At 64.0% G+C, this 55969-nt stretch carries 53 protein-coding genes and 1 pseudogene (1 of these 54 cut by a window edge); 27 read left to right on the top strand and 27 right to left on the bottom strand.

The window, feature by feature from the left end:
• Together ptsP and IVA80_RS05225 are read right to left on the bottom strand one after the other, a co-directional pair.
• Positions 1-1376, bottom strand: the 5' portion of a protein-coding gene (gene ptsP, locus IVA80_RS05230; RefSeq protein WP_247426201.1) for a phosphoenolpyruvate--protein phosphotransferase. Its footprint begins 892 nt before the window's first position; the window shows 1376 of its 2268 coding nt (coding positions 1-1376); its start codon is at positions 1374-1376; the stop codon falls past the left edge of the window.
• Positions 1377-1640: 264 nt separating this feature from the next.
• The gene (locus IVA80_RS05225) at positions 1641-2897 is read right to left on the bottom strand and encodes an aspartate kinase (protein ID WP_247426199.1); all 1257 of its coding nucleotides are present in this window, start codon (positions 2895-2897) and stop codon (positions 1641-1643) included.
• A 162-nt stretch (positions 2898-3059) separates the two neighbouring features.
• Here IVA80_RS05225 and IVA80_RS05220 point away from each other — a divergent pair, with 162 nt between their 5' ends.
• The 3 genes from IVA80_RS05220 (at position 3060) to IVA80_RS05210 (ending at position 5326) form a co-directional block, all read left to right on the top strand.
• Positions 3060-3527: a PH domain-containing protein gene (locus tag IVA80_RS05220; protein WP_247426197.1), complete on the top strand. Its 468-nt coding sequence runs from the start codon at positions 3060-3062 to the stop codon at positions 3525-3527.
• Positions 3528-3541: 14 nt separating this feature from the next.
• Positions 3542-4315 carry a bifunctional 2-polyprenyl-6-hydroxyphenol methylase/3-demethylubiquinol 3-O-methyltransferase UbiG gene (gene ubiG / locus IVA80_RS05215; RefSeq protein WP_247426195.1) on the top strand — a complete coding sequence of 258 codons (774 nt, stop codon included), beginning with the start codon at positions 3542-3544 and terminating at the stop codon, positions 4313-4315.
• 111 nt (positions 4316-4426) lie between these two features.
• Positions 4427-5326: an EamA family transporter gene (locus IVA80_RS05210; protein ID WP_247426193.1), complete on the top strand. Its 900-nt coding sequence runs from the start codon at positions 4427-4429 to the stop codon at positions 5324-5326.
• Here IVA80_RS05210 and IVA80_RS05205 read toward each other — a convergent pair.
• The 4 genes from IVA80_RS05205 to IVA80_RS05190 are packed head-to-tail and all read right to left on the bottom strand — an operon-like array spanning position 5323 to position 7797.
• On the bottom strand, positions 5323-5805 hold the full coding sequence (locus IVA80_RS05205; protein ID WP_247426192.1) for a DUF1178 family protein: 483 nt from the start codon (positions 5803-5805) through the stop codon (positions 5323-5325). The genes IVA80_RS05210 and IVA80_RS05205 overlap by 4 nt on opposite strands.
• Positions 5802-6680, bottom strand: a complete 879-nt coding sequence (locus IVA80_RS05200; RefSeq protein ID WP_247426191.1) for a carbon-nitrogen hydrolase family protein — start codon at positions 6678-6680, stop codon at positions 5802-5804. The genes IVA80_RS05205 and IVA80_RS05200 overlap by 4 nt, the downstream gene beginning before the upstream one ends.
• A complete protein-coding gene (gene grxC, locus IVA80_RS05195) occupies positions 6677-6952 on the bottom strand; it encodes a glutaredoxin 3 (RefSeq protein WP_247426190.1) in 276 nt (91 codons plus the stop codon). The genes IVA80_RS05200 and grxC overlap by 4 nt, the downstream gene beginning before the upstream one ends.
• Before the next feature lie 47 nt (positions 6953-6999).
• Positions 7000-7797 (bottom strand): ComF family protein, encoded by a 798-nt coding sequence (locus tag IVA80_RS05190; protein WP_247426189.1) that lies wholly within the window; start codon positions 7795-7797, stop codon positions 7000-7002.
• Between the two features lie 76 nt (positions 7798-7873).
• Here IVA80_RS05190 and IVA80_RS05185 point away from each other — a divergent pair, with 76 nt between their 5' ends.
• Positions 7874-8710, top strand: coding sequence for a methyltransferase domain-containing protein (locus IVA80_RS05185; RefSeq protein WP_247426188.1), 837 nt, complete (start codon positions 7874-7876; stop codon positions 8708-8710).
• Positions 8711-8832: 122 nt separating this feature from the next.
• On the opposite strand, the gene IVA80_RS05180 is transcribed toward IVA80_RS05185, so the two are convergent.
• The 3 genes from IVA80_RS05180 to IVA80_RS05170 all read right to left on the bottom strand — a co-directional run bounded on the left by IVA80_RS05180 (position 8833) and on the right by IVA80_RS05170 (position 11584).
• Positions 8833-9243 (bottom strand): (deoxy)nucleoside triphosphate pyrophosphohydrolase, encoded by a 411-nt coding sequence (locus IVA80_RS05180; RefSeq protein WP_247426187.1) that lies wholly within the window; start codon positions 9241-9243, stop codon positions 8833-8835.
• A 4-nt stretch (positions 9244-9247) separates the two neighbouring features.
• Positions 9248-10489 carry a bifunctional glutamate N-acetyltransferase/amino-acid acetyltransferase ArgJ gene (gene argJ, locus IVA80_RS05175; RefSeq protein WP_247426186.1) on the bottom strand — a complete coding sequence of 414 codons (1242 nt, stop codon included), beginning with the start codon at positions 10487-10489 and terminating at the stop codon, positions 9248-9250.
• A 156-nt stretch (positions 10490-10645) separates the two neighbouring features.
• Positions 10646-11584: a peptidylprolyl isomerase gene (locus IVA80_RS05170; protein WP_247426184.1), complete on the bottom strand. Its 939-nt coding sequence runs from the start codon at positions 11582-11584 to the stop codon at positions 10646-10648.
• 353 nt (positions 11585-11937) lie between these two features.
• Here IVA80_RS05170 and secA point away from each other — a divergent pair, with 353 nt between their 5' ends.
• Positions 11938-14778, top strand: coding sequence for a preprotein translocase subunit SecA (secA, locus tag IVA80_RS05165; protein WP_247426182.1), 2841 nt, complete (start codon positions 11938-11940; stop codon positions 14776-14778).
• Between the two features lie 215 nt (positions 14779-14993).
• Here the strand turns inward: secA and IVA80_RS05160 are convergent, their stop codons facing one another.
• The gene (locus IVA80_RS05160) at positions 14994-15437 is read right to left on the bottom strand and encodes a MarR family transcriptional regulator (RefSeq protein WP_247390033.1); all 444 of its coding nucleotides are present in this window, start codon (positions 15435-15437) and stop codon (positions 14994-14996) included.
• A 178-nt stretch (positions 15438-15615) separates the two neighbouring features.
• On the opposite strand from IVA80_RS05160, the gene IVA80_RS05155 reads away from it, so the two are divergent.
• From IVA80_RS05155 to IVA80_RS05125, 7 genes are all read left to right on the top strand, one after another.
• Positions 15616-16803 carry a substrate-binding domain-containing protein gene (locus IVA80_RS05155; protein WP_247426180.1) on the top strand — a complete coding sequence of 396 codons (1188 nt, stop codon included), beginning with the start codon at positions 15616-15618 and terminating at the stop codon, positions 16801-16803.
• Positions 16804-16970: 167 nt separating this feature from the next.
• Positions 16971-18485, top strand: coding sequence for an amidase (locus IVA80_RS05150; protein WP_247426178.1), 1515 nt, complete (start codon positions 16971-16973; stop codon positions 18483-18485).
• 138 nt (positions 18486-18623) lie between these two features.
• A complete protein-coding gene (locus IVA80_RS05145) occupies positions 18624-19481 on the top strand; it encodes a branched-chain amino acid ABC transporter permease (RefSeq protein ID WP_247426176.1) in 858 nt (285 codons plus the stop codon).
• Positions 19482-19485: 4 nt separating this feature from the next.
• Positions 19486-20703, top strand: coding sequence for a substrate-binding protein (locus IVA80_RS05140; RefSeq protein ID WP_247426174.1), 1218 nt, complete (start codon positions 19486-19488; stop codon positions 20701-20703).
• Positions 20704-20709: 6 nt separating this feature from the next.
• Positions 20710-21819: a branched-chain amino acid ABC transporter permease gene (locus tag IVA80_RS05135; protein ID WP_247426172.1), complete on the top strand. Its 1110-nt coding sequence runs from the start codon at positions 20710-20712 to the stop codon at positions 21817-21819.
• Positions 21806-22540: an ABC transporter ATP-binding protein gene (locus tag IVA80_RS05130; RefSeq protein ID WP_247426170.1), complete on the top strand. Its 735-nt coding sequence runs from the start codon at positions 21806-21808 to the stop codon at positions 22538-22540. Before IVA80_RS05135 ends, IVA80_RS05130 begins: the two co-directional genes overlap by 14 nt.
• On the top strand, positions 22533-23228 hold the full coding sequence (locus IVA80_RS05125; protein ID WP_247426168.1) for an ABC transporter ATP-binding protein: 696 nt from the start codon (positions 22533-22535) through the stop codon (positions 23226-23228). Before IVA80_RS05130 ends, IVA80_RS05125 begins: the two co-directional genes overlap by 8 nt.
• A gap of 37 nt (positions 23229-23265) precedes the next feature.
• On the opposite strand, the gene IVA80_RS05120 is transcribed toward IVA80_RS05125, so the two are convergent.
• From IVA80_RS05120 to IVA80_RS05095, 6 genes are all read right to left on the bottom strand, one after another.
• A complete protein-coding gene (locus tag IVA80_RS05120) occupies positions 23266-23562 on the bottom strand; it encodes a PIN domain-containing protein (RefSeq protein ID WP_247426166.1) in 297 nt (98 codons plus the stop codon).
• Positions 23563-23665: 103 nt separating this feature from the next.
• Positions 23666-23899, bottom strand: coding sequence for an AbrB/MazE/SpoVT family DNA-binding domain-containing protein (locus IVA80_RS05115; RefSeq protein WP_247426164.1), 234 nt, complete (start codon positions 23897-23899; stop codon positions 23666-23668).
• Between the two features lie 165 nt (positions 23900-24064).
• Positions 24065-25627, bottom strand: a complete 1563-nt coding sequence (locus IVA80_RS05110; protein ID WP_247426162.1) for a murein L,D-transpeptidase family protein — start codon at positions 25625-25627, stop codon at positions 24065-24067.
• Positions 25628-26068: 441 nt separating this feature from the next.
• On the bottom strand, positions 26069-27031 hold the full coding sequence (locus tag IVA80_RS05105) for an acetyl-CoA carboxylase carboxyltransferase subunit alpha (RefSeq protein ID WP_247426160.1): 963 nt from the start codon (positions 27029-27031) through the stop codon (positions 26069-26071).
• A 223-nt stretch (positions 27032-27254) separates the two neighbouring features.
• Positions 27255-28211: a site-specific tyrosine recombinase XerD gene (xerD, locus tag IVA80_RS05100; protein WP_247426157.1), complete on the bottom strand. Its 957-nt coding sequence runs from the start codon at positions 28209-28211 to the stop codon at positions 27255-27257.
• Positions 28212-28228: 17 nt separating this feature from the next.
• Positions 28229-28375, bottom strand: a complete 147-nt coding sequence (locus IVA80_RS05095) for a hypothetical protein (RefSeq protein WP_014439243.1) — start codon at positions 28373-28375, stop codon at positions 28229-28231.
• 169 nt (positions 28376-28544) lie between these two features.
• Between IVA80_RS05095 and IVA80_RS05090 the strand changes: the two genes are divergently transcribed.
• The 3 genes from IVA80_RS05090 (at position 28545) to IVA80_RS05080 (ending at position 31710) form a co-directional block, all read left to right on the top strand.
• A complete protein-coding gene (locus IVA80_RS05090; RefSeq protein ID WP_247426155.1) occupies positions 28545-29168 on the top strand; it encodes a shikimate kinase in 624 nt (207 codons plus the stop codon).
• Positions 29165-30313: a 3-dehydroquinate synthase gene (aroB, locus tag IVA80_RS05085; protein ID WP_247426154.1), complete on the top strand. Its 1149-nt coding sequence runs from the start codon at positions 29165-29167 to the stop codon at positions 30311-30313. The genes IVA80_RS05090 and aroB overlap by 4 nt, the downstream gene beginning before the upstream one ends.
• A 92-nt stretch (positions 30314-30405) precedes the next feature.
• Positions 30406-31710, top strand: a complete 1305-nt coding sequence (locus IVA80_RS05080) for an HlyC/CorC family transporter (protein ID WP_247426153.1) — start codon at positions 30406-30408, stop codon at positions 31708-31710.
• 121 nt (positions 31711-31831) lie between these two features.
• On the opposite strand, the gene IVA80_RS05075 is transcribed toward IVA80_RS05080, so the two are convergent.
• Entirely contained in the window at positions 31832-32101 is a 270-nt protein-coding gene (locus IVA80_RS05075; RefSeq protein ID WP_247426357.1) for a BolA family protein, read from the bottom strand.
• Positions 32102-32206: 105 nt separating this feature from the next.
• On the opposite strand from IVA80_RS05075, the gene IVA80_RS05070 reads away from it, so the two are divergent.
• Complete coding sequence (locus IVA80_RS05070) at positions 32207-32842, top strand: DnaJ domain-containing protein (protein ID WP_247426152.1); 636 nt, start codon at positions 32207-32209, stop codon at positions 32840-32842.
• A gap of 1 nt (position 32843) precedes the next feature.
• Here the strand turns inward: IVA80_RS05070 and IVA80_RS05065 are convergent, their stop codons facing one another.
• Both IVA80_RS05065 and IVA80_RS05060 read right to left on the bottom strand, forming a co-directional pair.
• Entirely contained in the window at positions 32844-33884 is a 1041-nt protein-coding gene (locus IVA80_RS05065) for a sensor histidine kinase (RefSeq protein WP_247426151.1), read from the bottom strand.
• A gap of 189 nt (positions 33885-34073) precedes the next feature.
• Positions 34074-35162, bottom strand: coding sequence for a citrate synthase/methylcitrate synthase (locus IVA80_RS05060; RefSeq protein WP_247426150.1), 1089 nt, complete (start codon positions 35160-35162; stop codon positions 34074-34076).
• Positions 35163-35236: 74 nt separating this feature from the next.
• Between IVA80_RS05060 and IVA80_RS05055 the strand changes: the two genes are divergently transcribed.
• On the top strand, positions 35237-36463 hold the full coding sequence (locus IVA80_RS05055; protein ID WP_247426149.1) for a citrate synthase family protein: 1227 nt from the start codon (positions 35237-35239) through the stop codon (positions 36461-36463).
• A 155-nt stretch (positions 36464-36618) separates the two neighbouring features.
• Here the strand turns inward: IVA80_RS05055 and IVA80_RS05050 are convergent, their stop codons facing one another.
• A complete protein-coding gene (locus IVA80_RS05050; protein WP_247426148.1) occupies positions 36619-37278 on the bottom strand; it encodes a DedA family protein in 660 nt (219 codons plus the stop codon).
• A gap of 298 nt (positions 37279-37576) precedes the next feature.
• On the opposite strand from IVA80_RS05050, the gene cobS reads away from it, so the two are divergent.
• From cobS to IVA80_RS05025, 5 genes are all read left to right on the top strand, one after another.
• Entirely contained in the window at positions 37577-38575 is a 999-nt protein-coding gene (cobS, locus tag IVA80_RS05045; RefSeq protein ID WP_247426147.1) for a cobaltochelatase subunit CobS, read from the top strand.
• 186 nt (positions 38576-38761) lie between these two features.
• On the top strand, positions 38762-40660 hold the full coding sequence (cobT, locus tag IVA80_RS05040) for a cobaltochelatase subunit CobT (RefSeq protein WP_247426145.1): 1899 nt from the start codon (positions 38762-38764) through the stop codon (positions 40658-40660).
• Positions 40657-41751, top strand: coding sequence for an esterase-like activity of phytase family protein (locus tag IVA80_RS05035; protein ID WP_247426143.1), 1095 nt, complete (start codon positions 40657-40659; stop codon positions 41749-41751). The genes cobT and IVA80_RS05035 overlap by 4 nt, the downstream gene beginning before the upstream one ends.
• Positions 41752-41900: 149 nt before the next feature.
• Positions 41901-43013 carry an NADH:flavin oxidoreductase/NADH oxidase gene (locus IVA80_RS05030; RefSeq protein WP_247426141.1) on the top strand — a complete coding sequence of 371 codons (1113 nt, stop codon included), beginning with the start codon at positions 41901-41903 and terminating at the stop codon, positions 43011-43013.
• Positions 43014-43337: 324 nt separating this feature from the next.
• The gene (locus IVA80_RS05025; RefSeq protein WP_247426139.1) at positions 43338-43745 is read left to right on the top strand and encodes a hypothetical protein; all 408 of its coding nucleotides are present in this window, start codon (positions 43338-43340) and stop codon (positions 43743-43745) included.
• Positions 43746-43769: 24 nt separating this feature from the next.
• Here the strand turns inward: IVA80_RS05025 and IVA80_RS05020 are convergent, their stop codons facing one another.
• The 3 genes from IVA80_RS05020 to IVA80_RS05010 all read right to left on the bottom strand — a co-directional run bounded on the left by IVA80_RS05020 (position 43770) and on the right by IVA80_RS05010 (position 46399).
• On the bottom strand, positions 43770-44015 hold the full coding sequence (locus IVA80_RS05020) for a PilZ domain-containing protein (RefSeq protein ID WP_247426137.1): 246 nt from the start codon (positions 44013-44015) through the stop codon (positions 43770-43772).
• A gap of 488 nt (positions 44016-44503) precedes the next feature.
• A complete protein-coding gene (locus IVA80_RS05015) occupies positions 44504-45835 on the bottom strand; it encodes a DUF2235 domain-containing protein (protein WP_247426135.1) in 1332 nt (443 codons plus the stop codon).
• Positions 45836-46075: 240 nt separating this feature from the next.
• Positions 46076-46399, bottom strand: coding sequence for a hypothetical protein (locus IVA80_RS05010; RefSeq protein ID WP_247426133.1), 324 nt, complete (start codon positions 46397-46399; stop codon positions 46076-46078).
• Between the two features lie 205 nt (positions 46400-46604).
• On the opposite strand from IVA80_RS05010, the gene IVA80_RS05005 reads away from it, so the two are divergent.
• The 4 genes from IVA80_RS05005 to IVA80_RS04990 all read left to right on the top strand — a co-directional run bounded on the left by IVA80_RS05005 (position 46605) and on the right by IVA80_RS04990 (position 48483).
• Entirely contained in the window at positions 46605-46871 is a 267-nt protein-coding gene (locus IVA80_RS05005) for a hypothetical protein (protein ID WP_247426131.1), read from the top strand.
• Positions 46864-47160, top strand: a complete 297-nt coding sequence (locus IVA80_RS05000; protein WP_247426128.1) for a hypothetical protein — start codon at positions 46864-46866, stop codon at positions 47158-47160. Before IVA80_RS05005 ends, IVA80_RS05000 begins: the two co-directional genes overlap by 8 nt.
• A 241-nt stretch (positions 47161-47401) precedes the next feature.
• Positions 47402-47680 carry a DUF1488 family protein gene (locus IVA80_RS04995; RefSeq protein WP_247426126.1) on the top strand — a complete coding sequence of 93 codons (279 nt, stop codon included), beginning with the start codon at positions 47402-47404 and terminating at the stop codon, positions 47678-47680.
• 143 nt (positions 47681-47823) lie between these two features.
• Entirely contained in the window at positions 47824-48483 is a 660-nt protein-coding gene (locus IVA80_RS04990) for a hypothetical protein (RefSeq protein WP_247426124.1), read from the top strand.
• Positions 48484-48682: 199 nt separating this feature from the next.
• Here IVA80_RS04990 and ftsZ read toward each other — a convergent pair whose 3' ends face one another.
• Positions 48683-49942 (bottom strand): cell division protein FtsZ, encoded by a 1260-nt coding sequence (gene ftsZ, locus IVA80_RS04985; RefSeq protein ID WP_247426122.1) that lies wholly within the window; start codon positions 49940-49942, stop codon positions 48683-48685.
• A 50-nt stretch (positions 49943-49992) separates the two neighbouring features.
• Entirely contained in the window at positions 49993-50490 is a 498-nt protein-coding gene (locus IVA80_RS04980; RefSeq protein WP_247426120.1) for a hypothetical protein, read from the bottom strand.
• A gap of 118 nt (positions 50491-50608) precedes the next feature.
• Between IVA80_RS04980 and IVA80_RS04975 the strand changes: the two are divergent.
• Positions 50609-50725: pseudogene (locus IVA80_RS04975) on the top strand (DUF1488 domain-containing protein); the annotation flags it as partial.
• A gap of 46 nt (positions 50726-50771) precedes the next feature.
• Here IVA80_RS04975 and IVA80_RS04970 read toward each other — a convergent pair.
• The gene (locus IVA80_RS04970) at positions 50772-51194 is read right to left on the bottom strand and encodes a hypothetical protein (protein ID WP_247426118.1); all 423 of its coding nucleotides are present in this window, start codon (positions 51192-51194) and stop codon (positions 50772-50774) included.
• Between the two features lie 293 nt (positions 51195-51487).
• Positions 51488-55402: an ATP-binding protein gene (locus IVA80_RS04965; RefSeq protein WP_247426116.1), complete on the bottom strand. Its 3915-nt coding sequence runs from the start codon at positions 55400-55402 to the stop codon at positions 51488-51490.
• Positions 55403-55969: the final 567 nt, after the last annotated feature.

The following is a 55969-nucleotide window of genomic DNA, read 5'->3' as shown; positions in this document are numbered from 1 at the left end:
AGGTCGATGGCGAGACCCGCATTGATCATCAGCTCGACTTTTTGCCCGTCCTTGGTGACGCAGGGACGGTCGCGCAGCGCCAGATATTGCGCCTGGCGGCGGGCACGGAAGCGCACGCGCTCGGCGAAGGCGGCCTCGACCTCCTGCGACGGGCGCACATAGATCGAGCCGGAGGTGCCATCGACGATGATGGCGTCGCCGGGATCGGCGATGCCCGGCGCGTTCGGGACTTCGCCGACCGCGGGAATGCCGAGCGCGCGGGCCACGATCGAGACGTGGGAGTTGGCGGTGCCTTCCTCCAGCACAATGCCGCGCAGGCGCTTGCGGTCGTAGTCGAGCAGCGCCGCCGGGCCCATCGCGCGCGCGATGACGATGGCGTTGTCGGGCAATTGCTCGCGCGAGGGCGCGTGGTCCTGACCGACCAGCTGCCGCATCAGGCGATAGCCGAGATCCTCGAGATCATGCAGTCGATCGCGCAGGTATGGATCGGTCGAGCGCAGCATGCGCGCGCGGGTGTCGGACTGCACGCGCTCGACGGCCGCTTCCGCGGTGAGGCCGGTGGCGACCGCCTCGTGCAGCTTGTGCGACCAGCCCTGGTCGTTGGCGAACATGCGATAGGCTTCCAGCACCTCGCGGTGCTCGCCACCGTCGGCGACGTCGCCGCGCTCCAGCATGCGGTCGAGATCAGCGCGCAGCTTGGCGAGCGCGGTGTCGAGCCGCTTGATCTCCTTCGGCAGGTCCTCGGCGATATAGTCCTTGATGACGACGCGCGGCTCGTGCAGCACGACATGACCTAGCGCGATGCCTTCCGACAGGATCGCGCCGACCTTCTGCGCGGAATGGCGCGCGGCAGGCTCGTGCCCCGGCTGCGCCAGCGCGGACAGTTCGCCGGAGGCGATCAGCTCCGCCAGCACCATCGCGGTGGTCTGGAGCGCCTCGAGCTCCTCCTCGACATAGTTGCGCTTGGCCCGGTTCTGCACCACTAGCACGCCGAGCGTGTTGCCGGCGCGCAGGATCGGCACGCCGAGGAAGGAGTGGTAGATTTCCTCGCCGGTCTCGGGTCGGAACGAGAAGGCCGGGTGGCTCTGTGCGTCGCTCAGATTGAGCGGCGTCGCCTCGCTGGCGACGAGGCCGACCAGGCCCTCATGGGCGCTGAGCACGGTGTGGTGCACCGCCTCGCGGTTGAGGCCTTCGGTGGCGTAGAGCTCGAGGGTGTTGTCGATGCGCAGCACGTAGACCGAGCACACCTCGGCCACCATGTTGGCAGCGATCAGCACCACGATCTTGTCCAGCCGCTCCTGGGCCGAGACCTGCTCCGCCATGGTTTCGCGGAGCCGTCTCAACAAGACGCGGGGACCTCCCGACGCGCTCCGCATGTGCCGTCAATCTCCTCCGTCAGCCGGACCCGAAGGGGCTCCGGCGGCTCGCCCGAAAATCCAGAAAAACAAACTGCTCATCCGGCGCCGGCCCAGGCGATCGCTTGAGCCGAATCGGCACCGCCTCGACCGGGGCACAGTTTCTGGCAGCCCACCCTGTTCGCCGTATAGCGAATTGGGGCTTGTTTTGCCAAGCAAAACGCCTGCCAGCTACAAAGGTGTATACACCTTCGCGTTTGCTGCGGCCGCTAAGAGAAAATTCGTCTAGGTCTGATCGAGGCCATAGAGCGTGTGCAGGGTGCGCACCGCAAGCTCGGTATAGGCGGCGTCGATCAGAACCGAGAATTTAATCTCGGAGGTTGTAATGGCCCGAATGTTGATATTCCGTCCGGCGAGGGCGGAAAATGCCTGGGCGGCGACGCCGGCATGGCTGCGCATGCCGCTGCCGATCACCGAAATCTTGGCGACGTCGGTGGCGGTGTCGAGTCGCGCATAACCGATCTGGCCCTTGGCCGCGGTGATCGTCTCCTTGGCCCGGGTGTAGTCCGCGGCCGGCACCGTGAAGGTGAGGTCGGTGGTCTTGCCGTCCTCGGAGACGTTCTGGACGATCATGTCGACGTTGATGTTGGCGTCCGCGAGCGGGCCGAAGATCGAGGCGGCCACGCCGGGCTTGTCCTCGATCTGGCGGACCGAGATCTGGGCCTCGTCCTTCGAAAAGGCGATACCGGTGACGACGTGGCTTTCCATGATCTCCTCCTCGCTGCAGATCAGCGTGCCGGGCGGCTGGTTGGCATGCGGGTCGATATCCTCAGGCTTGTCAAAGCTCGAGCGGACGAAGATCGGCATGTTGTGGACCATGCCGAGTTCCACCGAGCGGACCTGGAGCACTTTTGCGCCCTGGGAAGCCAGTTCCAGCATGTCTTCGAACGCGATCTTGTCGAGCCGGCGCGCCTTCGGCACGATTCGCGGGTCCGTGGTGTAGACGCCATCGACATCAGTATAGATGTCGCAGCGGTCCGCCTTGACGGCGGCGGCGATCGCGACCGCCGAGGTGTCGGAGCCGCCGCGGCCAAGCGTGGTGATGCGGTTGGTCTGGGCGTTGATGCCCTGGAAGCCGGCGATGACCGCGACCTCCTTCCGCTCCTTGAAGCGGTTGATGATCTGGCTGCCGTCGATATCCTCGATCCGGGCCGAGGCGTGGGCGTCGCTGGTCTTGATCGGGATCTGCCAGCCCTGCCAGGAGCGGGCCTGGATGCCCATGCCCTGGAGCGCGATGGCGAGCAGGCCCGAGGTGACCTGTTCGCCCGAGGCGACCACGGCATCGTATTCGCGCGCGTCGTGCATGGGCGAGGCTTCGGTGCACCAGGCCACCAACTCGTTGGTCTTGCCGGACATCGCGGAGACGACCACGGCCACCTCATGGCCTGCGTCCACCTCACGCTTCACATGGCGTGCGACGTTGCGGATGCGTTCGATGTTGGCGACGGACGTGCCGCCGAATTTCATCACGAGGCGGCTCATGACGGCGCGTGCATTCCCTCATAAGGATAAGTATGGTGACCCGCACTGGACGGGTGCCTGCGGATACCGACCGCGCGTATACATAGCGGCGGGGCCGGGGGCAAGCGGGTTCCTGCGGGGGCAGGCTTTGGGTCGAGCCGGGGGTATGGGTTAACCGAGATCATGGCGCGTTATATCGACGAGATCCTGCAACCGGGCGAGCGGGTGCTGTATTCGACCAATGCGCACTGGATCTTCTATTTTCCGGCCATCGTGGCCTGGATTGTGGCCTTGGCCCTATTCGTCGCGTCTCGGCAGATCGACGTCTACAGCTTGATGGTGCTGTGCCTGTGGGGCTCTGGCCTGGTGGCGCTAGCCGCCCTGTACTGGACCTTGAAGGGCTGGTTCCATCGCTTCACCACGGAGACCGACGTCACCAATTTGCGGGTCGTCCACAAGACGGGATTTATCAAGCGCCGCACCTTCGAGATGGCGCTGGACAAGGTCGAGAGCGTCGACGTCAACCAGACGATTCTTGGACGTATTCTCAACTATGGCGACGTAACCATCAACGGCGTCGGCGAGGGGCGCGAAACCATCCGGACCATCGCCTCGCCGCTCGCCTTCCGTAATTCGATCACCGCGCGATAGGACCGCGCTTACCGATGAGCATGCAGCAAGATACTTCCGCAACCGCAAGCGCCCAGCCGGGCTCGACCGTCGACGCCGCCGAAATTGCGAAATTCTCAAAACTTTCGGCCGAGTGGTGGAACCCCAAGGGCAAGATGGCCCCGCTGCACCGGATCAACCCGCTGCGGCTCGGCTACATCCGCGATGCCGCCTGCCGCAAGTTCGAGCGCAACGTGCGCAGCCTCAACTGCCTCGGCGGCCTGCGCGTGCTCGATATCGGTTGCGGCGCCGGCCTGTTGTGCGAGCCGCTGTCGCGTCTCGGCGCTCAGGTCACCGGCGTCGATCCGTCGGCGAGCAACATTGCCGCCGCCAAGCTGCATGCCGACAAGAGCCATCTCGCGATTGACTACCGCTGCACCACGGTGGAGCAGATCGACCCGCGCGAGCGCTTCGATATCGTGCTGGCGATGGAGGTGATCGAGCACGTCGTCGATGTCGGCGTTTTCCTGAAGCGCTGCGCATCGATGCTGAAGCCGAACGGCCTGATGGTGGTCTCGACGCTGAACAGGAACTGGAAGAGCTTTGCGCTCGCCATCGTCGGCGCCGAATACGTCCTGCGCTGGCTGCCGCGCGGCACCCACGAATGGAACAAGTTCGTCACCCCGGATGAACTGACGAAGTATCTGCTCGACAACCGCCTCGTCATCACCGAGCAGACCGGCGTCGTCTACAGCCCCTTCGCCGACAATTGGGCGCTCTCGTCAGACATGGACGTGAACTACATGATGGTGGCCGAAGGGATGGTGTGAGGGGCGTGAACAGGGCGCGAGCATCGCTCCCATGACGTTCCCGCGGTTGACCGTGCGAGCCTCAGCTTGCACGTTGGACGCATCTTTTCCTGCTTTAGCGCTCCCCCTCCCATGTTCACCATCGCCAGCCTCTGGATTCCCTTCACCGTCGTCGCTGCGCTCGGCCAGGTCGCGCGCAATGCGATGCAGCGGTCGCTGACGAAGCCGCTGGGGACCTGGGGCGCGACCAATATCCGTTTCCTGTTCGGATTCCCGTTCTCGCTGCTGTTTTTGGCGGTGGTGCTGATCGCCTCCGGCGATCGGCTCGGCATGCCGCCGTCCGTGTTCTGGCCATGGCTTCTGCTTGGCGCCCTCAGCCAGATCGTCGCGACCGGCCTGATGCTGCTGGCGATGAACGACCGCTCCTTCGTGGTGACGACGGCCTACCTGAAAACCGAGGCGATCCAGACCGCGATCTTCGGCTTCGTCTTCCTCGGCGATCACCTGACCTGGCTCAAGGTGCTGGCGATCGTGATTGCGACCATCGGCGTCGTCATCACGGCGTTGCGGCCCGGTGGCGAGAAGAGCTTTGCGGAATTGAAGCCGACTGTCACGGGCCTCGTCGCCGCAGCCGCCTTTGCGCTCTCAGCCGTTGGCTTCCGCGGTGCCATCATCAATGTGCCTGATGTCTCCTTCGTGACGGCAGCATCGGTCACCCTGGTGCTCGGCCTGTTCGTGCAGACGCTGATCCTGACGATCTATCTGCTCTGGCGCGCGCCGAAGGTGCTTGAGGCGATCGTCGGCTTGTGGAAGCCGTCGCTGCTCGCCGGCTTCATGGGCGCGTTCGCCTCCCAATTCTGGTTCCTGGCATTTGCGCTGACCGCGGCGGCCAATGTCCGCACACTCGCTTTGATCGAGGTGCTGTTCGCGCAAGCCGTGGCCTATTACTCATTCAAGCAGCCGATCGCGCCGCGCGAGATTTTCGGCATCGTGCTGATCGTGGTTGGCGTGGCGGTGCTGGTTGGGGTCTAATTCCGGTCTTCCGGCAGCGTCGGCAGCGGCGACACTTCGATGCCCTCGTCGATCAGCGATTTTGCTTCATCGGGCGAGGCTTCGCCGTAGATCGGGCGGTGCTCCTTGTCGCCGTAATGCATCGCACGGGCTTCATTCGCAAAACGCTCGCCGACATTGTCGGCGTTCTTGACGATGTGATCGCGCAGCTCCTTCAGCTTGGTGCGCAGCTCCTTCTCCTGCGCCATCATCAGCGAGGTCGGTCCTGATGCGGCAGCCTCGGGCGCGGCGGTCGTGGTCGGCTCTGGCGGCGGCGTTGCAGGTCCGCGACCCTTCTTGCCGACGATGCGCGGGGCCATGATCGCCTTGTCGACCTTGGCCGAGCCGCAGATGGGGCAGGTCACGAGCTTGCGCTTCACCTGCGACTCATAGGCCGACGAGCTCTGGAACCAGCTTTCGAATGCGTGGGCGCGATCGCAGCGGAGCGCGTAGCGGATCATGCCGATCCCCGCACGAGGTGCAGATGGTCCGGCCCGGCATTAGGATCGGCAACGCCGAAGCGGCGGCCGTGCTGGAGCGACGGGATCGCCCGGCGTGCGGTCTCGACCCTGGCCGGGTCGATCTTGGCCATGATGATCCCGGGCTCGACGTCACCCTCTGCCAGGATCTCGCCCCAGGGGTCGATGATCAGCGAGTGGCCAAACGTCTCGCGCTTGTTCTCATGCAGGCCGGCCTGCGCCGCGGCGAAGATGAAACAGCCGGTCTCGATCGCGCGCGAACGCAGCAGCACGTGCCAATGCGCCTCACCGGTCTTGCGGGTGAAGGCGGACGGCACCGTGATGAAGGACGCGCCGCTTTCGGCCAGCGCACGGTAGAGCGCGGGGAAGCGCACGTCATAGCAGATGGTCAGCCCGACCCGGCCCCAGGGCAGGTCGGAGATCACGGCGGTTTCGCCCGGCTGGTAATTGGCGGATTCGCGATAGCTCTCGCCGTCCGGCAGCTCGATGTCGAACATATGAATCTTGTCGTAGCTCGCGAGCACATTGCCCTCGGGCCCGATCAGGAAGGAGCGGTTGACCGCTTTTTCCTCCGAAAAGCGCAGCGCCAGCGAGCCGACATGGATGTGAATCCCGAGTTCCGCCGCGAGCGCGCGGTAGGCCTTCAGCGAGGTGTCGTCCTGTTCGCTTTGGAGATGTTCGAACAGCGCCTTGCGATTGAGTTGCATCATGTTGCTGACTTCGGGCGTCTGCACGTAGTCGGCGCCATTGGCCGCAGCCTGCCGGATCAGCCTGGTGCCCTGCTCGAGGCTCGGCCCGGGCATCAGGCCGGTGCGCATCTGCACCATGGCCGCAGTGAAGGTCCGATTCTCGCTCATGACTCCGCCTTCACGTTGCCGAGCATGCCGTCGAGCTTGCCTCCGCGGTCGAGCGCATAGAGCTCGTCGCACCCCCCGACATGGGTTCCGCCGATCCAGATCTGCGGGAAGGTCGAACCTTCGCCGGCGCGTTCGTACATCTCCTGGCGCCAGGACGGGTTCTTGGCGATATCGAACTCCGTGAACGTCGCTTTCTTGCGGGTCAGCAGCGACCTGGCCGCGGAACAATAGCCGCAGCCCGGCCTCGTGTAGATCTCGACAGCAGCGGTCATGGTGTCTGGCGCTCTCATGTCATGAATTCATTGAATTATATGGGACTTCACCGGCCCTCGACAACCCGGGCAAAGACCAGCACGTCCACTTGGGCCGCCTTGGCGCGGAGCAGGGCCCGCGCACAGGCATCCAGGGTCGCACCCGACGTCAGGACGTCGTCGATGAGGACAATGCGCCGACCCTGGACGTCCGCCTGGCGGTCGGGGGATACCTGGAATGCCCCCTGCACATTGATGGCGCGCTGGGTCCGCGACAGGCCAATCTGCTGCTCGGTCGCGCGCACCCGGCGCAGCACTTCGCCGCGCACCCTGACCCCGCTCTGCCGCGCGATGATTTGTGCCAGCGCCCCGGACTGGTTATAGCGGCGGCGCCAGGCCCGGCGCCAATGCAGGGGAACGGGCACCAGCATGTCGGTCTGGATCAGAAGCTCGCCGCCCGCCCGCGCCATCCAGCGGCCCATGGCCGGCGCCAAATCAGTACGGTCCTGGTATTTCAGCGCATGCACCAGGGTGCGCGCGACGTCGTCATAGCGCACCGCCGCGCGTGCCCGCTGGTAGGCCGGCGGGCTCGCGATCGCCTCCATCGACAGCATGTCGGGGCCGGGGTCGTAGACGAAGGGAATGCCGAGGCGCGGGCAATAGGGCCGTTCGATGAACGACAGCCGCGCCCAGCAGGCCGCGCAGACGCCCTCGCCATCGACCGGCTCGCGGCAGGACACGCACAGCGTCGGCAGCGCGATATCGAGCGCGAGCCGTGCGGCGCGCGACAGCACGTGGCGGCCGGCCGTCCATGCGGCCCGCAGCGGTGCGGCGATGGAACGGGCGGGAGCGCCTTCTACTTCCATCGGAGAAGACTAGCGCCGTCCACAGCGGATTGCCAGAACCGTCGTGATCGGCGTAACCAGCGGCATGGCTCAGAACATGCAAACTCCGCCCGCCCTGTTCGATCGTGCGCTGCTGCATTCGCGGCAGCGGCGCGCACAGGCGCAGGGCGAGGTGACCTTCCTGCTCGATCGGGTCGCCGAGGACATGTCGGACCGGCTGGGCGCGGTGATGCGCGAGTTTCACGCACCAGCCGATCTCTGGACGCCCGGCGAAGGTCTTGCGGCTTTGCGTGCGCGGCTTCCTTCTACCGCGCGGGTTGCGCTCGATGCGAACGGCGCGGAAAAACTGCCCTTTGCCCCCGAAAGTCTGGACCTCGTCGTCTCGGCGCTGGCGCTGCAATTCGTCAACGACCTGCCGGGGGTGCTCGCGCAGGTGCGGCGTGCGCTGAAGCCGGACGGGTTGCTGCTCGCAGCGATGATCGGCGGCGACAGCCTGACCGAGTTGCGGCAGGCCTTTGCCGCGGCGGAGGCCGAATGCGAGGGCGGGGTGTCGCCGCGGGTGGCGCCGTTCGCTGATCTGCGCGAGATCGGCGCGCTGTTGCAGCGGACGGGCTTTGCCCTTCCGGTCACCGATGTCGACCGTGTCGTGGTGCGCTACGCCAATGCCTTTGCGCTGATGCAGGATCTCCGCCGAATGGGCGCGGCCAATGTGCTGATCGAGCGGCGCCGCAAACCGACGCGCCGCGCGACGCTGCTGCGGATGGCTGAAGTCTATGCCGAGCGTTTTGCCGGTGCCGACGGCCGCATCCGTGCAACGTTCGACATCATCTGGCTCTCCGGCTGGGCCCCGCATGCGAGCCAGCAGCAGCCGCTGAAGCCCGGTTCGGCCAAGGCAAGTCTCGCGGAGGCGGTGAAGAAGGCGGGAGAGACGTAGGCTGCTTCCTCCGTCGTGGCCGGACTTGACCCGGCCATCCACGGCTTCCAGCCCGACACGAGATCGTGGATGCCCGGGAACAAGCCCGGGCATGACGCCGAGAGCGTGGTGGCCGCTTCAACTCACATTAGCAAATCGATCAAATGCGGGATCAGCGGAATGTCTGCCGGGGGCATCGGGTAGTCGCGCAGCTTGTTGGCGCGGACCCAGGCCAGGGTCTGGCCTTCCCGTGGGGTGACCAGCCCCTCCCAGCGCCGGCAGATGTAAAGCGGCATCAGGAGGTGAAAGGTCTCGTAGCCGTAGCTCGCAAAGGTCAGCGGAGCCAGGCACGGTTCGGCGACGGTGATGCCGAGCTCTTCATGCAGTTCGCGGATCAGGCTCTGCTCCGGCCGCTCACCGGGTTCACACTTGCCGCCGGGAAATTCCCACAGGCCCGCAAGCGTTTTGCCCTCGGGGCGCTGCGCGATCAGGACGCGCTTGTCGGCGTCGACAAGCGCGCAGGCTACCACCAGTGTGAGCTTGAGATCGGTCATGAGTTTACGACCGGTAATCCCCGTTGATCGCCACATACTCCTTTGTCAGGTCGCAGGTCAGCACACGGTCGCGGCCTTTGCCGAGGCCGAGCGAGACCTTGATCGCGATCTCCGGCGCCTTCATCGCCTCCGACACCTGCACCTCGTCGTAGCCAGGATCGCGCGCGCCGCTCTTGGCGACGCGGATGCCGTTGAAGGAGATCGAGAGCTTGTCGCGATCGGCCGGCTCGCCGGCCTTGCCGACCGCCATCACCACGCGGCCCCAATTGGCGTCCTCGCCGGCGATCGCGGTCTTGACCAGCGGCGAGTTCGCAATCGACATCGCGATCTTGCGCGCCGATGCCTTGGTCTTGGCGCCTTCGACGGTGATCTCGACCAGCTTGCGCGCGCCTTCGCCGTCGCGCGCCACCTGCTCGGAAAGGTTGGCGAGCACCTGGTTGAAGGCCTTGACGAACGCTTTCAGTCGGGGGTCGCTGGCGCGGCTGATTTTCGGCGCGCCGTGCTCGGCGGCTGCACCCGTGGCAAAGGCCAGCAGCGTGTCCGAGGTCGAGGTGTCGCCGTCGATCGTCACGGCGTTAAAAGTGTCCTCGACGCCGCTCTTGAGCAAGGCTTGCAGTGCGGCGGGCGCGATCGGCGCGTCGGTGAAGATGAACGAGAGCATCGTCGCCATGTCGGGGGCGATCATGCCGGCGCCCTTGGCCATGCCGTTGATGGTGACCTTGGCCTTGCCGAGCTTCACGGTCGCGGTCGCGACCTTCGGGAAGGTGTCGGTGGTCATGATCGCCTTGGCCGCGGCGAGATAGTCACTGGGCTCGGCGGCCTCAGCGAGCCGGCCCAGCACGCCGTCGAACTTGGTCGCGTCCAGCGGCTCGCCGATCACGCCGGTGGAGGCCAGGAAGATCTCGTCCTCGCCGCAGCCGACCGCCTTAGCCGCGATCTTCGCGGTCAGCGCGGTGGAGCTGCGGCCGGTCTTGCCGGTGAAGGCATTGGCGTTGCCGGAATTCACCACCAGCGCGCGCGCCTTGCCGCCTTTCAGTTTGGCGCGGCACCATTCCACCGGCGCGGAGGGGCATTTCGACCTGGTGAAGACGCCTGCGACCGCGGTGCCCTTGTCCATCACCGCCAGCAGCACGTCGGTGCGATTCTTGTAGCGGATGCCGGCCTCCGCCGTCGCGAGACGGACGCCCGCGATCACGGGCATGTCGGGAACAGTTTTGGGGGCGAGCGGGGAGACGGAGGAGGACATCGCGGGCGCCTTATGGACAAATGGAATTCGTCATGGCCGGGCTTGTCCCGGCCATCCACGTCCTTCAGCACATGTTGATGAGGGTCTTAAGACGTGGATGCCCGGGACGAGCCCGGGCATGACGTCAAACTACTGAAGTCCGAGAGCGAAGTCGATTTACTTCTTGGCGGGGGGCGCCATCTTGCCGTCGGATGGCTTCGTGTCGGAAGGCTTGGCATCGGAAGGCTTGGCAGCGTCGGCCGGCTTGGCGTCAGCCGCCGGCTGGTCCAGCCGCTCGACCTTGGCTTCCGTGCGGAGCTTGGCGACAAAATCGGCCTGGGCCTTGCGGGTCACGTACTGCTCGATCTGGGCCTTGACCTGCTCGAAGTCCGGCGCCTTGCGGCTGCGCTTTTCCTCGACCTTGATGACGTGCCAGCCGAACTGCGACTTCACGGGGTCGGAGATCTTGCCCGGCTCGAGCGCGAAGGCCACCGTCGAGAATTCCGGCACCATCTGCTCCTTGGTGAAGAAGCCGAGGTCGCCGCCATCGGCGGAGCCCGGATCCTTGGACTTCTTCTTGGCAAGCTCGGCGAAATCGGCGCCCTTGTCGAGCTCGGCCTTCACCGCCTTGGCCTCGTCCTCGGTCTCGACCAGGATGTGGCGGGCGCGCACCTCCTGCTCGCCGGTGATCTGCTTGGAGGCCTCCTCATAGACCTTCTTCATGGCATCCGGGGTGGTGGCGGACTTGCCCTCGCCCGCGAGCAGGCTGTCCATCAGCAGCCGGTTGCGGGCGAACGCCAGGCGCTTCTTGAACTCCTCGCCGTCGGCGATCTTCTTGTCCTCGGCGGCCTTGCTGACGATCTTCATGTCGATCAGGAAGGACAGGACGTTCTCGTCCTTGCTCGCCGGGTCCATCTGGGCGAGGCTCGGCCCGAGTTCCTCCTCGGCCATGGCGACGTCGCTCTTCTTGATTTCCGCGCCATTGACCTTCGCCAGGACCGGATCGTCGGCAGCCCGGCCGGGACCCGCGATCAGCGCCAGCGCAAGGCAGCCCACGAGGGCGGTGGCGAGGCCGAAGCGCAGGCCGGTTTTGGTTACCGGGAACGAGGTGGTCATGGAAAATCCTTTTGTTGAAGCAGGGGGCTGCTCGAGCGGGGCGGACACTCGCCCAATTCAGGGGGGCTTGGCAACGCGAAAAGTCTGTCAAAATGATGAATTAGCCGCAATGCGCCCGCCGTTGACAAGGCCCTGACCGGGCCATATCTCTGCCCGGTCGCGACCATGGCGATAGCGTTTATTTTGCTGCGTTTTTGGCCGTTGAACCCAGACTTGCCCAATTCCCACCCATATGGCGGATGACCCCCGCAGTCCGGGCTCTGGCGCCATCGGGCGTCACGGTGAGTTGATGGGCAGGCGGGCGACAACCTCTTGGCTGCACCGCGGTTGAATCGCGAACACAGGAACTAGGCATGATCGGCGCGCTCGCCCGCAAATTTTTCGGCTCCGCCAACGACCGGCGGGTGAAGGGATATCAGTCCCGCGTCAACGCGATCAACGCGCTGGAGCCAGAGGTCTCGAACCTCTCCGACGAGGCGCTGAAGGCACGCACGGCCGAGTTCAGGAAGCAGATCGCCGAGGGCAAAACGCTTGACGATCTGCTGGTGCCGGCCTTCGCCACCGTGCGCGAAGCCGCCAAGCGCACGCTCGGCCAGCGCCATTTCGACGTGCAGCTGATCGGCGGGATAGTGCTGCACGAGGGCGACATCGCCGAGATGAAGACCGGCGAAGGCAAGACGCTGGTCGCAACGCTTGCGGTGTACCTGAACGCACTCGCCGGCAAGGGTGTCCACGTCGTCACCGTGAACGACTATCTCGCTCGCCGTGACTCCGCCTGGATGGGCCAGATCTACGGCTTCCTCGGCCTGACTACCGGCGTGATCGTCCATGGTCTGGACGATTCCGAGCGCAAGACGGCCTATGCCTGCGACATCACCTACGGCACCAACAACGAATACGGCTTCGACTATCTGCGCGACAACATGAAGTACCGGCTCGAGGACATGGTCCAGCGCCCGCACTTCTACGCCATCGTCGACGAGGTCGATTCCATCCTGATCGACGAAGCGCGCACGCCGCTGATCATCTCCGGCCCGCTCGACGACCGCTCGGACTTCTACAACACCATCGACGGCTTCCTGCCCAAGCTCGACAAGACCGACTACGACGTCGACGAGAAGCAGCGTACGGTGACGCTGACCGAAGCCGGCATGGAGAAGATCGAGACGCTGCTGCGCGACGCCGGCCAGCTCAAGGGCGAGTCGCTCTACGACGTCGAGAACGTCTCCGTCGTGCACCACATCAACCAGGCGCTGCGCGCCCACACGCTGTTCACCCGCGACAAGGACTACATCGTTCGCGACGACGAGGTCGTGATCATCGACGAGTTCACCGGGCGCATGATGGCCGGCCGGCGCTATTCCGAAGGCCTACACCAGGCGCTGGAAGCCAAGGAGCACGTCCAGGTCCAGCCGGAAAACCAGACCCTGGCCTCGATCACCTTCCAGAATTATTTCCGGATGTACGAAAAGCTCGCCGGCATGACCGGCACGGCGCTGACCGAAGCCGACGAATTGTTCGACATCTACAAGCTCGAGGTCGTGGAAATCCCGACCAACCTGCCGGTCGCTCGTCTGGACGAGGACGACGAGGTCTATCGCACCCAGAACGAGAAATATGCCGCGATTTTGGCCGAGATCGAGCGCGCCAATGCACGATTGCAGCCGGTGCTGGTCGGTACCGCCTCGATCGAAAAATCGGAAGTGATCGCCGAATATTTGAAGAAGCACGGCTATCGGCAGATCGATTTCGGTAACGAAAATTCGATGCAGAAGCTGTACGCCGCGGCCCGCGCCGGCAAGCCGGCCAAGCTGTTCGCGGTGCTGAACGCGCGCTTCCACGAGCAGGAAGCCTATATCGTCGCCGAAGCCGGCGTGCCCGGCGCGATCACGATCGCAACCAACATGGCCGGTCGCGGCACCGACATCAAGCTCGGGGGCTCGCTGGAGATGCGCATCCAGCAGGAGACTGCTGGTATCGAGGACGAAGCCGCGAAGGCCAGCAAGATCGAGCAGATCAAGGCGGACATCGAGCACTTCCGCGATATCGTGCTGAAGGCCGAGGAGACCGTCGAGCTCGAGCCGGCGAAGGGTAGCAAGCCCGCCAAGACCGTGAAGAAGCCCGGCGGCCTCTACATCATGGGTTCCGAGCGTCACGAATCCCGCCGCATCGACAACCAGCTGCGCGGCCGCTCCGGCCGTCAGGGCGATCCGGGCCGCTCGAAATTCTTCCTGTCGCTGGAAGACGATCTGATGCGCATTTTCGGTTCGGATCGTCTCGATAGCATGCTCCAGCGTCTTGGCCTGCAAGAGGGCGAGGCGATCATCCATCCCTGGATCAACAAGGCGCTCGAGAAGGCCCAGCAGAAGGTCGAGGCCCGCAACTTCGACATCCGCAAGAACCTGCTCAAGTTCGACAACGTCCAGAACGACCAGCGCAAGGTGATCTTCGACCAGCGCGTCGAACTGATGAAGGACGAGAGCGTCGCCGAGACGATCTCCGACATGCGGCACGCCTTCATCGACGATCTCGTCGCCAAGCACGTGCCCGAGCATGCTTATGCCGAGCAGTGGGACACCGCCGGCCTGAAGGAAGAGCTGAAACGCGTGCTCGATCTCGACCTGCCGGTCGAGGACTGGGCCAAGGAAGAGGGCATCGCCGACGAGGAGCTGCTCGCCCGCATCGAGACCCGCGCCGACGAACACATGGCGGCCAAGGTCGGGCAGTGGGGTCCCGACGTGATGCGTTATGTCGAGAAGACCATTTTGCTCCAGACGCTCGACCATCTCTGGCGCGAGCACCTGATCATGCTCGACCATCTGCGCCAGGTCATCGGCCTGCGTGGTTACGGCCAGCGCGATCCGCTGCAGGAGTACAAGACCGAGGCCTTCAATCTCTTCCAGGAGATGAGTGCTCATTTGCGCGAAGCCGTCACCGCGCAGCTGATGCGCGTCGAGATCGTCCCGCCGGAGCAGGAAGCCCCGATGCTGCCGCAGATGGAAGCGCACAAGCTCGACCCGAACACCGGCGAGGACGAAATGGCGCTCGCCAGCATCACACTCGGAGCGCAGGCCACCGACGCAGCGCTGCGCGATCCGAAGAACCCGGCATCCTGGGGCAAGATCGGCCGCAACGAGGATTGCCCGTGCGGCTCAGGCAAGAAGTACAAGCATTGTCATGGGCGGTATGGTTAGCAGCTAGCCCCGCAGGCGTGAGACGCAACGCCAGCGCCTCACTTTCTACTGTCGTCGTTCCGCGAAAGCCAAGGCTCACGCAAGCCCGTAGCCCGGATGGAGCGCAGCGCAATCCGGGAATCCTGTCGTTATGTAAGAAAGACCCGGATTGCGCGCGCGCTCCATCCGGGCTACGGCCGTCCAGCAAGGCGCGATACGCGCGGCTGCTTCACCACTCAATTCGAGCTGTCGATCAGGCTCTCCAGCAGCCGCTTCAATTCGCTCGTCGATTTGTCGCCGTAGCTCTCCAGGATGTGCTCCTCCTGATCCACCGCGAGCGAGTTGAGCTTCTTGCACAGCACCTTGCCGCGATCGGAGATGAACATCAGCACCTTGCGGCGGTCGTTCGGGTCCTGCACGCGATAGACCAGCGTGTCCGAGACCATGCGGTCGATCATCTTGGTCAGCGTCGGATGGTTGAGCAGCACCGCGCCCGCAAGCTCGCCCATCGAATGGCCGTTGCCGTCCGACAGGACTTTCAGGATGCGCCATTGCTCGACGGGGACCCCTTCCTTGCTCAACCGCAGTTCGAGCTGCCGGTTGATCTCCCGGTTAGCTTGCGCGAGCAAATAAGCGAGGTGTTCGGTGATCGGGGAGTTTTCTTTCGACGGTTTTGCCACGGTAAGACTTCGTCTTGACCCAAATGAGTGAATGTCTTGCAATCAATGCTGCATCTATATGCACTTCAATTCTTGAATATTCAATATTTTCAAAATAGGATGTTTGCCTAACAAAAGGGCGGAAGCCGCGGCCGCCTGCTGAATGTGCTTTCAAGTCTGGTCCCAGACAGGAGTTGGCGTGCGCGCGACGGTAAATTTCCCGGCTCACGGCGGCCCGGCGTTGCCTCCGTCTTTGCTGTTCAGGAATCTGTCGTCGTCGGCGGCCGACGTCGACCTGTCTCCAGTCGACGCGCATTTCTTCAAGCGCCGCGGCGCGCAAAACAAGCTGCGCATCGGTGGCTTCATTTGCTGCACCGGCTCGCCCGGCGTGTGGGGGCCGTGCGGAACAAACAGTGCGCAACTCGCAGTGGCCGAGATCAACAAGCGTGGCGGCATTCTCGGACGCGAGATCGAGCTTTCGATCTATGATGCGGGCGGCCCGCTCGATGAAGTCCTGGATCGCGCCGAGCAGGCGGTCGCTTTCGACGAGGTCGACCTGATCGTCGGCATGCACACCAGCGCAGTCCGCGTGGGCCTTCGCAAAGTCACCACACGCCACCGCATTCCCTACATCTATACGCCCGTCTATGAGGGCGGCGAGCGCACGCCGGGCGTGATGGCGATCGGCGAGACGCCGCGCTGGCAGAGCCGGCCGTCGATCCATTGGCTTGCCGACGTCAAGAAGGCATCGCGCTGGTACCTGATCGGCAGCGACTACGTCTGGCCCTGGCAATCGCACCGGGCCGTGAAGAACTACATCAGGGAAACTGGCGGCCAAGTCGTCGGTGAGGAGTTCGTTCCTCTCGGCGAGGATAACCACGAGCCGCATCTCGCGCGCATCCGCGCCGCCAAGCCGGACGTCGTGCTGATCTCGCTGATCGGCACCGACAGCATCACCTTCAATCGTGCCTTCGGCGAATGCGGCCTCGGCGCCACGACGCTGCGGCTGGCGGGGGCCATGGATGAGACGGTGCTGCTCGGGATCGGCGCAGACAACAGCGAGAACCTGTTCTGCGCATCCGGCTATTTCTCCGGAATCGGCTCGCCGGCCAACGACGACTTCCAGATCCGCTATCGCGCGATGTTCGGGCCGAACGCCCCGCCGATCGGCTCGCTTGGCCAGTCGAGCTATGAAGGTTTGCGTTTCCTCGAAGCCGTGGCGAAAAAAGCCGGCTCGCTGTCGATGGCGCCCATGCTCGCGGCGGGCCGCAACATCGTTTATGGCGGCGCGCGCGGCCCGGTCGTCGTTCGCAACGGCCACGCCCGGATGCAGATGTATCTCGCCGAGGCCGACGGCCTCGATTTCAAGCTGATCAAGCCGGTCTGACCTTGGCGTCCGATTCCGGCGCGGCAATCCGGACAGCCGCACTTTAAAATAATACTTGAAAAGGAAAATTTTTCCGTTTTGAATGTTTCGGCAAAGGCCGCTGAGCGCGACGCGCCAATCGCGGCCGCGCGCGCAGGGATCGTTCAAAGAAACTTCAGGAGAGCGCCGTGACAGTTGTCCTTCCCACGCCAGCCCAACTTCGCAGCGTCGCAGAGCAGTGCGGCCTTGCGCTGTCCGATGATGATGTCGCTTCGTTTCGCGGCCTGATGCAGGGCTCGGTCGAAGCCTACAATCTCGTCGGCGCGATGCCGGACGAGGTGCCGGAGGTCAAATATCCGCGCACGCCGGGCTACCGGCCCTCGCCGGAAGAGAACCCGCGCAACGCCTGGTACCGCAAGTCGACCGTGAAGGGCGCTGCCAGCGGCAAGCTGAAGGGCAAGACCGTCGCGTTGAAGGACAATATCATGCTCGCCGGCGTTCCCATGATGAACGGTTCGGCGACGCTCGAAGGTTACGTTCCCGATTTCGACGCCACCATCGTCACGCGCATGCTCGATGCCGGCGCCGAAATCGCCGGCAAGGTGCATTGCGAATCCTTCTGCATGTCCGGCGGCAGCCACACCAACGCCGTGGGCGCGGTCCACAATCCGCACAAGATGGGCTATTCGGCCGGCGGTTCGTCCTCGGGAAGCGGCGTCGTCGTCGCGCTCGGCGAGGTCGACATGGCGATCGGCGGCGACCAGGGCGGCTCGATCCGCATGCCGTCCTCGTTCTGCGGCACCTACGGCATGAAGCCGACCTGGGGCCTTGTCCCCTATACCGGTATCATGCCGATCGAGGTCTTTGTCGACCACACCGGCCCGATGACGGCGACCGTCGCCGACAACGCGCTGCTGCTCGAAGTCCTCGCCGGCGACGACGGTTACGATCCCCGCATCAAGGCCCCGAAGGTCGAGGACTACACCAAGGCGCTCGGCCAGGGCGTCAAGGGCATGAAGATCGGCATTCTCAAGGAAGGCTTTGAGCAGGCGACCGCGGAGTCTGCCGTGAATGAAAGCGTGCGCGAGGCGGCCAAGCGTTTTAGGGACCTCGGCGCCACCGTCGAAACCGTCTCGATCCCGATGCATCTCCTCGGTCCTGCGATCTGGACGCCGATCGGCACGGAGGGCATGACCCAGACAATGATGTATGGCGACGGCTACGGCCTCAGCCGTTCCGACCTTTATTCGACCTCGTTGATGGACTTCCATCGCGGCTGGCGGCGGCAGGCGGATTCGCTGTCGGAAACCACAAAGCTGTTCCTGCTGCTCGGCACCTACATCAACAACACCTTCGGTCCCCGCTATTACGGCAAGGCACTCAACATTTCGCGTCGCCTGACCGCGGCCTATGACAAGGCGTTCGGCGAATATGACCTGCTGCTGCTGCCGACGACCCCGATGAAGGCGACGAAGTTGCCGGAGCCCACCGCCAGCCGCGAGGACTATGTCGCCCGCGCGCTGGAGATGATCTCCAACACCGCCCCGTTCGACATCACCCATCATCCCGCGATGTCGCTGCCCTGCGGCATGGTCGACGGCCTGCCCGTCGGCCTGATGCTCGTCGGCCGCATGTTCGAAGAATCCACGATCTACCGCGCCGCCCATGCCTTCGAGCAGATCGGCGACTGGAAGAAGATGTGAGCGAGGCACTGATGCAGGCGAACGGAACACCGGAGCGTTTTCGAGCGAAGTGGATACCGGTTCGCGTCAAGAAAACGCGTCAAAACAAGAATCCAGAGCCCCGTTCCGATTTCATCGGAACGGGAAAGGCTCTGGCGTATGGCTAACGCGTTCGCCGCGGCGTTCGAGATCCTGAGCTTTGGCGCGATCATCGTCCTGATCGTGCTGGGGCTCGGGATCATCGCCAGCATGATGGGCATCTTCAATTTCGCGCAAGGAGAGTTCGTCCTGCTCGGGGCCTACATCACCTATCTCGCCTACGCCAAAGGTCTGCCGATCTGGGCCGGCATGGTCGCGGCGCCCTTCGTGGTCGGTGCGCTCGGCTTCGTGCTGGAGGCGCTGATCATCCGCCGCTTCTACGCCGCGCCGATCGTGGCGATGCTCGGCACCTATGCGCTCGGCCTGATCATCCGCGAAGTCGTGCGCGGGCTGATCGGAGGCTTCTATCTGACCGTGCCCGAGCCGATCGGTGGCTCCATCGACATCGGTACGATCCACATCTCGGCCTGGCGCTTCACCATTATCATCATCACGCTGCTGGTGATGGCGGGCTGCTACCTCCTGCTGTCGCGCACGAGCTTCGGCCTGCGCATGCGCGCCACGCTGGAAAACCCGTCGCTGGCGCGCGCGTCCGGGATTTCCACGCCCTTGATGTACGGCGCCACGTTTGCGTTTGGCTCCGCGCTCGCCGGCCTTGCCGGTGCGCTGATCGTCCCGGTGTTCAGCCTGTACGCCGATCTCGGCCTGCGCTTCCTGATCCAGGGCTTTGTCGCGGTGATGGTCGGCGGCGTCGGCTCCTTCATCGGACCGGTCGCGGGCGCCGGCGTCATCGGCACGCTCAGCGCCGCGCTGCCATGGGTGATGGCGCCCGTCGTCGCCGACATCCTCGTCTTCGTGCTCGCCATTGTCTTCATCAAATTTCGGCCACAGGGCCTCATCGCTGGAAGAGGGGTTTAGTCACATGTTCGATCGTATTCAGCTCTCACGCCGCCGCTTTCTCTCCAATGTCGCCTTTGCGTCCGGCGCGGTCGCGACTGGCGTCGGAAGCTGGGTGATCCCGGCGCCTTGGGCGAACGCGGCGCAAGGCCCGATCAAGGTCGGCATCGCGACCGACCTCACCGGCCCGATCGCCTATGCCGGCAATGCCGATGCCAATGTCGCAAAAATGGTGATCAAGGAGATCAATACGGCCGGTGGTCTGCTCGGCCGCCCGCTCGAGCTCTATATCGAGGACACCGCCTCCAACGAATCCGTCGCGGTCGGCAACGTCCGAAAGCTGATCCAGCGCGACAAGGTCGACATGGTGCTGGGCGGCATCACCTCGTCGATGCGCAACGCGATCAAGGACCCGATCGTGGCGCGCGGCAAGACGCTCTACATCTATCCGCAGCTCTACGAAGGCAAGGAGTGCACACCCTATCTGTTCTGCACCGGGCCGACGCCGGCGCAGCAGTGTGACGAGTTCATTCCCTGGCTGATCAAGAACGGCGGCAAGAAGTTCGCGCTGCCGAGCGCCAACTATGTCTGGCCGCACACGCTCAACGTCTATGCCCGCAAGGTGATCGAAGCCAACGGCGGCGAGGTCGTATTCGAGGAGTATTATCCGCTCGACCAGGTCGACTTTTCCTCGACCGTCAACCGCATCATCTCCAACAAGGTCGACGTCGTCTTCAACACCGTCATCCCGCCGGGCGTCGGCCCGTTCTTCAAGCAGCTCTATGAAGCGGGTTTCCTCAAGAACGGCGGACGCCTGGCCTGCGTCTACTATGACGAGAACACGCTCAACATCAACCAGGCGAACGAGATCGAAGGGCTCGCAAGCTGTCTCGATTACTTCAAGGTGCTGACAAAGGAGAACCCGTTCGACGCCAAGATCCAGGCGGCTTATGAGAAGGATTTTCCGGGTAACTTCCTGTTTGCGGCGGGCAGCGCCGCCACCGGCACCTATCGCGGCCTGAAGCTGTGGGAGGCCGCAGTGAAGGAAGCCGGCAAGATCGACCGCGAGTCGGTTGCCGCCGCGCTTGATCACGCCAAGATTGCCGAAGGCCCTGGCGGACCGGCCGAGATGGTGCCGGGCAAGCGGCACTGCAAGATGAAGATGTACACCGCGGTCGCCAAGGGCGGGAACTACGAGATCGTCGGCCGCAGCGACGGGCTCGTCGATCCCAAGGAATGCTGAGGCGGAATGCTGAAGTCGATGAGTGTGGTAAGAGAGGCCATCGCCGACGATGAAGCGGACGATGCGATGGCTGAACGCGTGGCAGCGGGACAGGCCAAGGAACAAGTCGAGACAGGACGAAGAGTCCTGCCGATCGTGGAAGGCGTCGTGCTCGTCGCGGCGCTGTTCGCGCCGCTGGTGCTGCAGGACTATCTCACGGTGTTCGCGACGCGCGTGATCATCCTGGCGCTGTTTGCGTTGTCGTTCGACCTGGTCTGGGGCTATGCCGGCATCATGAGCTTCGGCCAGGCCCTGTTCTTCGGTTCGGCCGGCTATGGCGTCGCGCTGCTCGCGCGCGACCTCGACATCACCAACATCTTCCTGGTGCTGCCTGCCGGCACGATCATCGGCCTCACCTTTGCGCTGCTGCTCGGCGGCTTCCTGCTGCTCGGGCGGCATCCCTCCAGCGTCATCTTCGTGTCGCTGGGTACGCTGACCGGTTCCTACGCCGCCGATCGCCTGGCACGCGGCTGGTACTACCTTGGCGGCCAGAACGGCATTCCCTCGATCGCGCCGATGACCATCGGTGGCTACGAATTCTTGGAAGGGCCACCCTTCTATTATCTTGTGCTCGGCATTCTTGTCGTGGTCTACCTGCTCTGCCGCTTCCTGGTGCGCTCGCAATTCGGGCTGGCGCTCGCGGGCCTGCGCGAGAACGAGCAGCGCATCGCCTTCTTCGGCTACAAGGCCCAGCATCTCAAGGCGATCATCTTCGCGATCGGCGGCGCGATCGCGGGTCTTGCCGGCAGCCTCTATGCCTTCCATGAAGGGTTCGTCTGGCCCAACATGGTCGGCGTCGTGGTCTCGACCCAGGTCGTGCTCTATGTGCTGTTCGGCGGTTCCGGCACGCTGATCGGCGCCGTGATCGGCACCGTCATCGTCGAGGGCGTCAGCTTCTGGCTGTCGGACAATTACCGCGACATCTGGCCGATCATTCTCGGCCTGTTGCTGCTGCTCGTGATCCTGTTCCGGCCGCTCGGCCTGATCAGTCTTGTGTCAGGAGAGCGCGAACGGGTTGGCAGCTTCGGTGCCGCCGCCAAGGAGACCGAAAAGGAGAAGCGCAATGCCGCTCCTTGAAGCCGCCGGTATCAAGAAGATTTTTGGCAAGCTCACCGCGCTCGACGGCGCCGCGCTTACCGTCGGCGAGAACGAGTTTCACGGCCTGATCGGCCCGAACGGCTCCGGCAAGAGCACGCTGATGAAGTGCATTGCGGGCGCCGAGGTGCCGACGCAGGGCAAGGTCTCCTTTCTCAATGCCGACATCACTGCGTTCACGCCGACCGAGCGCGCCCGCGCCGGCATGAGTCTGAAATTCCAGATCACCAGCGTGCTGCCGACGCTGACGCTCTACGACAACATCCTGCTCGCGCTCCAGGCGCAGTCATCGCTATTCGACCTGGTGTTCTCGCGCACGCGCAGGCTCCTGCACGATCAGGTCATGACGATGCTCACCCAGTTCCGTCTCGCCGATCGCGCCTTCGACGCGGCGGCCGCGCTGTCGCACGGCCAGCAGCAATGGCTGGAGATCGCGATGGCGCTCGCGGGTAAACCCAAGCTTCTCTTGCTGGACGAGCCGACCGGCGGCATGAGCCTTGAGGAGCGGCGCGTCACCGGCGAACTGCTCCAGCCGATCAAGCAGCACTGCTCGCTCGTCATCGTCGAGCACGACCTCGATTTCATCCGCGACATCTGTGACCGTCTCACCGTGCTCGACCAGGGCAAGGTGCTGGCATCAGGCACCGTGTCCGAGATCCAGGCCAACAAGTCCGTCCAGGAGATTTATCTGCGCCGTGCCTGAATTTTTGGACATCAAGCATCTCGACGCCGGCTATGGCCGCAGCCAGGTCCTGTTCGACGTCAACCTTGGGATTCCCTGGCGCGGCGGCGTCGCCGTGTTGGGGCGCAACGGCGCCGGCAAGACCACGCTGATGAAGACCATTGTCGGCGAGCTGCCGACGTGGAAGGGCGAGCTCGCCTTCGACGGCCGCGACATCAGCCGCCGCGCAACCCAGGAGCGCGTGCGCGCCGGCATCGGCTACGTGCCGCAGGAGCACTCGGTGTTTGCGCGCCTGTCGGTGCGCGACAATCTCGCGGTCGGCTCGCTCGCGAGCAGGAAGGCCGACGCCGTCGACCACGTCCTGACGATCTTCCCCAAACTCGGCCAGCGCCTCGACCAGCCCGCCGGCACCCTCTCCGGCGGCGAGCGCAAGATGCTCGCCATCGGCCGCGCGATGCTCGGCGATCCAAAGCTGCTGCTACTCGACGAGCCGACCGAAGGCGTCTGGATCGGCGTGATCGAGGAGATCACCGAACGCCTGATCGAGCTCGCCAAGAACATCGCCGTCATCATCGTCGAGCAGCATCTCGATCTGGCGCTGCGCGTCGCCGATTACGCCTACGTGCTGGATCGCGGAAGGGTTGCGCTGCAGGGGCGGGCGGGAGAGGTGAGGGACAATCCGGAGCTGGTGCGCTATCTGGCGCCATAGGCAACACAGCCGCGTCAAATCGCTTGGTCTGCCGCACTCAGAGCGTGGCTTCCCGGAAGGGATTGATGATCGTGAGTCCCTCGATGCTGCGGCCGTGTTGCATGTCTTCGCTATAGAGGATATCGCAGCCTGCTTCGACCGCGGCAGCGACGATGAGCGCATCATAGAATGCGAAGCCGTGGTTTCGGGCTACGGCGAGAGCGCTCGCGTGGGTGTTCAGCGTGATCGGGACGACGTCAACAAACGAAACTCGAAACTGCTGAAGAGCGAATTCGATTTGCGGCCAATCAGCGCGGAGCTTTCGGCGGGCGACATGGACGAACTCGTTCAACACCTGAACACTTACATAGCCGCCGCGGGCGAGGCAGCCGGCGGCCTGCTGTTTTTCGGATCGGATGTCGCGGTGTAAACGAGGATGTTGGAATCAAAAAATGCCTTCACCGCTCGTTCGCTTCGTCGCGATCGAACTTGTAGTCGGCAGGAAGAACCCAATTGAGCGAGGCGAGGTTCTCGATCGCCCGCCGGCGACGTTCTTCCTTGGTCTCGACTTCGATCGTACTCTTACGGGCGGCAACGACGTCGAGTTCGTCGCCCTCTTTGAGGCCAAGCTCTTCCACAAGCGCTTTGGGCAAGCGGACCGCGAGGCTGTTACCCCACTTGGAAACCTGCATTCTTGCCTCCATGATATCCTGTGCATATGTGTATATCATAGGTAGGATATAATTTCCTGCAAGTAGCGAGCAGCGGCAACACGTGAGCTAAACGGCTGCGGCACGGTCTCCGGGGAGTTGCAGCAGTGGCTTTAAGGCAGAAAACAGCGAGAGCCGCCGCCCGCCTTACTTCACCGCCCCAAACCGGCTGTCGAACGAGTTCGACTGCACCACCGGCGCCGCTCCCATGATCTGGGTCGCTTCACCCGCGCCATCCGACACCGACGGCTTCAGCGCGGGGCGGGTCGCGGCGAGGCGGGTGTCGGGCTTCGCAGGTTCGGCGGGCTTGGCGACGGCAACGGCTGGCTTCGGCGCATCCTTGGACGTGTCGCGGCCGGGCACGAACCGGGTCACCGCGGCTTTCAGCCGGGACGCTGCGGTGGGCGGCGACGTCGTGGTGGCCGGGGCCACGGACGCGGTGGCTTGCGGGGGAGGCGAGGTCGCCGTCGTGTCGGCGCTGCCTATGCCCATCTTGCGGCCGAGGTTGGAGAAAAAGCCGCCTTGCGATTTCTCTTGGGATTTCTCTTGGGATTTCTCGGCGGGCGCGGCCGCGGCGACGCGGGTGCTGGCGGCGGGGGCTGCGACGGCGACAACCGGCTCTTCCTGAGGCGCGGTAGCTGCGGCCCCGTCGAGATTCGGCTTCGGCGGATTGACGTGACCGGGGATCGTGCCGGGCGCCTTCGACATCGCCAGCATCTGGAGGGTATTGCCTTCGGCGCCCTCCGACAGGCCGGTCGAGCCTTCGGGAATCTTCGCCGCAAAAATCTTGTTCATGCCGCCGTCGATGCCGGTGTTCATGCGCGCAACCGGCGTACCGCGGGAGACGAGCTTGGCGTATTCGGCTTCGTCCTTCGCCTGCTTCTCGCGCACGGCGCTCGCGACATCCTCGGGGATCACGTAGGCCGGGCACTTTGCCGAGGCGTCGAACACGAGGTCGCGCTTCGCATCGGGCGCCTTTGCCGCGTCGAAGACGTACTTCTTCTCGCAGAAATCGACCTTCGGCTCCTGCCGCGTCACCTCGAAATGATCATAGCCTTCCTTGATCATCTTCCAGAACGCCATGTTCGGATTGTTCCGGTGCTTGGCCATGTTCACCGGCGTCATCTTGAATGGATAGGCCTGCAGCTGGAACGCCTTCTGGCCCCCGAAGAAGGACTCGCGGCCGAGCGAATAAATCTCCGCGATCTGCTCGTCCGTCATCGCGTAACAGCCGCGCGAGGAGCAATCGCCATGCACCATCAGCTGCGAGCCGGAGCGGCCGAGCGCCTTGTCGAAGGCGTTGGGATAGCCCGTGTTGAAGGAGAGGTAATAGGCCGATTGCGGATTCATCTGGCCGGGATTGATCGAATAGAATCCCTCGGGAGCCTGACGATCGCCCTCGCGCACCTTCGGGCCGAGATCGCCCGACCAGCGGCAGATCGGATAGGTCTTCAGCAGCGCGAACCGGCCGCTTCGAGTCTGCTTCCAGACCTCCAACTCGGCCTCCTGCTTGAACAGGCGGACTAGCATCGGCGATTGCAGGTCCATGTCCTTCTCGACCATCGCGGCGAGAAGCTTTGGCGGTACCGGCTGGTTGGCCTTGGCGTTGGTCGCGAGCGAAACCTGGTCGGTGTCGCAGCCGGCCAGCACAATGCTGGCGGCGAGCGCAACCGAAGCCAAAAGCGCGCGAGCGAGCGAACGAGAAATCAAGACGGACCCCACACCGTGCCGGGCAAGAAGCGCGAACCCCAATCTCGAAGCATGATCCGACCGGAGATCCGGACCCGTCGTGACGGGCTTTTTCGAACCACGCTCCAGCGCTTATGCCCTGAAGCCATTGATTAAAATTCTAACCTCTGGGTCATGTGGTCGCAACCCGAGCGGGGATCACGAGCACGTTGGCCCAGTAGCATGGTCAACCAAGCCTAAATGGACGCGACTTTGGGCCTTACTTGGGCCTACTTGGGCCTACCGGCCAAACCACCACTGAGATCGCCGATTTGGGCAAAAAAAGGGTTAATGCGGGGTTACTGCAGGAGCTGCGTAGGGTGGTTAGCGGAAGCGTGACCCACCTCTTTTGCGTCCGTGGGGACGGCCAATGGTGGGTTACGCCTGCGGCTAACCCACCCTACGGCGCCAAGACAGCCCGAATCAGCCCAGTTTCCGGCCGATATCGAGGAATTTCTGCCGCCGCTGCTTGCGGACCGCGTCGCCATCCAGGCCGCGGAGCTCGTCGAAGGCCTTGGCGATGGCATCGCCTGTGGTGGCGATCATGGCGGCAGGGTCGCGATGGGCGCCGCCGACCGGCTCCTTCAAAATGCCGTCGATCACCCCGAAGCGGAGCATGTCCTGGGCGGTGATCTTCATGTTGTTGGCGGCTTCCTGCGCCTTGGAGCCGTCGCGCCAGAGGATCGAGGACGCCGCCTCGGGCGAGATCACGCTGTAGATCGCGTGCTCCAGCATCAGCACCTTGTTGGCGGTGGTGATGGCGATGGCGCCGCCCGACATGCCCTCGCCGGTGATGATGGCGACGTTGGGCACGGTCAGCGCCATGCAGGCGTCGGTCGAGCGCGCGATCGCCTCGGCCTGACCGCGCTCTTCGGCGCCGATGCCGGGATAGGCGCCGGCGGAATCGGCGAGCGACAGCACCGGCAGACCGAATCGCTCGGCCATCTCCATCAGCCGCACGCATTTGCGATAGCCTTCCGGCCGCGCCATGCCGAAATTGTGCCGGATGCGACTCTCGGTGGAATCGCCCTTTTCCTGGCCCATCACGCAGATGGCCTCACCCCGGAAACGGCCGAAGCCGGCGACCAGCGCCTCGTCCTCGCCGAACTTGCGGTCGCCGGCGAGCGGGGTGAACTCGGTGATCAGGCCTTTGATGAAGTCGTTGAAATGCGGCCGCTGCGGATGCCGCGCGACCAGCGTCTTCTGCCACGGCGTCAGGTTCAGATAGAGGTCGGCGAGCGCCTGCGCCGCCCTGTCCTCGATCCGTCCGATCTCCTCGGCGATGTCGCTGCCGGAGGCCGCCAGCGTGCGCAACTCGTCGAGCTTGGAGTCGAGCTCGGCAACGGGCTTTTCGAAATCGAGATAGCTGCGCATCTGGTCTGGCATCAACTCAATATAGGGAGGACAGGGCGGAGCGTCGAAGTGGATTCGGAGCTGCGGAAAGAAGTGTAGCTTCTTCAATGAGTTGGCTTGTGTGCTCTTGGCGGGCCCGCCAAACCATGCGTGAGGCCACGGCTCTTTCTGCGGAGATGTGGCCGAAGTCAAGGCGGTTTCATGGGTTGCCCGCAGCCTGGACGCAGCGTGCGCTCCATCCAGGCTACGGCAGCGGCTACTTCTCCGCCAGCGGGTGCAGGTCGCGCACCAGGCTCTTCAGCCGCTCCTCGACGACATGGGTGTAGATCTGGGTCGTCGAGATGTCGGTGTGGCCGAGCAGGGTCTGCACGATGCGTAAGTCAGCGCCGTTGTGCAGGAGGTGGCTGGCAAAGGCGTGGCGCAGCACGTGCGGGGAGACCAGCCGGGCCTGCAGCCCCGAGGCGACCGCGAGTTCCTTGAGGTCGCGGGCGAAGTGCTGGCGCGTCAGATGCCCGCTCTCGCCGAACGAGGGGAACAGCCATTTCGAGGCGGCGAGGCTGGTCTTCTTCTCGGCCTTTGCCGCTTCGGTCGCCGCGAGATAATCGGCCATCGCTTGGCGCGAGGCCTCGTTGAGCGGCACCAGGCGTTCCTTGTCGCCCTTGCCGCGCACCACGATCATGCGGGCGTCGCGCTTGGCCGCCGTGCGCGGCAGCGCCACCAGTTCTGAGACGCGCAGGCCGGTGGCGTAGAGCACTTCGAGCAGGCAATAGAGCCGCAAGGCGCGCAGCTGCTTCGAGGGCGAGGCGTCCTCCGCCTCGCTCAATTCCTTGGCGCGGCGAAGCATGCGGTCGACATCCGCGATCGACAGCACCTTGGGCAGGCCGCGGCCGCGCTTGGGGCCGGACAGGATCGCCGCGGGATCCTCGGTGCGGATGCGCTCGTTCAGGAGAAAGCGGTAGAGATGCCGCATCGCGGATAGCCGCCGCGCGACGCTGGTGGACTTGAAGCCGCGGCTGTCGAGATCAGCGAGGTAATCGCGCAGGACTTGTGTCTCTGCGTCGGCAAAGCTGTGCCCGACGCGGCCCAGAAATTCCGACAAATCGGTGAGGTCGCGGCGGTAGGCATCGAGCGTATTGGGGCCGGCGCCCTGTTCCGCCGCGAGCATGTCGAGGAACAGGCCGGTGAGCTTGGTGTCGGCGGGCTTAGTGCGCATGCCCTGGAAGCTAGCTCTTATTTCTTGAGAAATTTATCCGGTGGGATCGTCACCGTCATTTCCCGGGACTTGGGGCTCACGAAGTTCGCCAGCGCGAAGACCACGCCATAGACGATGCCGGCGATCACGGCGACGACCGTCAGGAAGCGGAACAGGCTGGGCATCGGCAGGATCTCGGAGAGAGTCTCGGTCAGGGGCTTGGCGGGCAAATTAACCAATGAAATCATCCAACATGTTCGCCGTTTCGTGGCAAGAGTCCTCTGGCGAGGCCCCCTGCGGGGTCGTATAGGTGGCGAAAGCATGCCGCCTTCGGCGGCAGATCGAGCGAGACCTATGTCCGACGCCGCGTTGCCGATCCCCGGTTCGCCAGAGGCCGACATCTTGTCGGCGCTCGGGGCCCGCTCGATCGTGCTCGTCGGCATGATGGGGGTGGGCAAATCCACCATCGGCCGCCGCATGGCGGCGCGGCTCAAACTGCCATTCGTGGACGCCGACACCGAGATCGAAGCGGCGGCCACCATGACGATACCGGAGATCTTCGAGCGCCACGGCGAGCCGCATTTCCGCGACGGCGAGGCGCGGGTGATCGCGCGTCTGCTCGAGGGCGGGCCTATCGTGCTGGCGACCGGCGGCGGCGCCTTCATGCGCGAGGAGACGCGCGCGCGCATCGCCGCCAAGGCGGTTTCGATCTGGCTCAAGGCCGACCACGACGTCATCATGCGCCGCGTGCGGCGCCGTGCCGATCGCCCATTGCTCCAAACCGCCGATCCCGAAGGAACCGTGACGCGCCTGCTCACCGAGCGCGAGCCTGTTTACAGCAAGGCCGATCTCACCATCGCCTCGCGCGACGTGCCGCACGACAGGATCGTCGATGAAACCATCGAGACGCTGCGCGCCCATCTCTGCGGCAAGCAGGCCGCCGAACCACCTGCCGACGTTGCGAGTGCCGTACGATGACCGTGCCGTTGAAACATTCCGAACCTGTCAACGTCGAGGTCGCGCTCGGCGACCGCGCTTATGACATCCTCATCGGCCGCGGCGTGCTGGCCTCGCTCGGCGAGCGCGTCGCGCGCTTGCGCCCCGGCGTGCGCACCGCGATCGTGACCGACCGCACCGTCGCGAAATACTGGCTCGAACCCGCTGAGGCCTCGCTCGCCGCTGCCGGCATCCCGACATCGCGCGTCGTCGTCGAGGAGGGCGAGGTTTCGAAAACCTACGCCGGCCTTGAAAAGGTCAGCGAAGCCCTGATCACCGCGAAGATCGAGCGCAACGATCTCGTCATCGCGCTCGGCGGCGGCGTGGTCGGCGATCTCGCCGGCTTTGCCGCCGCGATCCTGCGCCGCGGCGTCGATTTCGTGCAGGTGCCGACCTCGCTGCTGGCGCAGGTCGATTCCAGCGTCGGCGGCAAGACCGGCATCAACTCGCCGCAGGGCAAGAATCTGCTCGGCGCCTTCCACCAGCCGGTGCTGGTGATCGCCGACACCGCCGTGCTCGACACCCTATCGCCGCGGCAATTCCGCGCCGGCTATGCCGAGGTCGCCAAATACGGCGTGCTCGGCGACGAGGCTTTCTTCACCTGGCTGGAGAAGAACCATTCCGACATCTTCAAGGGCGGCTCGGCGCGCGAGCATGCGATTGCGACCTCCTGCCGCGCCAAGGCCGGCGTCGTCTCGCGCGACGAGCGCGAGACCGGCGAGCGCGCGCTGCTCAATCTCGGCCACACCTTCGGACACGCGCTGGAAGCCGCGACCGGCTTCTCCGATCGCCTGTTCCACGGCGAGGGCGTTGCGATCGGCATGACGCTGGCGGCGCAGTTCTCGGCCAGACTCGGCATGATCGGCGAGGCCGATGCGGCGCGCGTCGAGCGTCACCTCATTGAAGCGGGCTTGCCGACGCGCTTGCAGGACATCGCCGGCTTCGCGCAGGAAGGGCTTGCCGATGCCGACGCGCTGATGGCGCTGATGGCGCAGGACAAGAAGGTCAAGCGCGGCAAGCTGACTTTCATCCTCCTGGGGGCTGTGGGGCGCGCCGTCATCGCGAAAGATATCGAGCCGACTCCGGTGCGCGATTTCCTGAAAGAGAAGCTCGCGCAAAAGGCATGACGCGCGGCTGAACGGCGCCAAAGCGTTTTCGAGCGAAGTGGGTACCGGTTCGCGTAAAGAAAACGCGTCAAAACAACAAATTTGAGTGGTTCATGGACTGGCTCGGATTCACCATCGTCATTCTCTGCCTGCTCGTCTCCGGCTTCTTCGCCGCGAGCGAGACCGCGCTGACCGGCGCCTCGCGCGCCAGCATGCTGCGGCTGTCCAAGCAGGGTAATCGCGACGCCGACGTGGTGTCGCAGCTGCTCGACATGCGCGAGCGCCTGATCGGCGCGCTGCTGCTCGGCAACAACATCGCCAATATCAGCGCCTCCGCGCTCGCCACCAGCATCTTCACGGCTTGGTTCGGCGATGTCGGCGTGCTCTATGCGACCGGCCTGATGACCGTGCTGGTCGTGATCTTCGCGGAAGTCCTGCCCAAGACCATCGCGATCAACGCGCCCGATCGCATGGCGCTGGCGGTCGCGCGCCCGATGCGGCTGACGATGTACGTGCTGGGGCCGCTGCTCCGTGTGGTCGAGATCGTGGTGCGCCTGCTGATGCGCCTGTTCGGCCTTGCCGGCGAGCATCAGGCGATCCTGTCGCCGACCGAGCGCCTGCGCGGTGCGGTCGACCTGCTGCACCATGAAGGCAAGTTCGAGAAGCAGGACCGCGACATGCTCGGGGGGCTGCTCGATTTGCGCGAGCTCCAGGTCTCCGACGTCATGATTCATCGCACCGAGATGATGATGATCAACGCCGACCTGCCGCCGGAAGAGCTGGTGCGGGAGGTGCTGGCGACCGAATACACCCGCATTCCGCTGTGGCGCGAGAAGCCGGAGAACATCATCGGCGTGCTCCACGCCAAGGATCTGCTGCGCGCGATCCGCGCTTCCGACGGCGACACCTCGCGCATCGACGCCTCCACCATCGCGCTGCCGCCCTGGTTCGTGCCGGAGATGCGGCCCGTCTCCGAGCAGCTCAAGGCGTTCCGCCGCCGCAAGACCCATTTCGCGCTGGTCGTCGACGAATACGGCGAAGTCGAAGGTCTTGTGACGCTGGAAGACATTCTGGAGGAGATCGTCGGCGACATCTCCGACGAGCACGACGTCGTGGTCGCGGGCGTACGCGCCCAGCCGGACGGCTCGGTCGTGGTCGACGGCTCGGTGCCGATCCGCGATCTCAACCGCGCCATGGACTGGCATCTGCCCGATGAAGAGGCAACGACGGTCGCCGGCCTCGTCATCCACGAGGCGCGCTCGATCCCCGACCGTGGCCAGAGTTTTACGTTCCACGGCTTCCGCTTCCGCGTGCTGCGCCGCGAGCGCAACCGCATCACCGCGCTCCGTATTTCCCCGGTGCCGCGCGACGCGGAGCTGGAAGAAGCCAAGCCGCGCCGGGCCGGAACGTCGTTTTGACGCTTGCTCCGGAACGCGGTCATCGTCCGCGAAGGCGGACGATCCAGTACGCCGCGGCAGCTCGATTCTAGCCGCGCCGTCTCGGAGTACTGGATGCCCGCCTCCGCGGGCATGACAGCCGTTAGCCTTCCCCCGGCGCCTGGGCGTGGATCGCGAGCGCGTGCACGCTGCCGGAGAGTTCCGCGGCCAGCGCCGAATTTATCATGCGGTGGCGATCGACCCGGCTCTTCCCTTTGAAGGCCTGAGACACGATATAGACGCGATAATGCGTCTCGCCGCTCGGCCGATGGCCGGCGTGGCCCTCATGCAAATGCGACTCGTCGACGACTTGCAGGCTTTCCGGCGTGAAAGCTTCCCGCAACTTGTTGCTGATAGTATCTTTCATAACCATGAGTGCCATTAATGCGTGCGGTCCCGCCCCGTCAATGCCGGGGGTTTGTAGCTAATTGCAATGTCAAGACTTGAAGGTTTTTGCATTGCGTAGTCAAAGTCAGCCATGCCGATCGATTCATCAAAGTTCTTCGACTCCATCCGTGTCAAGCCGCGGGGCAAGCAGCCGGAAGTGAAGCCGCGCGACACCGTGGTCAATTGCGAATGGACCGGGTGCCAGAACAAGGGTGCACACCGCGCGCCCAAGGGCCGGGAGAATTCGCGCGAGTACTGGCACTTCTGTCTGAACCACGTGCGCGAGTACAACCAGAACTACAATTTCTTCTCCGGCATGAATGCCGATGCCGTCGCGCGCTACCAGAAGGATGCGCTGACCGGCCACCGTCCGACCTGGAAGATGGGCGCCAATGGCGGCGTCAAGAAGGGCGCTGAAGCCGAGATCGACGGCGCCTTCGATCCGTTCAGCATGTTCCAGGAGCTCAACGGCCGCGCCAGCTGGCGGAAGGGTCCGGAGGCGCCGCCCAAGGCCGAAACACGCAAGGTGATGAACGCCGAGCGCAAGGCGCTCCAGGTCATGGGCCTCGGTCCCAGTGCCACGCTCGCCGACGTCAAGACCAAGTACAAGGCGCTGGTCAAGCAGCACCACCCCGACGCCAATGGCGGCGACCGCTCGACCGAAGACCGCTTGATCGAGATCATCAAGGCGTACAATTATCTGAAGACGGTGGTGCGGGAGCCCTAGGCTAGGCCTCCGGGAAGGACAGTTCGCAAACCAGTCCTTCCGGCCTCCACTGCCGGGTAATCCTTCCGCGCAGGGTCCGGATGATGCCATCGACCGCGCCGATTCCAAAGCCGTTGCGCGTCGGCGGCTGGTTGACCCGAGGACCGCCGCTCTCCGACCAGTGCAGCACGAGAGGCTCTGCGCCATTGGTCTCCCAGCGGATCTCCAACCTTCCCGAAGGCATCGACAGCGCGCCATACTTGGCGGCGTTGGTCGCCAGCTCATGCAGCGCAACTGCGATCGACTGGGCCAGCGTAGGCGGCAGGCGGACGTCGTCTCCCGCGATTCTGATCCGCTCGCCGTCTCGACTTGCGTACGGCCGGAGCTCCTCTTCCACGATGGTCTTCAGATTCGCGCCGGTCCAACGCGAAGCCGAGAACAGCCTCTGCACGTTGGCAAGCGCGCTGAGCCGGCCCGCAAATGCGGCCTGGAACTCTTCTGCGGTATCCGCCTTCGTCAGCCGCAGCATCGCCTGAGCCACTGCGAGCAAATTGTTCGAGCGATGATCGACCTCGGAGGTGAGCAGTATCATCCGCTGCTCGGCCTGCTTGCGCGCCGTGATGTCGACCAGCATGTTCACCGCACCGACCAATCGGCCGCGTTCGTCGCGCAGCGGCGTCGGATATGGCATGAAGCAGATCCGGGAGCCGTCCGGCCGCTCGGCCACGGCCTCGACGTCGCGCACTGGCCGGTTCTGCTTGAGCGCGATTGCCATCGGGCATTCATCGTGGGGGAGCGGCGTGCCGTCGGGAAGATAGAGTTTCCAGGTCACGCACCACATCTCGCCGATCTTCGGGGTGCGTCCGGCAAAATCGATGCAGGCGCGATTGAAGAAGGTGATGCAGCCCGCTGCGTCGGTCGTGTAGATCGCGGCAGGTAACGCCTGAAGCAAATCGCGGAATCGTCTTTCGGAATCCGTCCCGGCCTCGCTCCGGCTGGCGGCATAGCCGGCGGCGATATGGTCGATCCTGGCCTCGTCCGATTGTCCAAACAAATCCAGCATCGCGTTCCTGATCTACCGGGGCACGTTAGGTAAGTCGTCAGGAGAGCGGGTGTTCCAAGTGATCGCGGGAAGATGCAGACCGTCCTCGCACCCACGATGTCGCGCGAGGACTCCGCCCTGTGATTGTCGGTTCCTGCCTGGACGACAATAGTATTATGCCGCGAGTATTATGCCGCGCATGGCGCCCGATTACGGCACTGCCCCGACATAGGACGAACTCGGCCGGATCAGCCGTCCCGTGCGCTGCTGCTCGCGGGCATGCGCGGTCCATCCCGCGGCGCGGGCGACGGCGAAGATCGGCGTAAAGGCCTGGCGCGGAATCGCGAGGGCATCGAGCAGGATCGCGGTGAAGAACTCCACATTGGTCTCCAGCGGCCGGTCTGGATTCTTCTTGCGCAGCGCCGCGCGGATATAGGCCTCGACCTCGCCGGCAAAGGGCAGGTCGGCACCGCCGCCGGAAAGCCGCTCGATCGCGGCCTTGAGCACGTCGGCGCGCGGGTCGCGCACGCGATAGACGCGATGGCCAAAGCCCATCAGCCGCTCGCCGCGCACGAGCGCCGCATCGACCCATGGCTTGATGTGCTCGCTGGAGCCGATCGCATCGAGCATCTCCAGCACCGGTTCCGGCGCGCCGCCATGCAGGGGACCGGTCAGCGCGCAATAGCCGGCGGTGACGGCGGCGAACAGATCGGCCTGGGTGGACGCCACCACGCGCGTGGTGAAGGTCGAGGCGTTCATGCCGTGATCGCAGACCGTGACGAAATAGGCATCCAGCGCCGCGACTTCGCGCGGCTCCGGTGACGCGCCGCGCAGCATCCGCAGCGTGTCGGCGGCATGGCTCGCATCCGGATCGGGGGCGACCGGATCGAGGCCCTTGGCGCGGCGGACCAATGCGCCCGATATCACCGGGAAGGCGCCGACGATCGTTGCTTCGTGCGCCAGCCCGCTCTCGGCGCGAAGCCCCGCGACCGCCGCACGAAACCCGTCGACGATGCCCGTGCCCCGGGTTGCCGGCAACAGGTCCGGCAGCCGCGCGAAAGCGCGCTCGCGTGCGAGCCCCAGATGCGCCCGCACATTGGCTTCGCTCAGCGTGGTCTTGCTGGCGCCGTTCCAGAGCCGGGCGGTGACGCCCTCGAAGCTCGACTGGCTGGCGAGCGTGCCGACATGCTCGCCTGCAATGATCAGCTCGCCGCGCTCGCCGTCGACATGGCTCAGCACGGTCTCGGCCGCGGGGACGCCGTCCAGCCCGATCTGGCTTTTGGTGAGGTGGATGTTCATGGCCCAAATCTCCTTTGCACGAGGAAAGGTCGGACCTCTCGACGGATTGATCAATCTTGATTACATAAATCAATATGAAAAATTCTCCGGAGCTGTACCTCTCCGCCCGGGAAGCCGCCGCCGAGCTCGCGATCTCGCCGGCCACGCTCTACGCCTATGTCAGCCGCGGCCTGATCCGCTCCGAGCCGACGCCGGATTCGCGCAAGAACCGCTACCGGGCCGAGGACGTCCGCGCGCTGAAGGAGCGCCGGGTGCCGCCGCCGGAGCCGCGCGGCCTGCGCAGCTTCGATGCCGACCTGCCGGTGATGGACACGGAGATATCGACCATCACCGAGGACGGCCCGATCTATCGCGGGGTCAACTGCGTCGATCTCGCCGAGAGCGACACGCTGGAGCACACCGCGACGCTGCTGTGGGACGTCTCCGGCGTCGATCCGTTCACGCCGGACAATTGTCCTGTGGTCTCCGACGAGATGCGCGCGATCGGTGAGGCCGCGCGCCGTGCCGCACCGATCGATCGCGCCATCGCCGTGCTGGCACTCGCATCGAGCGCCGACCCGCGCGCCTTCACCCGCGCGCATGATGGACGTGCGATGGTCGGTGCGCGCATTGTCCGGCTCCTGGTCGCGACCATGCTTAACGCGGAGCCGTCAGCCGAGCCTTTGCACCAGCAGATCGCCAGGGCCTGGGCACCCGACAGCAATCACGCGGCCGATCTCATTCGCCGCGCCCTGGTTCTGCTCGCCGAGCATGAATTGAACGCCTCCACCTTCACTGCGCGTTGCGCTGCGTCAACCGGTCTCAACCTCTATGATTCCGTCATCGCCGGACTCGCCGCGCTGAAGGGGCCGAAGCATGGCGGCGCCGGTGTGCTCGCCTCGCAGCTGGTCAAGACCCTGGTCGACCGTGACGTCGAGCCGATGGTCCGCGAACGCGTCGCGCTTGGCGAGCGCTTTGCCGGCTTCGGCCATGGCGTCTACAAGCGCGGCGATCGGCGCGCGCAGTCGCTCCTGAATGCCCTATCCCGCACCGGCGCACCGCGCAAATTCACCAAAGAGGTGCCGGAGCGCATCGCTGAAGCGACGGGCGAGCTCGTCAATATCGACTATGCGCTCGCAGTGCTCGTGCATGCGCTGCGCCTGCCGGCCGGCAGCGAGCTCGCGCTGTTCGCCATGGCCCGCAGCGTCGGCTGGATCGCCCACGCCAGCGAGCAATTGCAGTTCGGCAAGCTGATCAGGCCGCGGGCGCGGTATGTCGGGCCGGCGCCGGGACGGAGGACGGGGGCTGAGCTCAAGAGCTAAATCCAGACCCTCACGGCGAGGGGCGCGCCCTTCACGCGCCTCACGAACCGCGCCTCTCGAACCATGCAGGCCCGGCTCTCGCCCGCGGCCATCCTTCGAGACGCCCGCCGTTGGCGGGCCCTCGGGATGAGGGCGGTGTGCTTGGATGCAGCAGATCAGGCCCGCGGCTTCGCTTCCGTGATTCCACCACCGTGCCTCCGGCGAATGGTCCACACCGCCACGCCCGCCACGATCGCGACGGCCACCACGGCGAGGATCCAGAGATGCTTGCCCACATGGCCATGGTGCGGTAGGCCGGCATATTCATGCAGGGCTGACACCGCCAGCACGCCGGGCAGCACATGCGCCGGGGCCCAGACCAGGATCGCGGGGATGTTCACCGCATAGAACTTCGCGGGGGCCATCCCCAGCGCGCCGGCAGTGACGGGCACGAAGGCGCGGATCGGCGGCACGAAGCGGGCAAGGAACACCGCCCAGGTGCCAAAGCGGTGGAAGAAATTCTCGCTCTGCTCGACCACGCGCGGATAATTGGTCAGTGGCCAGGTGTTGAGGATATCGCGCTGCTGCCGGTGCCCGATCCAGTACGCCGAACCGTCACCGAGCACCGCGCCGAGCGCGGCCGCCAGCAGCACCCATGGCAGCTTCAGCTCGCCGCCCGGAATCAGGGCGCTCAACGCCAAAATGATGGTCGAGCCCGGGATCACCGACCCCACCACCGGAACGGCCTCGAGCAGCGCCGCCAGGAACAGGGTCAGATAGGCCAGCCACGCATGGGCCGAAACGAAGGATATGAAGGGATCGAGGAAGGACGTCACGTCGCCTCTGTGTTCGCGGCGGGGTATTCGGGTTCAGACCCTACTTAAAGTAAGAAGCGGCGGCAAAACTGCCATTCGCGTGGGCAGGCCGCGCATCCCGCCCGAAATTCAAGCGTGATTCGCAACGCAGCCCTCCAAAAACTGCGTTCCTTGCCTATCTAAATGAAAACACAACGGAACTTTGATTGGGGCGCGGGCTTCTGCCAGCACGTTGTCTCTGATAGGTTCGCAGACGCACCCAGCCGCAGCCTACGTGCAAATAACTGGTTTCGGGACCGCCCGGGACCTCGGAGGATTGATGACGACCGCCGCCATGTCCAAAGTTGAGGAAGTTTCCGGTCTGCCCGACATGAAGGTGTCGGTGCGCCAGGTGTTCGGGATCGATACCGATCTCGAAGTGCCGGCCTATTCCGAAGTCGATCCTCACGTACCGGAAGTTGACTCCGACTATCGTTTCGACCGCGCCACCACGCTCGCCATTCTCGCCGGCTTCTCCAGGAATCGCCGCGTGATGGTGACCGGCTATCACGGCACCGGCAAATCCACCCATATCGAGCAGGTCGCCGCCCGGCTGAACTGGCCCTGCGTGCGCGTCAACCTCGACAGCCACATCAGCCGTATCGATCTCGTCGGCAAAGACTCGATCGTGGTCCGCGACGGCAAGCAGGTCACCGAATTCCGCGACGGCATCCTGCCCTGGGCGCTGCAGCACAACGTCGCGCTGGTGTTCGACGAATATGACGCCGGCCGTCCGGACGTGATGTTCGTGATCCAGCGCGTGCTTGAGGTCTCGGGCCGCCTGACGCTGCTCGACCAGAACAAGGTGATCAAGCCGCATCCGGCGTTCCGCATGTTCTCGACCGCCAACACTGTCGGCCTCGGCGACACTTCGGGCCTCTATCACGGCACCCAGCAGATTAACCAGGGCCAGATGGACCGCTGGTCGATCGTCACCACGCTGAACTATCTCAGCCATGACGAGGAAGTGGAGATCGTGCTGGCCAAGGCCAAGCACTATCGCACGCAGGAGGGCCGCGACATCGTCAACAAGATGGTTCGCCTTGCGGACCTCACCCGCAACGCCTTCGCCAACGGCGATCTGTCGACGGTGATGAGCCCGCGCACGGTGATCACCTGGGCTGAGAACGCCGACATCTTCGGCGATATCGGCTTCGCCTTCCGCGTCACCTTCCTCAACAAATGCGACGAGCTCGAACGTCCCCTGGTCGCCGAGTTCTACCAGCGCTGCTTCAACGCGGAGCTGCCGGAATCGGCGGTCAACGTGGCGCTGAGCTAAGGTTTGAGATGTCGTCCCGGACAAGCGCACTCCTGGCGGCGCGAAACGCCGTCGGGAGGAAGCACAGAGCCGGGACCCATAACCACAGGACGTGGTTGTCGCGAAGATCGGGGCCGTCAGTGCGCTCAATAACCGCTCCCTGTGGCTATGGGTCCCCGCCTTCGCGGGGACGACGGTGAGATCGACATGACCACCTCCAACAGCAAATTCCGCAACACCAAGGAAGCGCCGACCGAGCCATTCAAGCGCTCGGTGGCCTCCTGCCTGAAGGCGATCGCGAAATCGCCCGAGCTCGACGTCAGCTTTGCCGCCGAGCGTCCCGGGCTCGCGCCCGGCAAGGCGCGGCTGCCGGAGCCCGCGCGAAAAATGACCAAGCGCGATGCGGCGATCGTGCGCGGCCACGCCGATTCCATCGCGCTCAAGATCGCCTGTCATGATGCAAAGCTGCATCGCAAGCTGATGCCCGGCAATCCGCAGGCACGCGGCGTGTTCGAGGCGGTCGAGCAGGCCCGGGTCGAGGCGATCGGCGCGCGCCGCATGGCCGGCGTTGCGAAGAACCTCACCGCGATGCTCGACGATCATTTCCATCGCGGCAAGTTCGACGAGATCACCGACCGTGCCGATGCGCCGCTGGCGGATGCGCTGGCGATGCTGGTGCGCGAGCGCCTGACCGGCATGGCGCCGCCGACCGCCGCGAAAAAAGTGGTCGATCTCTGGCGTCCCATTCTCGAAGACAAGATCGGCAGGCGGCTCGACCGGCTCGATGGCCTGGTCGAGGACCAGACCCGGTTCGGCGACGCCGTGCATGACCTGTTGACCGCGCTCGAGCTCGGCGACGAGCGCAGCGCCGACAGCGAAGACGACGACGACGAGGAAAACCGCGACGGCGACAACGATCAGTCCGGCGCCGAAGGCTCGCCCGATTCCGATGCCGCGCAGGAGATGAGCGCCGACCAGGCGCAGGCCTCGAGCGAGGAGATGAGCGAGAGCGCGATGGAAAGCGCGCAGGCCTCGACTTCCGACACCTTCGACGACGGCGAGCTCGGCGATGACGAGACGCCGGGCGAGGCCACGCGGCCGAATTCGCGCGGCGCCAACGAGCCGCGCGGGCCGGAATATCATGCCTTTGCGCCGAAATTCGACGAGATCATCGCCGCCGAAGATCTCTGCGACCATGACGAGCTGGAGCGCCTGCGCGCCTATCTCGACAAGCAGCTCGCGCATCTGCAGGGCATCGTCGCCCGCCTCGCCAACCGCCTTCAGAGGCGCTTGATGGCGCAGCAGAACCGCGCCTGGGAGTTCGATCTCGAAGAGGGCATTTTGGATCCCGCGCGGCTGTCGCGCGTGGTGACCGATCCCTATCACCCGCTATCCTTCATGCACGAGAAGGAGGCGACGTTCCGCGACACCGTGGTGACGCTGCTGCTCGACAATTCCGGCTCGATGCGCGGACGCCCCATTACGGTGGCGGCGACTTGCGCCGACATTCTCGCGCGCACGCTGGAGCGTTGCGGCGTCAAGGTCGAGATCTTGGGCTTTACCACGCGCGCCTGGAAGGGCGGGCAATCGCGCGAAGCCTGGCTTGCCGCCGGCAAGCCGGCCAATCCCGGCCGCCTCAACGATCTCCGCCACATCATCTACAAATCCGCCGACGCCCCGTGGCGCCGTGCGCGGAAAAACCTTGGCCTGATGATGCGCGAGGGGCTGCTGAAGGAGAATATCGACGGCGAGGCGCTGGACTGGGCGCACAAGCGCCTGCTCGGCCGCCCCGAGCAGCGCAAGATCCTGATGATGATCTCGGACGGTGCGCCGGTCGACGATTCCACCCTGTCGGTCAATGCCGGCAACTATCTCGAGCGGCATCTGCGCCACATCATCGAGGAGATCGAGACCCGCTCGCCGGTCGAGCTGATCGCGATCGGCATCGGCCATGACGTGACGCGCTACTATCGCCGCGCGGTGACGATCGTGGATGCGGAAGAACTCGGCGGCGCCATCACCGAAAAGCTCGCCGAGCTGTTCAGCGAGACCAACACAGCGCCCACCCAGCCGGCCGGTCGCCCGCGACGCAAATTGCATTCGTGAGCACGCATCGATCCCGCCGCAGCTTTCTGGGCCATGCGGCGGCGGGATTTTCCACTCTCGCAATCTCCCGCCTGGCGCAGGCGCAGCCTGCGACCGAGCCGCCACCAAGAACAGCTCAGGTCACCGCGCAGCTCGAGCATGCCGTCACCGCGCCGGTCAGCATCGAGGTGAATGCGCGTCCGATTCCCAATTTCGAGCCGCGCGACCGCTCGCGCGTGCGCTTCGGCTCGCTGCAATATCGCAGCGGGCTGGTGTTGACCTCGCCCTATCGCGGCTTCGGCGGCCTGTCCGGCATCCGGCTCGATGCGAAGGGCGAGCGCTTCCTCGCAATCTCCGACCAGGGCGGCTGGTTCACCGGCGCCATCCGCTATTCCGGCGACAAGATGATCGGGCTCGACGATGTCGAGGCAGCGCCGATGCTCAATGCGGAGGGCCGGCCGATCACGGAGAAACGGCTCTGGTACGATACCGAGTCGCTCGCGCGCGACGGCTCCCTCGTTTATGTCGGGCTCGAGCGCGTCAACCAGATCATGCGCTTCGATCTCGCCAAGGGCGGCACACGCGCCCGCGGCGAGGTGCTGCCGACGCCGCCCGCCGTGCGCAAGCTGCCCTACAACAAGGGGCTCGAAGCGCTGGTGTTCGTGCCCAAGGAAATGTCAAAGGGCCAGCCGCTCCCGGGCACCCTGATCGCGTTCTCCGAGCGCGGGCTCGATGCCGACGGCAATCTGGTCGCGTTCCTGATCGGCGGCCCCACGCCCGGCCAGTTCAGCGTGCGCCGCACCGACAAGTTCGACATCAGCGACGCCGTGCTGCTGCCTTCGGGCGAGCTGCTGATCCTCGAACGCAGATTCTCCTGGTTCACCGGCGTCAACATCCGCATCCGCGCGATCCCGCTGAAATCCGTCGCGCCGAACGCGCTGGTCGACGGCCCAGCGCTGTTTGCCGCCGATCTCGGCCACGAGATCGATAACATGGAAGGCATCGACGCCCACGTCACGCCCGAGGGCGAGACCGTGCTGACGCTGGTATCGGACGATAATTTCTCGATGCTCCAGCGCACGCTGCTGCTGCAGTTCACGCTGGTGGAGTAGCACCCGTCATTGCGAGCGCAGGCAGGCTGGCACCAAATCCGCCGCCGCAATGCATAGCATCGCTGGCGGGCATGCCCCTTACGCGGCTGGCAATCCGCGCTTCCCTCACTACACTCTCCCCATCGTCCTCCATCCGCCGGAACTCCCGCATGAGCGCCCTGTTTTCCTCGATCAAGCTGCGCGGCCTGACGCTGAAGAACCGCATCGTGGTGTCGCCGATGTGCCAGTATTCGGCCGACGACGGCGTCGCCACCGACTGGCATTTCACCCATATCAACAACCTCGCGCTGTCGGGGGCTGCGATGTTCTGCATCGAGGCGACCCATGTCGAGGCGATCGGCCGCATCACGCCGGGCTGCCTCGGGCTCTACAGCGATGCCTGCGAGGCGGCGCTGAAGCAGATCATGACCTCCGTGCGAAAACATTCCTCGACGGCGATTGCGATGCAGCTCGCGCATGCGGGGCGCAAAGCGTCGAGCGCGCGGCCCTGGGACGGCGGCCAGCTCATTCCGGTGAGTGCGGGCGGCTGGCAGACGGTGGGACCATCGGCGCTGCCGCACAAGGAGGGCGAGGCCGCGCCGCTGGCGTTGGATGCGGCCGGTCTTGCGCGCATCCGCGACGCCTTCGTCGACAGCGCCAGGCGCGCGGCCCGGCTCGGCATCGACGCGATCGAGCTGCACGGCGCGCACGGCTATCTCCTGCATCAGTTCCTGTCGCCGATTTCGAACAGGCGCACCGACGAATATGGCGGCTCGCTCGAAAATCGCATGCGCTTTCCGCTAGAGGTGTACGACGCGGTGCGCAGCGTGTTTCCGCACGACAAGCCGGTCGGCATCCGGGTGTCGTCGACCGATTGGGTCGAGGGCGGCTGGGATCTCGCGCAGACGATTGAATTTGCCAAAGCGCTGAAGGCGCGCGGCGTCGACTGGATCGATGCCTCCTCCGGCGGCGTCTCGCCGCTGCAGAAGATTCCGCTCGGCCCCGGCTATCAGGTGCAGTTCGCCGACGCCATCAAGCGCGTGGCGGGATTGCCCACCATGGCCGTGGGCCTGATCACCGAAGCCAAACAGGCGGAAGAGATCGTTGGATCCGGCAAGGCCGACATGATCGCGCTCGCCCGTGGCATCCTCTACGACCCCCGCTGGGGCTGGCATGCTGCCGCCGAGGTCGGCGGCGAGGTCGAGGCGCCGCCGCAATATTGGCGCTCGCAGCCCCCGACGCAAAAGGCGCTGTTCGGAAAGACGACGTTCGGAGCGCGGTGAGGGCGCGTGCGGGGTTCAGGCGCGATAGCAGCGCCTCCAACTCGATTGTCGTCCCGGACAAGCGCAAGCGCAGATCCGGGATCCATAACCACAGCGAGGAGTTGTCGCACGAAGTCGGCGACTACGAGTCTTCGCCAAATCACATCCTGTGGTTATGGCTCCCGGATCGGCGCGCTTGGGGCGCGCTTGTCCGGGACGACAGCGGAGAAAGTGGCGGAACTTTTCGCCCCTCTCCACGCTCACGCACCGGTAAAATTCCTCGCCTTTCACCTCCCCCGAAACTGGCCTAACCTGCGCACATCCGAGGTATCACGGAGGCCCGCCATGCGGTTTCGTGTCCGGAAGGCTGCCCACGTCATCGAGCGCGTGGGCCTTGCGATGGCAGGCGCGGCGTGCGGGCTGTTCGTCGGCGCCTATGTCGGCTCGGCGATCGCGCCGCTCACCACGCAGGGCTTCCTGCTGCTGATGATGCTGCTCGGCTTCGTCGGCTTCTATCTCGGCATCGACACGCCGCAGCTTCCCTTCGACGACGCGCACAGCAGCATCGACGCCGCGGAATTGTTGAGCTCTGCCGGCACGCTCTGCGCCACGCTCACCGCACTCGCCTCCGTCGCCGTCATCGTGCTGCACCTCGATCCGCACATGGCGTGGACCTGGCTCGCTCTGTTCGGCTGGATCGCCGGCGTCGCCATGCAGATCGTCGCCGGCGCGAAAGCGCGGATGCGGAAGTAGCGGAGGGTCAGCGCGCAGCGCGCCTCAGAACACCACGCCCACCCGCGTGCCGCGCTTCCAGGCGACGCGGCAGCGCTTCTTGGTGTTGACGTGCAGCAGCTCGAACCTGTCGGGGATCGTCACCTGCCCGCCGAGATCGACGCAGGCGCCGCCGGGCGAGTAGTCGATCAACGTGCAGGGGATCACCGGCGCGCGCGGGTCGGTGATGATCTTGGCCTGGCGGGACACCAGGCCGGCGGGTTTCACGCGGGCATGTCGGCGCGGATGCATTGGCACTCTCCTCCAATTCCGCAGGTCGCGGTGGGCTCGCGATCATGATGGAAGAAAGATGATGCGATCCGGCTAAGGCAGCGCGGAGAATTTTAATGAAAAGTAGCGGCGAATGGAGACGGCGGTAGCGAGGTGGAGTGCTTCCCCTCTCCCCTTGTGGGCTAAGGCGTGCACACATCTTTCGGTCGTTGGTCAGCACCCATAGAAAGCGCGAGTCTTTTCAATGATAGCTGACCGACCGCTCTTTGGGCGGTTCCGAAATCCGGGGTCATCTAAGTCCCTGTATTAGATTCCATTTTTGAGATGTGTGCATGCCTTAGCCCCTTGTGGGAGAGGGGGGATCGCCGCGAAGCGGCGAGACGGGTGAGGGGTTTCTCTCCGCGAATCCCACTCTTATCTCAATTCGCGGAGAGAACCCCTCATCCGGCGCTTCGCGCCACCTTCTCCACAAGGGGAGAAGGGAGGACAGCGTGCCGCGCGGGTCCACCTCAGCCCGTCACAATCTCCCCTGGCTCCGCATGCTGCGGCCCCACCGGCATCGGCACCGTCACATAGTCCTTCGGCAAATTCACCGGCCGGTAGCCCGGCTCCACCGCCATCCGCTTCAGCACGCTCTCATGCACATGCGCGCCTTCCGGAATGACGCGCGGTTCGCAATCGGGGATGTAGAAGCCCAACAACACCTTCCGCTCCGGCCATTCCTTGTACCTCGCGCTCTTCGGCAGATACTCCAGCGCGCGCCAGAGTGCCGTCATCGAATTGTGCAGCATGCCGGTCTTGCCGGTGTAAGCCGGCGCGACGTAGTGGAACGGTGAGTTCTTGCGCTGGATGCCGAAGGCGAGCTGGTTGACCGTGCGCGGATTGAAGTTCAGGCCCGCTTTGGCCGCTTGCTCGATCATCCACAGCAGCGGATATTTGGAATCGCCGCTCTCGGCCTCCGCATAGCCGCCACCGACATCGCCATGCACGCCGGCGAACCACACCTGCAGGATGTCCTGCGGCTCCTTCTTCTCGTCTGGCACGTAGCGGTTGCGCCAATAGTCCTGCGGCGCCTCCCACACCTTGAGGCGGAACATGCAGCGCCGCTCGTCGATCGCGATCGCCTGCCGGAAGATGTTGACGCTGGGATTGCGCAGCGTGAAGGCGAGCTCCTCCAGGCTGAACAGATAGAAGAGGTTGTCGCGCCGCGGCACGATCACGCTCGCCACCGTGTCCCAGACACCGATGAAATGGATGGTCGGCCAGCGCGTCGAGGTGATGCGCGCGAATTGCGCGGCAAGGTCGAACGCGTCCTTCGGCAGCGGTCCCTGATCGTCGACGGCGAGGTCGTTGAGGTCCTCGATGTCGTTGCCGCGCCCGGTGCCGGAATATTGCTTGTAGGCGACGAGGCCGCTGCCTGCGAGGTTGGCCTGCTCCGGCGAGATCAGCCCGATCTTGTGGATCAGCCCCGCCAGCACCCGCACGGTATAGGCGCCGCGCGAGAAGCCGAACAGATAGATCTTGTCGCCCGGAGCGTAATGCTCGACCAGGAAGCGATAGGCCGACAGCACATTGTCATCCAGCCCGTAGCCGGTGGCGAGCCCCAGCACCAGATTGAGGTTGGCCTTCCAGCGATGCCACGTCGACGGCTCCGTCATCGTGCCGACCCCGGGATCGTAGAACACCAGCTGCCGCGGCGACGTCTTGTCGGTCTTGCGCAGGCAGCGATACAGCTTCAGGACGTTGGAGATGTTTTCGCCGATCTCGTTGCCGGTGCCGTCGCAGCAGATGACGAGATTTTTCGGCGTGGTGTTGTGGTCGATGTTGCGCTCATGCTCCACGGCACGCCCCTCCCGGCGATGCTACCGGGGCGAGTATAGCGCAAAAGCGTGGGGGAAAGGAGACGATGGGGGCGGCGACGGCGGTCCGCTCCCTCGCCCCGCTTGCGGGGAGAGGGCTGGGGTGAGGGGGAGTCTCGCCGGGCGAGGTGAGAGTTGGACTCGCGGAGAGTCCCCCTCACCCGGAATTTGCTACGCAAATTCCGGCCTCTCCCCGCACGCGGGGAAAGGCGAAAGGAGTGCCTACTTCTTCTTCGCCGGCCCGAAATCCGGCTGCCAGTTCGCTTCCTTGCGGGTCGGGGCTGCGGCGATCACCTTGGTTTTGTCCTTCTTCGGCTTCTTGGTCTCGCGATTGCTGCGTTGCTGTCCCTTGGCCATGATGTCGGTCTCCTCTGGGGTTCGAATTCGCTGAGTTGGTCCGATTGCAGCACCCGGCCGCGGCGTGCAGACGCGCACGTCCATGGTGCCTTCGCGCAAGAGCTGTCGCGCCAGCCGCAGCGCGACGGCCGCATTGGTGGTCGTGCACGTCCGCGGCAGAACGAGCAGCGGAACGTCAAATTGCGGCACGATCCACTCCGAGCTGCGGCGATGGACGCGAGCCTACGCCTGCGCCACGCCGATAGCGAGGGTTAAACCGTCGCGCGCGAGCGTCCGTGCTGCGACCGCGGTGCACGCGCATCGTGATGATAAGGCTGGCTATTGCCGCCCAACGGGCGCATGCTTCGCCAGAGCTGGCGTCGGTTGGGGCCCCTTCTTCGAAAGGCAGGCGTGCATGTCCATCCGCTCGCGGCGAGAAACCATCACCTTCAAGCATCCATTCCACATCCGCGGCATCGCGCGCGAGTTGCCGGCGGGCGCCTATGAGGTCGTCACCGACGAGGAGATGATCGACGGCCTGTCGTTCGCATCGTATCGCCGCGTGGCCACCATGATCACGGTGCCCGCCGAAGGCGTGCGCGGTGCGATGGAGATGCTGTCGATCGGCTCGGTCGACCTTGCGGATGCGCAGGCGACCGATGCGAGCGCCGCCAATGACTGACATCCCGGTCGATCTCGACAGCCATCGCGGCATGGCTGCACAGAAGGCAACCGATTTGCGCCGCGCGCTGGCCGAGGTCGAGTCCCAGGTCAGGGAGCTGCGCGAGCGCGAGGCCGATCTCGAAAACCGCATGATGACGGTGCCCGCCGCGTCCTGGCCGGAGGCCGCCGTGAAGGCGCGCCATCTGCTCAACCTCTATGCCGCGAGCCTGCCCAGCGAAGACACCCGCCACCGCGCGCTGGTGGCCGCGTTGTTCGACGATTTCGCAAGGCTCAACGGCGACGGCTGAAGCCAGCCACGGCCGCTTCCCCCCTCCCGCGCGCGGGAGAGGTCGGCGCGCTCCGGGCGATGCGAAGCATCGTCCCGAGCGTGCCGGGTGAGGGCTCTCTCCGCACGGGGGGTCCCGCTTGTGGAGACACCCCCACCCCAACCCTCCCCCGCAAGCGGGAGAGGGAGCGCACCGCCTCCGTGGAGGTATCGAGCCCGGTCTCGTCCGGCTCTAACGAAGCCATCGCGTAAAGGAGTCCGCCATGACGCTCACGACCAGCCGCTTCATCGGCCACGAGCAGGACCGGGGCATCGTCCAGTTCTCGATGCAGGACGGCGCGAAGGAGATCGCCTGCGCGATCTCGACCTCCGCCATGGACGACCTCGAGCGCGGCCCGCGCGCCAGGCCCAATGAGCGCGAAGCCCAGTTCACCCGACTGCGCGAGCGCATCGAAGCCTGCGTGGAACGGAAGTATCAGGCGACCGAGTTCGAGGGCACCCCGCCGGGCATCGTGCTGCGGAGCATTGATTTTCGGGGATAGGGGGAGGCGAGGGTTCGCACCGCGAGCGTGCGCAAGCTTCGCGCATTTTCGGTCGCATCCGCGGCCCCGCTGCCGCATCAGCTGTTGAAATTAACCACTTGTTAACCATGCGGTCGCCTAATGTGGATGATTGGGGGATCACCATGTCGGCCCATGTGACGCGCCCGAAGTTGATGCCTGTTCCAGCCTTTGATCTGCTTGGCGGGCTGGCGGTTCGCGTCACGGCTGTCCTACGGAGCAATGCAATGTTCGGAAAGGACGACTTAGTGGACAATCTCAGCCGCGATCTCGATCGCGCGCGCGGACGACGCGATGCTCTGGCGTCCGAAGCCGCGACTCTGACGGCGCAGATCGCCGAAATCGAAGCCCGCCTTTCGGAGGAGAAGAACAGGCGGGAGCGTGCGCGCGCCTTGAGCGAAATCGAAGCGGTCAAAACCCGAATCAAACAGGCGGGAAGCGCGTTTGCACCTGTCGTCGAAGGTCTCTGCAAGGCGATCGAGCAGGCTGCGGCCGTTGTGCCCGAGGCCCGCGAGCTCAACAGTTTTCTAGTATCGGTGGCGACCGAAATCGACAGCGTCATCGATCCGCTGTTGCGCGAGCTGGACCAACGCGCGGATGCGGTGCGAGCCGGCCACGCTGCACTGGACCTCCCGAGTTCGGCCAATGAGGCGCTCATCGTACCGCCCATCGAACCGCCAAAAGACAACAACGATCGCCTGCTTCGTTTCCCGGCATGGCTGTCTCGCGACAAGGAGGCGGAAAAAGGGGACGCAGCGGAGAACTCGCGCAGCACCGCGGCGTGAAGGATCGGCGCGCTGCGCACCTCGGAAGCTCGTCTGCGGCCATCCCTCGAGACGCCCGCTTGCAGCGGGCCCTCAGGATGAGGTCGCGTTTCGCGGCGGGATATCAAACCCTCATGGTGACGAGCCCGCCGTAGGCGGGCCGCCTAGCAGCGATCCATTTCCGGCATTGGCGACAAGTAGCTCCGGCTCGTCCGACCGCTCAGTTGGCCGCGCGGCGCAGGAAGGCTGGGATATCGAGAATGCCTTCGTCGGCCGCATTCGGCGCAGAGGAGCGGCCGTAAGGATCGTGCGGCTGAGGAGCCGCGTGGCGCGCATATTCCGGATTTTGCCTTGCCGGTTGCCCCGCGGGGTGGCGGGCCTCCGGGCGAAGCGGCGGGCTCTCCGCTTGCGGAAGCGGTGCGCCGCGCTCGATGCGATCGGCGATGCGGCGGCTGTCGTTGCGCAGCCTGCCGGCGAGCTGCGTGAGTGGGCTTTCCGCCGGTTGTGTCTGCTGCGCCGGGTCAAGATTATCGATTCCGGTCGCCACCACTGAGACGCGGACGACGCCTTCGAGGGTTTCATCAAAGGAAGCGCCGACGATGATGTTGGCGTCCGGGTCGGCCTCGTCGCGAATCCGGGTAGCAGCTTCGTCGACTTCGAACAGCATGAGATCCCGGCCGCCGGTGATGGAGATGATGAGGCCGCTGGCGCGCTTGATCGAGGGGTTCTCGATCAATGGATTGGAAATTGCGGCCACGGCGGCGGCGAGCACGCGCTTCTCGCCGGAAGCTTCGCCCCTTCCCATCATGGCCTTGCCCTTCTCCCGCATCACGGAGAGAACGTCGGCAAAATCGAGATTGATCAGGCCTTCCTTGACGATGAGGTCGCTGATGCAGGCCACACCCGAATAAAGCACCTGATCGGCAAGGGCAAAGGCATCGGCGAATGTGGTTTTCTCGCTGGCCACCCGGAACAGGTTCTGGTTCGGGATGATCAGCAGGGTGTCGACTGACTTCAGCAGTTCCTCGATGCCGGCTTCGGCAAAGCGCATGCGGCGCGTGCCCTCGAAGTAGAATGGCTTGGTGACCACGCCGATCGTGAGGATGCCGAGCTCGCGCGCAGTCCTGGCGATGATGGGGGCAGCCCCGGTGCCGGTTCCGCCGCCCATGCCGGCAGTCACGAACACCATGTGCGCGCCGGCCAAATGATCGCGGATCGTATCGATTGCCTCCTCGGCTGCGGCGCGTCCCAATTCGGGCTGCGAGCCGGCGCCAAGGCCTGCGGTCACCTTGGTGCCCAGCTGGATGAGGCGCGTCGCCTTCGACATGGCAAGCGCCTGCGCGTCGGTATTGGCGACGACGAAGTCGACCCCTTGCAGCCCGGCCGTGATCATGTTGTTGACGGCATTGCCGCCGGCGCCGCCGACCCCGAACACGACAATGCGCGCCTTCATCTCGTGAATATCGCTGATGCCAGTCATTCTGTCCTCGCGGTTGCTCCGGCAGGCCGGGATGGAGAAAGGTTCGAGTGCTACCTGCGTGCCGCGCGGTCTGCGCCCACGATGGCCGCGGCCAGATGTCCCAATCGAAGCGCGGCTTGTCCCGCGCCCGCGCCGCCAGCCCGGCGACCGGTCCGCAGCGCCGCCACTTCGTCTTCCAGTCGTGCCACCCACGCATTGGCTGCCCTCGTCTCGGCAGCCGCCTGCATCAGCTCGACGGCCAGGCGATCGGCGCGCTCGCGCTCGCGCTCGAAATCCGCCCTGTAGCCGGTTGCGACTGCTTCGAGCCGCGCGACCTCCGCCTTGAATGCCTCGATCTTTGCCATGGCGGCGGTGATGGGGTCTGCCCGGCGGCCAATGCGCGGCCGGGGCACGTACCGGAGTTCGGAGACATCAACGCTCACCAGGGCTTTGCCATCATCCGAACGCGAGCGCGGCAACCGGTGTCGTCGGGCAAGCGAACGAGCGGCCTCGCGAGAGATATTGAGGCGGGCACTAAGATCGGCATACGTCAGCAACGCAACGGACATCGACGCTTCTCCTGGAGCGAACCGGGAAGGCATTTCGGGCTGATGATGACTGGACGATAACGTCAGGCTAGGCTGCGTTGGTTAACGGACGGTTAACGCGCGAGCGGCGCAAGCGCCGGGCGCGCGCCCCAGGCCCAACGAGCGTGAAGCTCAGTTCATGCGCCTGCACGACCGCATCGAAGCCTGCGTGGAACGCAAATATCAGGCGAGAGGGTTCGAGGGCACGCCGCCGTGAATCGTGCTGCGGAGCATCGATTTTCGGGGCGTAGGGGAGAGGGCGTCTACTTCGGTGGTTCTTGCGGCTTGCCCTGAAATTGGATGTTGCACTTCTTTGCGACCGAGGCCTGTTCGATCGCGACCAATTGTCCTTTCATCTGCGCCAGTTCGGCCGCAGCCTGTTTGTCGCCTCCGACCAGGAACGCCGCGGGCCAGAACACAACGACAGCAACACCCGTCACAACCTGATCTTTGGAGCGCTGACTGTCTTGGACTCCGGAGAGAGTCGCAGCTCTAGTGGACACCGACTGTGCCTCCAGCGCGAGCTGCTGGCAGTTGTACTGTTGATATTGCACCGGCGAGACGTAAGCCGCCGTTATGTCAGATGATGAAGAAGCGCAGCCAGCAAGCGCGGTCGCAAAGACCGCCACGCTCAAATTACGCATAAGAATCCCCCAGCCGGAAAAGCCGCACAGAAGCGCAGCCAATGCGCGAGATCAATGAGACCTTCGCTGAACCGGTATAACTACGGACTGACAGCAGGCCGTTGCGCCGAAGCAGGCGGCGGATCGACACGCCAGAGTCTTCGCCCCGCCGCGAGCCCGCGCCACCGCGCGCTCAGGGCACCTTGCCGGAGATCGTGCTGCGGAGTATTGATTTTTCGGGGGGTAGGGCGAGACGAAGATAGCGAGCACGGCAGGAATAGGTATTCGTGCCGACAAAATGCAATAGGAAACGTTTCGGTGTCGGCGATCAAGCTGGACGGACCAGCCGGGTGCGACTAGCCGTGATAGAGCACACCTATAATTGCCCTTGCGCTTGTAACGGTTCGGAACCCCTTTTGTGGTTTACCGATAGAAAGAATCTGAGATGAGCCGAGCCCACCTATGCTCTCGAATTGCCATAGGGGACCAAGTTCAATCGGTAACGCGGCCCCGACCCGCTTGAAAATACTCGACCCGTCATCAAGGGTCAGTGCTACGAGCGTATCTCTATCTTGCCCAAGTTCATTCAGCTCAATACGCGCGCCTCCCAATACCACCTGTCCTTCAAGAGCTAGTGGGACGGCGCTGTCGTCGGACACGCGAAATGCGATCTCAATGCGCTTCAGGACGCTACTTGCATCGACCTGGACTGCCTCATCCTGACCTTGCGAGGCCGCTAAGTTATGATCGAAGATTATTCCGACCACCCGATGAATGGCTACGGCGGTTTCAGAGAGAAAAATGGTCTTCGGAGCCCTAGAGCGTGGGTCGGGTACTTCTGCGGTGAGCCCGATGACATCCGAATTCGCGCCGCGCACCAAACGGCGCGCATATGTCGTGCTTCCGTATCGGGCTATAACGAGCCTCCGATCCGCGACCGGCCCCGGTAGTGCTTCAACTATCGCTAGCGAATTCACGGGGGCAGCAAAGCCATAATTGGGTCGGCGGAGAAAGTATGTGACGGTATTATCGAAAAGATTCGGGGCGAGGCGCTCCGGAGAGGTCTGTGATTCTCCCGACGGCGCATGTTGAGTAAATGCCGCTAGGTCCGGGCAAACTAAAACGCTCAGGCCAGGATTAGGCATCGGGATAAGCGCGGGTGGCTGCGCTTCGGCCAACGGTTGATCCTTGAGTGCGTCTCTGCGTCGCCAACGATAAGATTCCTCATACATGGCCTCGACGATTTCAAGAAGTTCGCTCAAATCGTTGGCGCACTGCGCGACATCGGCAGCCCTGATCTCTTGACGTCGACCGTGATGAGCCTTGTTCATGAGGACAATGACAGGAGAGCCATCAATCAGCGCTGAGTGGTCAACAAAGCGGCGGAAGATGTGGGCGCTAAACATCCCTTGTGGAGCGGATTTCACCAGCGTGCGGAGACGTTGGACAAAGGTTGCCAAGGTCGGGTCTGGGTTGGCGATGGTCCAAGCCGCGAAACCCGGATCGTCGAACATGTCTCCGAGCTTCGCTTCGAAGAACACGCGGCAACCATCTGCGAACTCCCGAGCAGGCCCCTCTAAATTGGGATCGGCTTCAAATCGCGATTTTCGCTGCTCGATGACTGGAAGTGGTGGCGTGGTCCGGATGACTGGTTGCAGGCGTGTTGCCGGATTAACCTCAAGATGTTCGATTCCGCCAGGAACCATAAGACGGGCGATTCGCGCGCAAAAACGCGAGTCGTAGGATGACACGACTAGCTGCGCACCCGACGTGATGAGTGGAATTAGCGCTGAGGCGAGACGCTCTCGATTCTCATCGTCTAAGAGCTCTTGCGGATCATCTAAGATCAAAGTCATGAGCCCGCCACGCTCTTTCAGTACGTACTCCCAAAACGCGAGAAAGAACGCGACTAGGCTTGCGCGTAACGCCGAGGCGTTTGTCACATGTTGTGCGGGGGCCGCGACGCCCTCCGCCTGAACGACAAGATCCAATTCGCCCTTACGACCAAGCCCCGCGTCGATCAGTTCGTGGGCAGTATCCGGAAACGCGCCAAGGTAGATGCGTTTTCGCCATGCCGCCGCCTCGGATCGTAAGGTTGTACGCAAGTGGTCGACTTGCTGATCAGCGAGTTGCCCCAAGTTAGCGAGATTTCCTAATGCTGCGCTCGCAATTCGATATTCGCGAAGGCGAATTTCGGAGGCGCGGCGAACCTTTAGGTGCTGTTTGAGCCGGTCGCACTGAATTATCGCATCAGAGATTGGTTTCGCCGCATGTGCGGTCGCTTGCAGGCTGAGGAGTTTCCCCGTGAGCGTGGTTGTCTCTCTGGGCTCACTCTCTTTTGGTGCGCGCCCCAAGACCCGCGCTACGATTTCCCGTGCAAGCGGATCGTTGTTTTGTCGCCATTTGGAAAAGCGAACGGCGCAATCAAGCCGTTTCAAGGCCTCGCTAAGTGCATCGCATCCCCTTGGGAGGGCGACTTTAGTCGCGTCGACAAGCGGGGCTCGATTCTTAACGACGTCGTCAAACGTAGAAACGGTTTGCGTCTTCAGCTCGCCTAACACGCCCTGGAATGGCTCGAAGTCGAAGAGTTCGTCGACAATTGCTGTTCGAAGTAGATCACAGGGATGTGCCGGGAGTGTTCGTGCAATCTCTGCCCGAAGAGCTTCAGGCAGATTTCTCATCAAGTCACCTTGTGCATTTTCTGCCCAACGACCAATTGTTTGCGAAAGGAGACCCGCAGCCGACGCGGCATCGTGCAGGTGCGTTTTGACTAATATGCCTGTTATGGGATCCTTTGCCTCGCTAAGATCGCTACCACAAACGACGCAAGCGTCGTTCTTGCGTTCTGGATCGGGGTGATCGGCGATCCAAGTAGCTACGCGAGCGTAGAGGCGTATACGGGCTGCTCTCGAAGGGTCTTGAGCCAAAGCGTCGAGAGCTTTAGCCTCGCCGAGAATGCTCTGAATTCTATCTTCTGTTGCTTGCAATTGATCCGATGAGACTTGGCGCAAGGCTGCGAGCCGAGTTGCAGAAGGTAGGTCTTGAGGTCGGCTGGCTCGCTCAAGCGCCCGACTGACGTTCTTTTCAAGTTCGGCGATGAGGACAAGATTCGTAGGATCGAAGCTTTCACCAAGAATATCCTTGGCAGATTCGAACGCTGAAGCCTTCGCGCCTTCGAAGTGTTTGGTGATCTCAACCAAAGTTCGTTCGATATCTGTGGCCTCAGATGGCTGAGGCACGGCGTGTACTGGCGCTAAGGTTGGATGAGCAAGCAATATGTTACTTAGGTCATCCTTTGCGGTGTTGAAGTTGCCGTCGGCTCGGCCGAGTTCAGCCGTTTTCGCCTTCACAAATTCTTTGTCGATTTTAAGCTTCGCCCGTCGCGCGTGTTCCGCTAGGTCGACGAGAGCAGAAAGGCCGGTAAGCTGGGAAACGGCGCGACCTAATTCGGATTCTGATCCGACTTTAATTAGTGGAAGTAGCCCCGGCATAATGGAGCCGATCCTGATGGCGATTGGATCAACCCCTAGAACTGATAGATCGGGTGGGGTCTCCTTCAGCTTTCCTTGCAGAGATCGGCTCTGGCTGCGGCGAACAATCGGCAATACCGCTCCAGTTTCGTCAACAAATGTAAGCTCAATCCATGAATCGGCAGGTACCCATGCTTCGTTGGGGCGATACTGCTCCACGTTCGGCATCGGTGTAAGAGGTGACAACTTGTGAGCGGTGCGTTCCTGACCTGGCGTAGAAGCGTCAATCCAGCATTCGAAATCTTCTGCGGCCTCGGGCACACGTTGCGGGCGGAGCATTTCACCCGTGAGCGCCCAAATGATCGCGTTAAGCAATGAGGTTTTGCCCGAACCGTTTCTTCCTTCGAACAGCGTGAGGGAAGACGAAAATTCGTGGACGTAGTTTTCAGGGGCGGCTGCGGGAGTTCCAAATTTGTGAAGCCCAGCAAAACGATGTGCCTCAACCTTCTTCAGTCGCAGGCGCCGACGGTTAGCGTTGGCGGGACGAGCTGACAGCGGTGGCAGTTGAGGTGGCTTCAGCAGAATACTATCGACCAAATCTTCAGCATGAGCTGCGCTTACATTTGCAGTCCATGTAGTCGAGTCTCGCTTGCGGTACCAATCTAGTGCGCTACGTGTGCTTTCATCCGGCAAGACGAAGGTCTTTCCGCCACGGATAGAAACTGATCTGCCGCTGACGACGTCAGCAATGAGCGAAGCAAGCGTATGAAGGTGTAGAGCGCGTGATTCGGACTCGGACACGCTGTCTCCTAATATCAAGATGATCTATGAACTCAACGTTGGATAGCCCCTGACTTGGGCTCCACGAAATCTCGTCGGCCGCTTGCCGATTTTGTTGATGGCGACGACAAACACCGAGCGTCCGGCGCGACGCCGGTTGCACCTAGCATCAGCGAACTCTTCTTGCGTGAGATGAGCGCCGGTTGCCCGTGGTGCATCATCGCCTGTTGCTGCAGATTGGAAGCGCGAAACGCAATCGCCTCGCAGTTCGAAACGCAGCCGCTCAAACGCGGCGCGAAGCGCCACGATTCCCAGACTACGCATAACATGAACCTCCTAGACCCGTGGCCATACAAGGGCAACCGGAGGGCGTACGCAAGCATGCATGCGCGTGACTTGCACCGTGATAATACGGTCTGCTTTCAAAGCAGGACGTGAATGGCCGGGTCGAGCCCTGCCGTCATGGAGAGAGAAAAGGAATTGCGCGAGATCGGCATAGGGGGCGACCTTGTGGGTCGCTCCCCTGCCACACCACCCGGCATGCGGGTCCGCACCGGGCGGTTCGAGAAGTTGAGGTCATGAGAGACG

The sequence above is a fragment of the Bradyrhizobium sp. 139 genome (assembly GCF_023074175.1).
Taxonomy (GTDB): domain Bacteria; phylum Pseudomonadota; class Alphaproteobacteria; order Rhizobiales; family Xanthobacteraceae; genus Bradyrhizobium.
This window is presented reverse-complemented; position numbering and strand designations above follow the sequence as displayed.

What these genes read in the sequence shown, in the direction of transcription:
- IVA80_RS05070 (WP_247426152.1), top strand. Translation starts at nt 32,207, where the DNA reads ATGCCGATCGATTCATCAAAGTTCTTCGACTCCATCCGTGTCAAGCCG.
- IVA80_RS05020 (WP_247426137.1), bottom strand. Translation starts at nt 44,015, where the DNA reads ATGCATCCGCGCCGACATGCCCGCGTGAAACCCGCCGGCCTGGTGTCC.
- IVA80_RS05000 (WP_247426128.1), top strand. Translation starts at nt 46,864, where the DNA reads ATGACTGACATCCCGGTCGATCTCGACAGCCATCGCGGCATGGCTGCA.
- IVA80_RS05190 (WP_247426189.1), bottom strand. Translation starts at nt 7,797, where the DNA reads ATGGAAGTAGAAGGCGCTCCCGCCCGTTCCATCGCCGCACCGCTGCGG.
- IVA80_RS05030 (WP_247426141.1), top strand. Translation starts at nt 41,901, where the DNA reads ATGAGCGCCCTGTTTTCCTCGATCAAGCTGCGCGGCCTGACGCTGAAG.
- cobS (WP_247426147.1), top strand. Translation starts at nt 37,577, where the DNA reads ATGACGACCGCCGCCATGTCCAAAGTTGAGGAAGTTTCCGGTCTGCCC.
- IVA80_RS05115 (WP_247426164.1), bottom strand. Translation starts at nt 23,899, where the DNA reads ATGCAGGTTTCCAAGTGGGGTAACAGCCTCGCGGTCCGCTTGCCCAAA.
- aroB (WP_247426154.1), top strand. Translation starts at nt 29,165, where the DNA reads ATGACCGTGCCGTTGAAACATTCCGAACCTGTCAACGTCGAGGTCGCG.
- IVA80_RS05135 (WP_247426172.1), top strand. Translation starts at nt 20,710, where the DNA reads ATGCTGAAGTCGATGAGTGTGGTAAGAGAGGCCATCGCCGACGATGAA.
- IVA80_RS05060 (WP_247426150.1), bottom strand. Translation starts at nt 35,162, where the DNA reads ATGAACATCCACCTCACCAAAAGCCAGATCGGGCTGGACGGCGTCCCC.
- cobT (WP_247426145.1), top strand. Translation starts at nt 38,762, where the DNA reads ATGACCACCTCCAACAGCAAATTCCGCAACACCAAGGAAGCGCCGACC.
- IVA80_RS05210 (WP_247426193.1), top strand. Translation starts at nt 4,427, where the DNA reads ATGTTCACCATCGCCAGCCTCTGGATTCCCTTCACCGTCGTCGCTGCG.
- IVA80_RS05205 (WP_247426192.1), bottom strand. Translation starts at nt 5,805, where the DNA reads ATGATCCGCTACGCGCTCCGCTGCGATCGCGCCCACGCATTCGAAAGC.
- IVA80_RS05090 (WP_247426155.1), top strand. Translation starts at nt 28,545, where the DNA reads ATGTCCGACGCCGCGTTGCCGATCCCCGGTTCGCCAGAGGCCGACATC.
- IVA80_RS04980 (WP_247426120.1), bottom strand. Translation starts at nt 50,490, where the DNA reads ATGTCCGTTGCGTTGCTGACGTATGCCGATCTTAGTGCCCGCCTCAAT.
- IVA80_RS05080 (WP_247426153.1), top strand. Translation starts at nt 30,406, where the DNA reads ATGGACTGGCTCGGATTCACCATCGTCATTCTCTGCCTGCTCGTCTCC.
- IVA80_RS05065 (WP_247426151.1), bottom strand. Translation starts at nt 33,884, where the DNA reads ATGCTGGATTTGTTTGGACAATCGGACGAGGCCAGGATCGACCATATC.
- IVA80_RS04995 (WP_247426126.1), top strand. Translation starts at nt 47,402, where the DNA reads ATGACGCTCACGACCAGCCGCTTCATCGGCCACGAGCAGGACCGGGGC.
- IVA80_RS05130 (WP_247426170.1), top strand. Translation starts at nt 21,806, where the DNA reads ATGCCGCTCCTTGAAGCCGCCGGTATCAAGAAGATTTTTGGCAAGCTC.
- IVA80_RS05075 (WP_247426357.1), bottom strand. Translation starts at nt 32,101, where the DNA reads ATGGTTATGAAAGATACTATCAGCAACAAGTTGCGGGAAGCTTTCACG.
- argJ (WP_247426186.1), bottom strand. Translation starts at nt 10,489, where the DNA reads ATGTCCTCCTCCGTCTCCCCGCTCGCCCCCAAAACTGTTCCCGACATG.
- IVA80_RS05005 (WP_247426131.1), top strand. Translation starts at nt 46,605, where the DNA reads ATGTCCATCCGCTCGCGGCGAGAAACCATCACCTTCAAGCATCCATTC.
- xerD (WP_247426157.1), bottom strand. Translation starts at nt 28,211, where the DNA reads ATGCGCACTAAGCCCGCCGACACCAAGCTCACCGGCCTGTTCCTCGAC.
- IVA80_RS05095 (WP_014439243.1), bottom strand. Translation starts at nt 28,375, where the DNA reads ATGCCCAGCCTGTTCCGCTTCCTGACGGTCGTCGCCGTGATCGCCGGC.
- IVA80_RS05170 (WP_247426184.1), bottom strand. Translation starts at nt 11,584, where the DNA reads ATGACCACCTCGTTCCCGGTAACCAAAACCGGCCTGCGCTTCGGCCTC.
- IVA80_RS05185 (WP_247426188.1), top strand. Translation starts at nt 7,874, where the DNA reads ATGCAAACTCCGCCCGCCCTGTTCGATCGTGCGCTGCTGCATTCGCGG.
- secA (WP_247426182.1), top strand. Translation starts at nt 11,938, where the DNA reads ATGATCGGCGCGCTCGCCCGCAAATTTTTCGGCTCCGCCAACGACCGG.
- IVA80_RS05025 (WP_247426139.1), top strand. Translation starts at nt 43,338, where the DNA reads ATGCGGTTTCGTGTCCGGAAGGCTGCCCACGTCATCGAGCGCGTGGGC.
- IVA80_RS05200 (WP_247426191.1), bottom strand. Translation starts at nt 6,680, where the DNA reads ATGAGCGAGAATCGGACCTTCACTGCGGCCATGGTGCAGATGCGCACC.
- ubiG (WP_247426195.1), top strand. Translation starts at nt 3,542, where the DNA reads ATGAGCATGCAGCAAGATACTTCCGCAACCGCAAGCGCCCAGCCGGGC.
- IVA80_RS05105 (WP_247426160.1), bottom strand. Translation starts at nt 27,031, where the DNA reads ATGCCAGACCAGATGCGCAGCTATCTCGATTTCGAAAAGCCCGTTGCC.
- IVA80_RS05220 (WP_247426197.1), top strand. Translation starts at nt 3,060, where the DNA reads ATGGCGCGTTATATCGACGAGATCCTGCAACCGGGCGAGCGGGTGCTG.
- IVA80_RS05055 (WP_247426149.1), top strand. Translation starts at nt 35,237, where the DNA reads ATGAAAAATTCTCCGGAGCTGTACCTCTCCGCCCGGGAAGCCGCCGCC.
- IVA80_RS04990 (WP_247426124.1), top strand. Translation starts at nt 47,824, where the DNA reads ATGTCGGCCCATGTGACGCGCCCGAAGTTGATGCCTGTTCCAGCCTTT.
- ftsZ (WP_247426122.1), bottom strand. Translation starts at nt 49,942, where the DNA reads ATGACTGGCATCAGCGATATTCACGAGATGAAGGCGCGCATTGTCGTG.
- IVA80_RS05225 (WP_247426199.1), bottom strand. Translation starts at nt 2,897, where the DNA reads ATGAGCCGCCTCGTGATGAAATTCGGCGGCACGTCCGTCGCCAACATC.
- grxC (WP_247426190.1), bottom strand. Translation starts at nt 6,952, where the DNA reads ATGACCGCTGCTGTCGAGATCTACACGAGGCCGGGCTGCGGCTATTGT.
- IVA80_RS05145 (WP_247426176.1), top strand. Translation starts at nt 18,624, where the DNA reads ATGGCTAACGCGTTCGCCGCGGCGTTCGAGATCCTGAGCTTTGGCGCG.
- IVA80_RS05180 (WP_247426187.1), bottom strand. Translation starts at nt 9,243, where the DNA reads ATGACCGATCTCAAGCTCACACTGGTGGTAGCCTGCGCGCTTGTCGAC.
- IVA80_RS05140 (WP_247426174.1), top strand. Translation starts at nt 19,486, where the DNA reads ATGTTCGATCGTATTCAGCTCTCACGCCGCCGCTTTCTCTCCAATGTC.